Genomic DNA, 57,671 nt, shown 5'->3' on the forward strand with positions numbered 1-57,671 from the left:
CAATGCCGAGTAAACACGCGGGGTGCACCCCAATCCTATCAACTTAAGCAATCCGCGATTCGTAGGGCGGGTGTAACCCGCGAGTCATACTGAAAAAAACGCGGGTTGCACCCGCCCTACGATGTTTCAATGCTTGCAATAAATAGATCTAAGTTGATCGCTTGAGGTTTAACGATCAACAATGTCCTTAAGTTGATGCTCCATCCGCCCTAGACTATTGATGATGCGTTTGACCAAGAGACATCATCAGAACATTTAATCTTTGCCAATGCGTGTACTCAGCGCCAAGAATAGCCATGCCCCATGCGGCATCCATTGCTCTGTCCAGCGCCAGCTATTTGCCATTGTGGCGATCTCTGATTTTTTAAAATCAATATCATTTTCATCATCCAAACCACTGGTAATGCCATTACATACGCCGCCTGGCGCGTTATAAAAGCCCACTTCGTAGCGTGGATTATTGCGCCCCCAGCCCTGCAACATGCAGGTATCAAATGGGTTTGCCCCCAAGATCCAATCTAGACAAGCTTGCTCGTACTTCGCCAATTGTGTGACTAGGGGCGCTTCTGTAGTAAAGACACGCTGCGCCCTTGCAGCAGCCGCCGCAATCGAGCCTAAACGGGCATTCTCACCCTGCCACCAATAACCCGTACCATTATCATGTGGAATAAAAAATTGCGCTTGACCAATATTCCCTTGTTTTACAAATTGCCGTGGATAGCCAAAAGGGTTATTTACGCTATTAAAGGTTATGGCGAACTCAAACTGGTAGGCCAAACGTAGTGTTTCTCTGATGCGCCCAGCCAAGGGTGAGGCGGGAACCACTTCGATAAAACGCATCAAGGCGATATAGGGCAGACCCGCTTCGGCGGCATGGAAGTAGCTACGCTCGCCATGGGCATCGGCGGTAAACCACCCCTCCGCCGTTTGTCGCTCCAACAGATTTAAAACTCGCCGTGCAGCTGCGTCTGCATAGCAAGCACTGCCGCTCACTGCCAGTAGCTCGCAAGCAGCGAGCAAGGCGCAGTAATCGTCAATAATGTTTTCTGTATTGTCACTTAAGTATTCAAGATTGTGCTGCTCAAGATGGCTAAAGCCCAACTCGGCCGCCTGTAGATATTGCTCACGAGTAAATTCACCGTCGCGGCGCAGTGTGGAGGCCCGCGCCAGCGCCGCAATCGCCATGCCGCCACCTTGGCGAAACGCCGCCTGATAGCTATCAAACTTTTCGCCTTTTTGCGTTTTATACTCACAAATATCACGGCGGTTTTCGTCTTTAGACCACTGATCAAACACCGTCATATAGAAGTAGCCAGCGGTATCTTGCATACGCAGTAGATAATCTGCGCCGTGCAGCGCTTCATCGGCAATTCTTTCATTAAACCATTTGGATTGCGGCGACAATTGCGCGTGGCCATCAATCAGATTCCACACTACTTGCGGCGTTTGCTGTGGATTCATAAAATTAGCGTAAGACAAATGGCTTAAATACTTAGAGCAGTCTCCCGATGCGTCATACCAGCCACCATGCACATCACGGCGCTCTTCGCTACCCCACTTTGGGCGGCTTTTATCGGCCTGCTCATACAGCCCCGTACAACGCTGGCCTTTGATGTAATGCACAATATCAGACAGAATTTGCTCAGAAAAAACCCGCTTTGCTACAGCAAAAGTGGCAGACACCAAGGGCGGGCTGATCTCATCCAGCAGCAAAAAATACTCACCCTCAACGGCCAGCGCAGAGAAATCGGCCACCCAATAATGCCAAGTTCCTGCTCCCCAGTTATCCACCCCACCGCTTTTTTGTAATTCTCCAGCAAAAGCCAGCTCGCGCGATGCGGCGTGGTAGATGCTAAAACGGCGAGCTATTAAATCTGCAGGCGCATCAATAATGGCTTTTTTCTGCCCTGCCAATTCAAAACCAAGGTGATTTAAAAGTATTTTCATTTCTTATAGGCTCCCTTTTAGCGCTGAAACAGAATTGGAATTTAGCCAGTTGCGTACTGCCCCTAGCATCCCCGCATGATTGCCCGCCGAGGCTAATTCAATTTGCGTCATAGACTGAAAATCTGGCAGTAGCTGCTGCGATACCGCTGCCCTAATATCTTGCAAAAATGGTGCGCCACGGCCAGCAATTCCACCACCTAAAATAATCTTTTCTGGATTAAAGGCATAAATTAAATTGGCGATGCCGGTGGCTAATAGCGCCAGCCAATCTGCCACCACCGCTTGCATCACCACATCCCCCGCGTCCACACGGGCAAACACCGCTTTTCCATCTAAGCCCAGCTCGCCGCTTGCGGCCACTGCCCGCCGTACCAAGCCCGACATCGAAGCTTGCGACTCCCAAACCTGCCCGCCGATATTCATATAGCCCCACTCGCCTGCGGCAGCGCGATGCCCACGATGTAAATGCCCTCCTAGTACAATGCCGCCACCAATACCCGTGCCAATCGCTAAAGCTAAATAATCTTGCACACCTTGCGCCGCCCCCGTCCAGCCTTCGGCCAAGGCCACACAATTCACATCATTTTCTGCCGTAACGGGCAGGCCAAACTCGGCTTCAAACACGGGGATCAGCGAAATACCTGGGTACTGAGGTACGGCTTCCGCAGCGCCTAAAACGGTGCCTCGCTTTGGCTCAATCAGGCCAAGGCTACTGATAGCAATGCCACAGGGTTGATATTGCGCCACCAAAGGGCGCGCCAATTCAATCAACCGCACCAACAAGGCGGGGCCACCGTCACTAGCGCAGGTATTTTGACTATGCGCGGCGATCACTTCGCCGGTATTACTCACTACGCCGTACTTTATTTGCGTGCCGCCTATATCAAAGGCTAAGAGCTGGGGCATAACATTGTTCCATCAACGAATTAATTAACTAAATCTTTATTTCCCAATTAATTGCAGTTTTACCCCGTGCAATTAAATATTGATTGGCGGCCGAGAAATGTCCATTACCAATAAAACCACGATACACCGAGAGCGGCGATGGGTGGGCCGAGCATAAAATGCAATGCTGGCTACTATCAATCAGTGCTTGTTTTTTTTGTGCGTAAGCGCCCCATAGCATAAATACCAAATGCGGGTAGCGCTCGGCCAGCGATTTGATCAAAACATCACTTAATCCTTCCCAGCCCTGCTTAGCGTGCGATGCGGCGCGATCCGCCTCCACCGTTAACACGCAGTTCAATAACAAAACCCCCTGCTGCGCCCAGCTTTCTAGATTGCCATGCTGTGGTGGGCTATGCCCCAAATCTCGGGCAATTTCTTTAAAAATATTAACTAAAGATGGCGGCGTTTTCACACCTATTGGCACCGAAAAGCTTAATCCGTGCGCCTCGCCAGCACCGTGATAAGGATCTTGCCCTAGGATCACCACTTTAACGTTTTCAGGCGCAACACTATTAAGTGCCGCAAACCAAAGGGGCTGTGGCGGGTAGATAGTTTTACCGGCAGCAAGCTCCGCCGCTAAAAACGCATTGAGCTGCTGCCATTTTGCACTGGCCAATACCTCGCCCGCTAAGGCTTGCCACGCTTCAGGCAAGCGCATCATGCCGCGGCTCCACGCTCGGCATGCACGATGCGGCGATGGTTTCTAAATACGGTGCGCTCAAACCAATCGCGTAAGGCTTCTTCTTTTAACTGCAAGCGAGCAGTGATGGTATAGCCTTGCCCACTCACTACACATGAAATAATTTCGGCAGGCAATTGCAAGGAAAAAGGCAGTATATGCGAAAGACTTAGCGTCAGCGCGCCATGAGCGCCCACCGGCAAAGCCGTAGCATCTAACCAAGAGATCGTTTCTAAACTAATAACGGCCTCTTTGGCTATAGGTAAATCTTGGCTTAGGTGCTTGGCAGTCCAAAGCAGCATCAAATCCAGCTTGGCATGCAAAGCCTCTTGGGCGTGATTGCGCTCATCGCTACTGGCTTCAAACTCAGCCAATACCGCCAGATAGCGCGTGGCTTCAAATGCGCTTTGCTGCAAAGTGGCATGCCAAGCAATCGGCAGGTGAGCAAAAAAATGTACGCCATCAGGAATAGGAAGCTGATTCATAAGATTTGAACCCAAATGTTGTTTTACAAATTATAACGCGGCAACCTTGCCATTTTGCTAGCAAATTTGCATCAAACGTCAACAGTTTCTTGCAAAAAGGCCTATAAAAACATGAGTAATATTGACTTGGGCCTGATGTCATGCGCTACTTTGCACTGTTCTTGTGTTTAATGTTTGCTTTAGCTCGCGGCAATGAGCCTAGCCACGCGGCGGCCCCAAGCAAGGTGGAGAGTAAGCCTAGTCATGAGCCACCGGCTAGCCATGAAGCAGCAACTAAAGACGTGCCCAAGGCCAGTCATGACGCACCCGCCAAAGCCGCGCCAAAGCCCAGTACTGCAGAGCCACCCGTCAGCGAAATACTCACCCCCCCTATACATGCCGCGCCCCCACTGGGCAAGCATGGCATCCCCAATCCAAGCGTGAGCCATGCCCCTAAAAAACGACCAAGCCACGCCCCAGCGCATGGTACGGCCCATGCACCATCAGGGCATGCCGCCCCTCATGAGGGCGGGCACTGGGCTTATGAAGGCAATACAGGACCAGAAAACTGGGGGGGGATGAGTCCTTCATTTGCTTTATGTAGAGAGGGCCGTGAGCAATCACCCATTAATATTACAACCAGCTACGCGCAAGAAATGGAGAAGATAAAATTTAACTACGGCATGACTAAGATTACCGTGGTTAACAATGGGCACACAATCCAGCTAAATATTGACCCAGGCAGCTTTATTGAGGCGCTAGGCGCTAAATACCAGCTCTTGCAGTTCCATTTCCACACCCCAAGTGAAGAAGCCATTGGCGGCATCCGCTACCCTATGGTGGCCCACTTGGTACACAAAAGTGACGATGGCAAGCTGGCCGTAGTCGCCGCGCTCATTCAGCAAGGCGCGCAAGACAATCCTTTAATAGAAGCGCTATGGGACAAAATGCCAAGCGAGCATAATGAGACCCGCACCTTTGACAAGCTCACTTATAGCCCCGCCGCTCTACTCCCCCTTGATCAATCTTTTTATACTTTTATGGGCTCACTCACCACGCCGCCTTGCTCTGAAGGCGTGCGCTGGCTGGTGATGAAAAACCCTTTAAGTATTTCTGCCCGCCAAATTGCTCGTTTTAGAAAAGAATTCCCCATGAACGCCCGACCAATTCAAGCGATTAACGCTCGAAATGTGATGGAGGGGATGTAGTTACATCACAAATCATTGGCCACGAAACACACAAGAAATTACCTGATTATGAACAAGAGCCACAGTGCTGCCACTTAAACCAAGGCAGCTAGATATTTATTTTTCGTGTACTCAAGACTATTAAGCGCAACTCAGGCTCACTTGCCTTTGCCGCTCGTAGCAAAGGATCGCCGCAGCGGCGGCCACATTCAGCGATTCAATCTGCCCACCCATAGGAATCGTCAAGCGCAAATGAGCTGCGGCTTGCATCGCTGCAGAAACCCCAGCGCCTTCTGAGCCAAGAACCAAGGCTAAATTTTGCGCAAGATTAACGGTGTAAGGCGGCACGGCCTGCTCTAGCACCGTTACCGCTACCGCGCCGTTAAAACCAGCAGCAAAAGCAGGCAAAGCCATATGCTCAAGCATATCTAAAACAAAATGCGCCCCCATGCCTGCACGCAATACTTTAGGTGACCAAATATCTGCACACTCATCGGCAAGCAACACTTGATCCACACCAAATGCCGCAGCGGTACGCAAGATGGTTCCTACATTACCAGGATCTTGCACGCCATCCAGCAGTAGGCAAAAGCCGTCTTTCCTTACGGCCTTTGCTGCGGGAATGGCGTACAGCCCCATAATGCCAGTGGTGCTGGGTAAATCGCTTAATTCGGCAAACAAAGCCTCATCCAAGACGATTTGCGGCACAGTAAACCGCAGCAATAAGGATTGCACTTCGGAGTTTTCTAAGGCGGCGGGGGTTAAAATAATTTTTTCAAGCAAGCCACCTACATCAGCCAATGCCAATAATAAATGTGTGCCATCTAACAGAGTTTGCCCTGTTTTACGCCGCTCTTTACGGCTAGTTGCCAGCTTTAAAAGCGTTTTAAAAAAGGGATTCTGACGGGAAGAAATAAGCAGCATAGATAACCTAAGATATTACACACAACGACAATTTATCCACGAAAAACACTAAATACACGAAAAAAATGCAATGCGCATGGTCTCTGCTCGAACAACTTTTCATTTTTCATCGGGATAACAAGATTTATTGATCGTATAAGTGGTTTATTTTAATCATTTATTGTTAGGGAAAAACTCAGAATGCAACTAATGCGATATCTATTAGTGATTTTGGGCATTTCGTGGATTACGTTTTTTTTAACCTTGCTGCGTAAGATCCGCAAACCAAGACAAAATCATCTTGACTGGGCAGGATGATGGGATAAAGCACGGCTAGTCAGTAAGCCAATTTGCTTAAAATGCTGGTAATGTGTTTCAGTGAGGCTATCGCCCCCCTGTCTATCGGCATAGATAATCCCTACTGCCTTGTCACCAACAAAAATAGACATGGCGCAAAAATCATTATGCCCAACTTGCTTTCGAAAGCCGACGGGCAGCATTGGTTCTAGCGAAGCGGCGTTGCTGGGATTAAACCAAATACTCTGCTGCTTAAGCATGAGCCGCGTCAGCAAATGCGGCTCATCCAACTTAATATGCAGCTGGCGAGCAGGGTCTGCCGCATCTAGGCCATGGGCAAAGCGCGCTTTAATTGCATTTTCGCCCGCCACCAGCAACGCAAATAAAATCCGCTGCATACCCAGCCCTTCAGCAAGCGCACGTACCGCTAAAGTCATAATTTGATTGGCCGGAGCACCTTGAGCGCCCGCCAAATGTAAGGCCTGCATTCGCTCCGCAAGAATATCTTTTTCAACTTTTATCTCAGCAACAGCGGCCACCGCTGGGGTCGGTGCAACAGGCAAAGGCCACTCACCAGGCAACATCGGCAACCAGCGTGCAGCAGGCCAGCCTTGTTTTTGTGGCTCATTCCTTGCGTAAAACAGCATCAAGCGATTAGTACGCTGCCAAACATCATCCACGCTGGTATTTAACACTTCAGCCATCTGCTGTAACAGTTTCGCAACCTCCGGCTGCCACCAGCCACGATCAAGCATAGTGGCCAAGCGTAAAGTGGCGTGCTGTAGCAATTGCCGAGGCAAAGCGTCCGCTTCTGGTTCTGCCAGTAAAACACTTAAGGCATGGGGCAAAGACCAAGCCGCGAACAAAGCATGGGCGTGATCTCGCCCATGCGGAGCCGTTGCATCCGTATCGTGCGCTAAAAGCTCCAGCAACTCGGGTATGCGACTTAGTAAGGCAGAGATAAAAATTTCATCTAAGTGTGCGTCATAGCGCTCCCCAGCAAATTCACGCGCCATTTTTGCCATAAAGCGGCTATCGCCAATCAGCTTATGGATTCGAGCAATGCTGCGCGGGTGGCCTTGTAATACCTCCTCCAAAATAGGCATTTTTATAAAATGCTCAATAAATGGCGCAACGCCCATCAGCATCACAATGCCATTAATGGTGGTGATATCCGCAGACAAGCTGTTTTTTTGCCGCTGATTTATGTAACGTAATGCTTGCGCAGTCAGTAAAGGATCTTTTAAAACAATATCAGCCAAATCTGAGGGGTGGAGCCGATCTGCACGCCGCAAGGCCACCAGCAATTGCTCTTTACTGGATTGCAAAATAGGCAAGCCGCGACGTGCCCAATAGGCAAGCCATGCAACATTACTTTTTGCTGCGGTTTGAGCTAGATTTTCCATACTAAAAGTCGGCTGCCTTTCCAGTCTCCAATATTACAGACGCGCTCTGGAGGCACATTGGGAATATCAAAGCTATTGCTAATTAATAGGCTACCGGGGCGCATTTCTTTTTGCGCTTTTTCCCATAGCAAGCCCATTGGCTCGGGAGATAAATAAGCATAAACCACATCGTACTCTGCCAAATCGGCAGCAAAGGCATCGCCATGTTGCCAGCCCGCGGGGCTATTGGCTAAACGAATTCGGCCAAGCAGCCAAGGCAGCCAAGCAAATTCAATCCCATCCGCCTGTACATCCGGCCTATAGCGCACAAACCAAGCTAACACAGTGCCAGTACCCGCACCAATATCCAGCAAACGTGCGCCTTGCGGCACTTGTTTGGCCAATTGTTCTAAAGATTGGGTGTTACTCAAGTACAGCGGTACACGATTGCGTAATACGCCGCCAAAGATCATCCAGCACAATAAAAATGCTGCCAAATACCAACGCGGATCAATGGATAGGCTGATCGCCAACAAGAGCAAAAAAGGAAATGCCAAATGAATCAGACACCACCATTTTCTATCGTGCCAACGTGTTGCGGCAAGCGCAGAAAAAACGCCTGCAAAAAGTGCCCAATATAAGGCGGGCCAGCGTAAAATAAATACACATCCAGATGCGGCTAATATTGCACCTAATTGAATCAGCGCAAAACGAGCGGCTTGTGTCATTTAGTCGGCTTTGGAATGGTCGCCGTATTTTCGACTTTCTCTTCTTGCCCTTTGCCTGCCTGCTCACGAATATTGCTTTCTGCATCGTGATTCAAAACCACGATACTGATTCGGCGGTTAATTGGATTATAGATATTGCCTGTATCTAACGGCACAACATCGCCAAAACCATTGACGCGCAATATTTTTTTATCTGGCAGCCCCCCAGCCACTAGTTCACGGCGCGACGAATTGGCGCGATCAGCAGATAGCTCCCAATTGCTATAGCCATTATCGCCGCCGGCAAATTTAGATGAATCGGTATGCCCAGATAAAGACACCGAATTAGGCACTTCATTTAAAAACTGGGCAATTTCTTGCAACATGCCACGGCTAAAGGACTCTAGCTCTGAGCTACCCGATTTAAACATGGGGCGATTTTGCTCATCCACAATTTGAATTCTTAAGCCTTCCGACACCATATCCATCTTTAATTGATCTTTAAACTTAGCCAAAGCAGAGTTTTCTTTGACTTTGCTGTCAATCAAAGCTTCAATTTTTTGTTTTAATTCAGAGAGGCGTTTTTTATCTTTGGTGGCTTCAGTAATCACATCGCCTTTCTTAACTTGCCCCGCTTGCTGGGTAAGATCATTGCCACCCCCTTTAATCAAAGACGTAGCATCCCCTGCACCATCGCCCCCCGACATCGAGACTTTCAGCGGGTTGGCAAAGTAGCTGGTAATCCCTTTCATCGTTCCTTTGGATACCGAACCTAGCAACCACATCAACAAGAAGAACGCCATCATTGCCGTTACAAAATCGGCATAGGCAATTTTCCAAGCGCCACCATGATGACCATGGCCACCTTTTTTGATGCGCTTTACGATTATGGGGCGTTGTGAATCATCGCTCATTTTGCACTCAACCTATCTGTGATTACTTACCCTTAGCATTCTTAACATGCTCTTCCAATTCTTTAAAACTAGGCCGCTCGTGAATGCTTAACGCTTTACGGCCAAATTCAACCGCAACTTGCGGCGCATAACCATTCAAACTTGCCAGCAAAGTCACTTTTACCGCCTGAAATGCAATACTCGTCGCCAGGCCCTGCTTCTCGAGTACGGTTGCCAATGGGCCAAAAAAGCCATACGCCAGCCAAATCCCCATAAAGGTTCCCACCAAGGCGGCCCCAATCAATTCACCCAGAGCAGGAGGAGGCAGGTGTAAGGAGCCCATCACGTGAACCACCCCCATAACCGCAGCCACAATCCCGAACGCAGGCAAACCATCGGCAAGCTTGGTTACCGCATCTACGGCCACATGCGCATCAGCGTGGTGCGCTTCTAGCTCTACATCCATTAAGTTTTCAATTTCCATTGAATTAAGATTACCCCCCACCATTAAGCGCAGGTAATCACATAGAAATTCGGTTAAATGGTGATCGTGTGAAACGGAAGCATATTTGGAAATAATCGGGCTGGAATGCGGATCTTCAATATCGGTTTCGATCGACATTAAACCTTCTTTACGCACTTTTGAGAGAATCTCAAACATCATGGCAAAGAGATCCATATAAAACGGCTTGTTATATGGTGAGCTTTTAAACATAAGGGGCAAAGCCGCAATCGTGGACTTCATCCCCTTTGCGCCTTGCGCTGCAATCATTGCGCCAATCGCACCGCCGAAAATAATAATCAATTCGGAGGGTTGCCAGAATGTCCCCAAGTGCCCGCCGTGTGCTGCGTAAGCGCCCAGAATACAAACACACATGAAAATATAGCCAATAATGACGAACATGCGTCAGCTTCCCTGTGATGACTTAATAAAATAACTTACTTAAGATGCATATTAGAAGATTGATTAGTGCGCTACAACCAATCAGATGGATTAAAACGAAATGAATGAAACTTTAATCTATTTTTACCAAAGTGCAACTTGTGCGCTGGCCTTTATAACCGGACCAAAGCTTTTTCTATGCACGGGGCAAGGGCCAAGGCGTTTTAGAGCCTCTAAATGCTGGGCGGTGGGGTAACCCTTGTGCTGGGCAAAGCCATAACCGGGATATAAAGCTTCAAGGGATTCGATCTCTCGATCACGGCTCACTTTGGCTAAAATTGAAGCCGCAGAGATACACGCCTCCAGCGCGTCCCCTCCCACAATAGCCCGCCCTGCCACGGTTAAGCCCTTAGGCACTCGATTGCCATCAATTAAAGCCTCAGCAGGCACAACAGCAAGACCAGCAACGGCGCGCTGCATGGCTAGCATAGAGGCATGCAGAATGTTTAATTCATCGATTTCTTCGATTGAGGCCTGCGCCACCGACCATGCAATCGCACAAGATTTAATGGCATCAAACAACACATCGCGGCGCTTAGCGCTCAATTTTTTAGAGTCATTTAAACCTGGCAAGTCATAGTGTTGCGGCAAAATAACCGCTGCCGCATACACCGCTCCCGCCAAAGGGCCTCGTCCTGCTTCATCCACACCACAAATCAACTTCAAACTTTCACCCCTAATACAGCGCAAACCGCATCGGCAGCCCGCTCGGCGGCATCACAACGCAGGCTATGGTGCAAATCGGCAAAACGGGTACTTAATGCATTAGATAAACGCTTATCATCAAACAAATTAGCCATAGCTTGCGCCAAATTGTCAGAAGTTGCATCGTCTTGTAATAGCTCAGGCACAATAAACTGCCCTGCCAATACATTAGGCAAACTAACATAAGGCAGGCGTAATTTTCTTTTAACCATGCGATAGGTTAATGGCGATAGGCGATAAGTCACCACCATCGGGCGTCTTGCCAGCATCGCCTCTAAGGTTGCGGTGCCAGATGCTAGTAAAATCACATCCGCCGCCTGCATAGCCTCATGCGCATGACCAAACATCAAACGAAACGGCAGCTCTTGCGCTCCTTGCTTCCAGATTTCTCTTTCAAACAATAAGCGGGTTTCGCGCGTCACAAATGGCACTAAAAACAGCGCATTTGGATAGCGTTCAAGAAGTTTTTTTGCGGTTTCAACAAAAAGCGTGGCCAGCATTTCTACTTCGCTTTGTCGACTACCTGGCAACAAAGTAAATACAGCCCGCTGATCGGGGATTTCTAATGCTTCACGCACAGCAAGCTGATTAGGTTCCGCTGGAAAAATCTCAGCCAGCGGATGCCCAACGTAGCTGGCAGGAATACGCGCATCCCGGTAAATTTGCTCTTCAAAGGGAAATAACAGCAACATGTGCGAAACGCATTGGCCAATTTTTTTTAGCCGTTCAGAACGCCAAGCCCAAACAGATGGGCCAACATAATGAATAGTCGGCACGCCTGCTTGTTTTAGTGCTTTTTCTAAAGAAAAATTAAAATCAGGTGCGTCAATGCCAATAAATAAATCTGGCTTATTCGCGAGCAATTGTTTTTTTAATTGCCGCCGAATTCGAAGTAACTCTGGCAAATGCCGAATCACTTCTAAATAGCCACGCACCGCCAGTTTTTCCATTGGCACAACCGTGGCACAACCTGCACTTTGCATTTTAGGGCCGGCAATACCAAAGAATTCAGCGTGAGGTAGGCGTTTTTTAAGTGCCAAAATAAGCTGGCTGCCTAATAAATCGCCCGAGGCTTCTCCGGCCACCACCGCAATGCGCGGGCGGCCTTGAATATGGGATAGCTGCATATTAACGGATAATTCCGCGCGTAGATGCTGCAAAGAAATCGACAAAGGGCTGTAGCTCGGGTTGAGTCAAGCACTGCTCCTCAAGCATTTGACGTGCATCTACAAAAGGAATGCTTTTGCGATACAGCGTTTTATAGGCACGTTTAATATTAGTAATTTGTTCACTAGTAAAACCGCGGCGCTTTAATCCTTCGCTATTAATGCCATTAGGCACGGCGCGATTACCCGCAGCCAATACAAATGGCGGCACATCTTGCGCCACTGCCGCAGTAAAGGCAGTCATTGCATGCGGCGCAATTTTGCAGAATTGATGCACGGTGGTAAAACCACCCAAAATCACCCAATCACCGATATCCACATGGCCCGCTAAGGTTGTGTTATTGGCAAAAATGGTGTGATTGCCAATTTTGCAATCATGCGCAATATGCACATAGGCCATAATCCAATTGTCATTACCAATTTGAGTGACGCCCTCATCCTGAGCCGTACCCGTTGAAATAGTGACACTTTGAAAAATAGTATTGCCATCGCCAATAAGCAGCTTGGTAGGCTCACCCGCATATTTTTTATCTTGAGGATCACAGCCGATACTCGCAAAAGAATAGATGCGGTTATTGCTACCAATGCGGGTATGCCCACTAATCACGACATGCGCTTCTAAGCGCGTACCTGCGCCAATAGAAACGTGCTCGCCAATCACGCAATATGGGCCGATCTCTACATTATCTGCCAGCGTTGCGCCGTCATGAATAATGGCGGAAGGATGAATTTTAGACATTTAATTATTCTGCCAATTAGCGCTTAACATCGCGCTGAGCACACATCAAATCGGCCTCAGCAGCCAGCTCGTCACCAACAAAGGCTTGCGCTTTGTATTTCCAAATGCCGCGTTTATTGGCGGTGATTTGTACGCATAAAGTCAATTGATCACCTGGCACCACTTGACGCTTAAAACGCGCATTATCAATGCCCGCAAAGAAATACAGCGAATCTTCTGAAGGAGGCACCTCTAAACTTTTATACGATAAGACGCCCGCGGCTTGTGCCAGCGCTTCCATAATCAACACACCAGGCATAACCGGATATTTTGGAAAATGGCCCTGAAAAAATGGCTCATTAATGCTGACGTTTTTAATTGCTTTAATAGATACGCCCAGCTCCATTTCTACTACGCGATCAATTAATAAAAACGGATAGCGATGCGGTAAGCATTTAGCAATTTCTAAAACATCCATAATTTGATTCATTACTCTGATTCTCCAACCGGCAACTGAGTGTGCCGTAGTTCTTTTTCAAGTTGCTTAATACGTTTAGCTAAATCGTCTAAATGCCGCAAATGTGCAGCATTATGTCGCCATTCATCGTGAGTTTGCATCGGGTAGGAGCCAGAATACACACCTGGTTCACGAATTGTTTTAGCCACCAAAGTGCCACCCAATACGGTGGTGCCATCGCAGATTTCTAAATGACCTGAAATCATCACCGCGCCGCCAATTTGGCAACGTGCGCCGATTTTAGTTGAGCCTGCAATCCCTACGCACGCGGCCATTGCGGTGTGTTCGCCAATTTCAACGTTATGGGCAACTTGGATCAGGTTATCAATTCGTGCGCCATTGCCAATCACAGTATCACTAAGCGCGCCACGATCTACCGTAGTGCAAGAGCCGATTTCCACGTCATTGCCAATCAACACGCGGCCAAGTTGCGGGATTTTTTCCCAATGATCCCCTGCCCATGCATTACCAAAGCCATCCCCTGCAATCACGGCATTGCTATGCACAATGACTCGGTCCCCAATAAAAGCACCGCGATGAATGCTGCTATTAGGATGAATTAAACAATCAGTCCCAATCTCAACCTGCTCGCCGATATAGGCATTCGCCATCACGATGGTTCGCTCGCCAATTTTTGCACCCGCAGCAATCACGGCGCCTGGGCCAATTTGTGCGCTAGCCGCAACAATGGCGAAGTCATCCACAACCGCACGCGGATGAATACCCGCCACGGCCACCGGCTGCGGGTATAGCAACTGAGCCACTTTAGCAAAATAAAGCTGGGGATCACGGGTTGTAATATGCGGGCGATCAAGTGCTGCGCTTTCGGTGGGGCGGACAATAAACGCCGCAGCAGAACTACTTTGCAATTGGGCACGCAGACGAGGGTTAGCTAAAAAGCTAATTTGCCCCTCCCCCGCTTGATCTAAAGATGCCACGCCAGAAATGACGATATCGGCACCATGAAGCTCACCACCCAACAATTCAATTAAATAAGACAAAGAGAGCGCCATGCGTTTATTTATCCGCCAAAAGCTTTATCACCTTATCGGTGATATCAATTTTAGGATTAAACCAAGCCGCATCTTGTACGATTAAATCGTACTTTTCGTTTTTAGCAATTTGTTCAATTGCAGTTCTTACGCGCTCTTGTAAACCTGAATACTCTTCATTACGACGGGTATTCATGTCCTCATTCAGCTCACGCATCATGCGCTGATAATCTTGATTCATTTTGATCAGCTCACGCTCTTTTACGCGCCGATCAACTTCTGCAATCGCACCTTTGTCCATCAATTGTTGCAATGCCTTGCCTTGAGTTGCAAGTCTTTGCACCTCATTTTTTCGGGCGTCGAACTCTTTGTCTAGTTTTTTCCCAGCCCTTAAGCCTGGCGCTGATTCCCGCAAAATACGATCTGGTTCAACAAAGCCAATTCTCACTTCTGCAGCAAACGTACTGGACACGAATGCCAAACCCACTCCAAACAATAACGCACGTGGCCATTTCAACATATGTAGACACTCCTAATCAGAATACTTGACCCAGTTGGAACTGTAATCCGCGCTCAACGCGATCATTTGGTTGAGCATTAAATGGTGCTGCCCAGCTTAATTTGATCGGCCCGACTGGGGAGACCCAAGTGAATGCAACCCCTGCTGAATAACGCATTTCTTCAAGACGTGGGCGGCTACCTGCACCCCATACCGCGCCTGAATCAGCAAACACGCTTAAACGGGTTGAGCGATCATTTTTTAAGCCTGGAATAGGGAAGAAGAATTCAAAGTTATTAATAACACGCTTATCCCCCCCCATCCCATCGCCACGGCTATCAACAGGACCAACTGAGCCAGAACGGAAACCGCGAATTGAGCCTACGCCACCAGCATAAAAATTCTTATAAAATGGGTACAGGCTATCACCATAAGAATGCCCATAGCCGCCTTCTACATTCCACATCAAGCTCATTTCTTTACCAAATGGGATAAAGTACTGGCTCCTGGTTGAAAGCTTGTAGTAATCAACATCAGAGAATGGCGCGGTTACCTCACCATTCAAGCTCAGCAACCAACCGGAAGTTGGATAAGAGCCGCTATTACGCGTATCTCGACCCCAATTTACCGACACTGGGAAGGTTTTATTTCTTGCGCCCTGCGTATTTACAAAATCAAGCACGTGCTTCGGCGCGCTTGCATCGGCTTGAATTGCTAAGCTTTCAAAGCCCAAACCAAAGCCAACGCGATTGGTTTCAGTCAGTGGCAAGCTAAAGTTAGTGTTCAGCCCATAAGATGAGGTGGTGTACTGACCCAAATCTACGCGAGAAGGATCGGTATCACGGCGATAAATATTCCAGCCCACAGCCACACCATCGGGAGTGGCGTAAGGATTAGTCACCGACAGCGAGTAAACTTTATTCGATGAGCTGGAGTTAATTTCAGCTGCAAATTGCTTACCACTACCCAAGAAATTGTTTTGCGATAGCGACAAGACCAAAACAACGCCTTCACTCTGGCCGTAACCTGCACCGATATTAAAGTTGCCCGATTTTTTTTCAGTCACGGACACATTCATATCCACTTGATCTGCCGTATCCGGCACCAAGGGGGTATCCACTACCACTTCACCGAAATAATCCAATTGCTCAAGGCGCTGTTTTGAGCGCTTAATTTTAGAGCCATCGTAAGCCGCAGATTCTAATTGGCGCAATTCACGGCGCACAACCACATCGCGGGTCTGCGAGTTGCCACTCACATTAATCCGTCGCACATAGGTTTTTTTGCCCGGATCAACATAAAAAGTAAATGCAACTTTATTGTTTTTTTGATCAATTTCAGGGACTGCATTCACATTGGCAAAGGCATAGCCCACATTACCCAAAGCATCTGTGATTGCCGCCGTAGATTGATTAAGACTTTCGCGCGAGAAAGTTTCACCTGCATTTAAGGTGATCAATTTCTTTAAGACTTCAGGGTCAAGCACCGTATCGCCCAGCACTTTAACGTTACTCACTTCATACTGCTTACCTTCAGTGATATTCAGAGTCAGGAAAATACCTTCCCTATCTTCTGAAATAGCCACTTGGGTGGATTCCACATTAAATTCAATATAACCACGATCCATATACCAAGAACGGAGGCGTTCTAGATCGGCAGATAGTTTTTGTTTGGAATATTGGTCAGCCTTGGTGTACCAAGTCATCCAACCGCCCGTAGTTTGCGTCAACATGTCAAGCAAATCGCCCTCTGAAAAGGCTTTGTTGCCAACAATATTAATTTGCTGAATACGTGCGACTTCGCCCTCAGAGATATCTAGCTGCACACCAACACGGTTGCGCTCTAATTTAGTGACTTCTGTTTTAACCACTACAGAGTAGCGGCCACGCGAATAGTATTGTTGTTTGATTTCTTGAACAGCCGCGTCTAAAACGCTCTGATCAAAAATACGCCCTTCAGCAAAATTTTGGCTTTTAAGCGCTGTTTTGATCTGGTCTTTTTCCAGCATTTTGGAGCCATTGACATTGATCTGGGCAATGGTTGGACGCTCATCCACAGTAACAATTAAAACTTGGCCATTTGCTTCAACCCGCACATCATTAAAAAAGCCCGTGGCAAACAAAGCTTTGATCGCTTCTTGGGCGCGATCGTCATCGAAGCGATCCCCGACCTTTACTGGTAGGTAATTGAAAATCGTCCCCGCATCAGTGCGCTGCAAGCCCTCAACGCGGATATCGCGAATCACGAATGGCTCAACCGCCCAACTAGGAAAGGCAACACCGGCAAGCGCCGCTGCTAACAACAAGTTTATCGATTTTAATTTCATTATTCTGAAGAGTCACTAATGAGTTAGCAGGCATGCCACAAGCTCAGCCCACACGACGTTAAAAAAATTAAAAACCCGATTTACAATTGTAAAACTTGGTTTCAATAGGACTTATCACTGCGATTTGCGAGATGCTGTTAGCTGGGAAAAAGTCGATAGATGTCGTTGTAAAGCGCTAGGGACATTAAACCCAGTAATAACGCTATACCGACGCGCTGGCCAAATTCTTCAGCCTGAAGCGGCAAACGCCGCCCCGTCAAAAATTCTACCGTATGATACATCAAATGCCCACCATCAAGCACCGGCAAGGGCAGTAGGTTTAAAACCCCTAAACTGATACTAATAATGCACAGATACTCAAGAAAAGCATTTAATCCCAAACGCGCACTATCTCCTGCGTAAGTTGCGATGGTAATCGGGCCGCTAACTTGCTTAACCGAAACCAAACCAGTGAGCATTTTCCAGAACATCACCAGCGTAAGCCGACTACCCTGCCAGGTTTTATCTACCGCATACTGCAGGCCTTCAAACAGGCCAAATTGGCGCACTATTTTTTGGTTTTTCCACGCGGCCTCATCCGCAAAAGGGGCAAGCCCGAGCTTGCCAACGGCGTGGCCATTTTCAACTACTGCCTGAGGAAAGACTGTTTGTTCAAGCACTTGCCCATTACGCCTCCAGCTCATCACCAGGGCTTGCTTGGGTGATGCCGACACTTTGGACTGCACATCGCCCCATCCTCGTAACGGCACGCCATTAATAGCTAACAGTTCGTCCCCTATCTTAATACCAGCCTGATCTGCGGCACTTTTAGCGATGACTTGAGCAATACGCAAGCTCAAAGGAACTGGGGATATGCCGATGCGTGCCAAGAGCTGCTGATCAATTTCATCCTTACTTAAATGACTTAAATCCAGTGCAATATCACGCGCTGATCCATCAATAGAACGAAGCTGCAAGGGTACTGTTACCGCGTTACCGCTGTGCTCTAACAAGCCTAATTGCAACTCGTCCCAACTAAAAATGGGCGCGCCAGACAAAGAAAGCACTTCGTCACCCTTGGCAAAGCCCGCTTTTTCAGCCATAGATGCAGGGCTAACAAAGCCAATTACCGGCTTTAATGCCTCAACACCAGACAGAGACAGCCCCCAATAGATCAAAATTGCGAGCAAAAAATTAGCCAACGGGCCAGCAATGACAATCGCCATTTTGGCCAAAGGAGGACGACGATTAAACGCCCGATGCAGCTCAGCAGCGGCAATCGGCTCGCCTTCTCGCTCATCCAGCATGCTGACATAGCCACCCAGTGGAAATATGCCAATTTTCCACAGCGTTTCACCACGCTGCCACTGCCAAAGCGTTTTGCCAAAACCAATAGAAAACACCAACACTTTTACACCGCAGCTTTTAGCAACGCGATAATGCCCGTACTCATGCACAGACACCAATAAGCCCATCGCAATCACAAAGGCCAGCAAAGTAATTAGCATGAATGCCCCTGTAGCCAAGCCCGAGCAGCCATCCGCGCCGCTTGATCCGCACCAAGCAAGGCCTCAAGCGATTCGGCTGAGCTAGTCACAACGCACTGCCCCAATACCGATTCAATCAAAACGGGAATATCCGTAAAGCGGAGCGCTTTATTTAAAAAGCCGTCCACAGCCACTTCATTTGCGGCATTTAAAATAGCGGGCGCAGCGCCTCCTACTGCCAAGGCATCAAAAGCCAATTGCAAACAGGGGAAACGAGTGAGATCTGGCGCCTCAAAATCTAGGCGACCAACACTAAAGAAATCGAGCGATGGAACCCCTGCCTCAATGCGCTCTGGATAAGCCAAACCATAGCTAATCGGTGTACGCATATCGGGGTTACCCAATTGCGCTAATACCGAGCCATCCATGTATTCCACCATGGAATGCACCACACTTTGCGGGTGCACAATGACAGCGATATCATTTTTGTCGGGGGCATTGAATAACCAGCGGGCCTCAATCACCTCAAGGCCTTTATTCATCAGCGACGCAGAATCAACAGAAATCTTGCGCCCCATAGACCAATTAGGATGTTTACAGGCTTGCTCAGGGGTTACAAAAGCTAATTCTTGCGCTGCCATAGTGCGAAATGGTCCACCAGAAGCGGTGAGTAAAATGCGTTTCACCCCTACATTTTGCAAGCAATCTGCATATGGATTTTCACGATAGACCTGAGGTAGTACCTGGTAGATGGCATTATGTTCGCTATCAATGGGCAAGAGTTCTGCACCGGATTCGCGCACCGCATTCATAAACAAAGCCCCCGCCAAGACCAAAGTTTCTTTATTGGCTAGCAAAACACGCTTACCTGCCTTGGCTGCATTCAGCGTTGGACGCATACCTGCTGCACCAACGATGGCGGCCATAACGGAATCTACTTCGCTGGCAGTTGAAACATCACTGAGCGCCGCTTCGCCCCATAATACCTCGGTGACCGAGCGACGATCTTTAAGCATGGTGGCGAGCTGCTGGGCAGAAGAAGCATCTAAAACCACGGCATAGCGTGGTTTAAATTGCACACATTGTTGCGCAAGCTTTTCTAGCTGACTAGCCCCCGTTAGAGCAAAAACTTCATAACGCTCTGGATAACGCGCCAGCACATCGAGGGTATTAACCCCGATGCTGCCTGTTGCGCCAAGAATAGTAATGATTTGTTTAGAGGGCATGATGATATGGCCTTGCACTTTATTGGTCGGCTAAAAAACAGACGCCATCTAAGACATAAACATAAGCTGACAAAACTTATTGACTAGGAAGCAATAATTTCCAGCAGACTAAACCGAAATTAAGTGTATCAAACACCTCGCCTCCGATTTTGCATGCTAGAAATAATGATCTAATGAATTAACAATAAGAAATGCTGCTCAGCATAGAGTGAATTCAACACGCCAAAACAATGTCAAATAAATATCGGTCATTCAAATGATTCCCCACAAAAGAAGGGCGCGAAGTTTGAATTTAGAACAAATAGAAAGCAAGGTAGATCGCTGCAGCTACCGGCAAGATGGCCAATAAACTATCAACTCTATCCATTACCCCACCATGGCCCGGCAATAAATTACTACAGTCTTTTATGCCAATTTGCCGCTTAAATAGAGACTCTAATAAATCCCCCATCACGCTCACGGCAGTTAATACAGCAGCAATAAGCAACCAATACACTAAAGACAATGATTCACCATGCGTAAATATTTGCTTAGGTAAGAAATAAACATAAATCATTACGCCAACGGCCCCGCCAAACACCCCTTCCCAGCTTTTTCCTGGGCTGATTTTTGGTGCTAATTTATGCTTACCAAAAGCCTTGCCAGCAAAATAAGCGGCGGAATCTGCCACCCATGCAATGGCCAGTACTGCAAGTAAAGCCCAAGGGCCAGCGCCACGCAGTACGATCATTGCCAAACCAGCGGGCAATAATAAGGCCCAGCCCAATAAAGCATTTAAATTACCCGCAGCAGCCAATGGCCATTTTTTATTTAACCATACAGGATTAATAAACAACCAAAAGCAACTAGAGCCCAACATTAAGCCAAGCAATAGTGAAGGGGAATAAACAAGGCGACAAAGCACAGCAAACAACAAGCCAGTTAATAATGGGTATATTTTAGCGATAAGTCCTTGCATGCCCGACAAGCGCTGCCATTCCCAACTGGCCGTAACCATAATCAGCCCGCAAAATGCAATCCACGCTAAATAACCAATTGATCCTGCTTGAGGCAAATAGAAAATAGCCGCCAACAATAATGGCAGCAGCAATAAGGCAGTAATAACGCGTGTTTTTAACATGGGGACTGAAGTTGTTCGCTAATACGACCAAAGCGGCGTTCACGGCCATGATACCAATCAATAGCGACAGTTAATGCCTGACGATCAAAATCAGGCCATAGCATATCGCTGAAATATAATTCGGTATAGGCTAACTGCCAGAGCAGGAAATTACTAATTCGTTGCTCGCCACCGGTGCGGATAAATAAATCTGGCTCTGGCGCATAGGCCATTGCCAAATAAGGAGATAAATCTTCTTCAGTAAAGGTCGTGGCTAAATCAGGACGATCGGCCAATAAACGATGCGTGGCATGCATCACATCCCATCGCCCGCCATAATCTGCGGCAATGGATAGCGTTAAGCCAGTGTTATCTGCCGTTTTTATTTCTGCAGCGTCAATCAAAGTAATTAATTCAGGACTAAAGTGCTCCCGATTGCCAATGATTTTTAAGCGGATATTATTATCGTGCATGCGGGTGATTTCACCACTTAGCACTTTAAGGAAAAGCCCCATTAAGAATGAAACTTCATCCTGCGGACGTCGCCAGTTTTCATTGCTAAATGCAAATACGGTTAAATAACCTACACCCAAAGCATCACAGGCACGTACGGTTTCACGTAACGCTTCAACGCCACGCTTGTGCCCAAAAATACGCGGCATCATGCGCTTTTTAGCCCAACGACCATTGCCATCCATAATCACAGCAATATGACGCGGGACCGCGGCAATTTCTTGCGGTATTTCTTTTGTTGAACTACTGAATATGGCCACACCCAACCCCCTGCGTTTATTGGCCAATGCAAAAATTGCATTGGCCAATAAATGATTACATCGTCATGAGTTCTTTTTCTTTTTCTGCCAACAAACGATCTATTTCAATAACATAGCGGTCAGTCAGTTTTTGCACCTCATCCGTACCACGACGCTCATCGTCTTCAGAGATGTCTTTGTCTTTAACCAAACGCTTTAATTGCTCGTTAGCATCGCGGCGTACATTGCGAACGGCCACTTTGGCATCATCTGCCTCATTACGCACAATTTTGGTTAAATCTTTACGGCGCTCTTCCGTGAGCGCAGGCATTGGCACGCGAATTACATCACCATTCGTGGATGGGTTTAAACCCAAATCACCATCACGAATCGCCTTTTCAATCTTGGAAATCATGGTTTTTTCCCAAGCTTGAACACCAATCGTGCGCGAATCAATCAATGTCACATTGGCAACCTGATTAATCGCAGTAGGTGAGCCATAGTAATCAACATTAATATGATCCAACAAACCAACGTGCGCACGGCCAGTACGAACCTTTGCTAAATTCACGCGCAAAGCTTCTACCGACTTTTGCATCTTTGTCTCGGTATTATTTTTAATATCTGCAATCATAATGCATCCCTTATTTGCTCAAACGACGAGCATTTACTCGTCTTTTTAACTCATACTATTAATGGTGCAGCAGCTACTTTTAAGCCACTTTGACATAAAAGCTCAAACGTAGATGCCTAACAACCTATTAAACCTAAGCCTAATGGCCGCCACTTACTTAGAAGGCTTAGCAGTGTACCAGCGTACCTTCGTCTTCCCCAAGAACTACGCGCTTTAATGCGCCTGCTTTGAAGATACTAAAGACACTTAAATTCATATTTTGATCACGACACAGCGCAAAGGCGGTAGCGTCCATCACCTTTAGATTGCGGCCAATAGCCTCATCAAAGGTCAGTGTTTGATAACGTACGGCATCTGGGTTTTTCTTTGGATCATCGGTATAAACACCATCCACCTTGGTGGCTTTCAGCACAATATCCGCACCCATTTCCATACCGCGCAAGGCAGCAGCAGTGTCGGTGGTAAAGAATGGGTTACCTGTACCCGCGCCAAAAATGACCACTTTGTTTTCTTCAAGATAGCGAATCGCTTTACCACGAACATAGGGCTCAGCAACTTGTTGGATTGTCAGTGCAGATTGAACACGGCTGACAATACCAGCGCGCTTCATAGCATCTTGCAAGGCCAGCGCATTCATCACCGTTGCCAGCATTCCCATGTAATCAGCAGTAGCGCGATCCATACCTGCAGCGGCAGGCGCTACGCCACGGAAAATATTACCACCACCGATAACGACACCAACTTGAACACCAAGATCTAATACCGCTTTAATTTCACCGACAATACGATCAATTGTAACGCGATTAATACCGTAGCTATCCTCACCCATGAGGGCTTCGCCGGAGAGTTTCAGCAAAATGCGTTTATATTTGGGTGCTTGGCTCATACGAGGATTCCTTATCCATGGAGGGGCGACTTGTGGAAACGCCGCACGTTACCGTGCGGCGCATAATACAACTTATCTTGCAACTTACCCAACCCTGGGCAAGCCAAGCAAGATAAGTGTAATACTTTTAATACTTAAATCTTTGCAGCAGCAGCCACTTCAGCAGCATAATCAACGACTACTTTTTCAATGCCTTCGCCAACTACAAACAGATTAAATGCTTTTACTGTTGCAGAGTTGGTTTTAAGTAATTGTTCGATGGTTACTTTGTCATCCATTACAAATGGCTGGCTCAGCAGAACAACATCTTTCAGGTACTTTTGAACCGTACCTTCAACGATTTTTTCTAGCATGGCTTCTGGCTTGCCTGCTTCTTTAGCACGCTCAGTTGCAACACGACGCTCAGTTTCGATCAACTCAGCAGGTACGCCGCTTGCATCGAGTGACTTAGGCTTAGTTGCCGCAATGTGCATAGCAATTTGCTTGCCCAATTGCTCATCACCACCGATAAGATCCAGCATCACGCCTAACTTATTGCCGTGCAAGTAAACTGCAACTTGACCTTCAGTTTCAAAACGCGCAAAGCGGCGCAATGTCACGTTTTCACCCAATTTAGCCACAGCATCTTTGCGAATTTCTTCAACAGTTTTGCCGCCAACCACTACTTGAGACAAGGCATCCACATCGTTTGGATTTGCATCTGCAACGGCTTGAGCTGCCAGCTTAGCAAAAGCGATAAAGCCTTCGTCTTTAGCCAAGAAGTCTGTTTCACAGTTCACTTCAAGTACCGCGCCGATTTTTTTATCTGCAGAGATAAACGAGGCAATAATACCTTCAGCAGCAGTACGGCCCGCTAATTTGGACGCCTTATTGCCGGATTTGATTCGCATTACTTCTTCAGCTTTTTTGATGTCACCATCAGCTTCAACTAAAGCTTTTTTGCATTCCATCATGCCAAGGCCAGTCAGCTCGCGCAGCTGGGCAACCATCTTCGCGGTAATTTCCGCCATGATTATTTCTCCTGAAACTGAGTAAGAAGTAGCACGGTTTTCTTATTTTTCCCTAGTACATAGGAACGTTTTGAAGAATAAAGCCGAGCTACTTATCTATCATTTACAAAAAAGGGGCTAAACGCCCCTTTTTTGCATATTAACTTTACGAATTACTCTGCAACGGCTGCAGCAGCTGCTTCGACAAGTTCTTGTGCTGATTGGTTTTTACCTTCAAGCACAGCATCAGCCATACCTTGAGCGTACAAACGAATTGCGCGGCTTGAGTCATCGTTACCAGGAATAACGAAATCAATACCTTCTGGGTTGTTGTTGGTATCAACTACACCGATAACTGGGATGCCCAGTTTCTTAGCTTCAACCAAAGTACCCTTCTGGTAGCCCGTGTCGATTACGAAAATCGCGTCTGGCAGACCCTTCATATCCTTGATACCGCCCAGGCTACGATTGAGTTTTTCAACTTCACGGTTCATATCCAGCAATTCTTTCTTACCGTAGCCGCTGTTTTCATTAGCAACGATAACTTGTAGCTCTTCCAGACGTTTGATCGACTGCTTAACTGTTTTGTAGTTAGTCAGCATACCGCCTAACCAGCGGTGATCAACGAAAGGCATGCCGCAACGCGCCGCTTCTTCAGCAACAATTTCACGAGCTTGACGCTTTGTACCTACGAACAGAACAGTCCCTTTGTTTGCAGCGATACGACGAGCGTACTTAACCGCTTCTTCAAACAATGGCAGTGTTTTTTCGAGGTTGATAATATGAATCTTGTTACGTGCGCCAAAAATATATTGACCCATCTTTGGGTGCCAGTAACGAGTTTGGTGACCGAAGTGGACACCGGCTTCAAGCATATCGCGCATGCTAACGGACATAGTAAAACTCCAAGCTAAGGGTTACATCTAGCACTCACACGACACTCAAAATCAATGACTAAGAGCACCCTTAACGGGGTGAGCACCAAAATTATCTACAGGCACCATGCCCACAGAACGCAAGATTATAGCCGCTTCATGACTATTTATTCAAGGCAAAGTCTACGGCCCACGCATAAAACATATTTACACCCCCTATTTCTAGGCGCGCGCTCCGCTAAAATAGAGCGTTTTAATGATGTAATCGCCTCTGCTATTACACACTACAGGCTTAGCCTAGCTTTATTGATTTTGAGTCAAGGCATAGCCCCTAAAGCAACTTTAATTCCTTCATCCCCCAATTTAATCTGGAATAATTACTTAATGATGAAAAGGACACATTACCCCGCCTGCATCGCATGTAAATGAGCGTAATAACCGCCCTCTTTAAGCAGCAGATCTTTATGAGAACCAATCTCTACAATCTGCCCGCGATCCATCGCAACGATTCGGTTTGCATCCCGCACAGATGACAAGCGGTGCGCAATAATCAATACCGTGCGCCCTTGGCATATGTCTTTCATATTATTTTGAATGACGCGCTCAGATTCATAATCTAAGGCGCTGGTGGCTTCATCAAAAATCAGAATCCGCGGATTAGCAATCAGTGCCCGAGCAATGGCAACGCGTTGTTTTTGCCCGCCAGATAAGCCGGTACCGTGCTCCCCCACCATAGTGTCATAGCCTTCGGGCAGCTCGACAATAAAATCATGCGCCCCTGCTAACTTAGCAGAGTGGATGATTCTATCCATGCCAATACCAGGGTCAGACAAGGCAATATTGTCACGAATACTACGGTTGAAGAGCAGATTTTCTTGCAACACCACGCCAATTTGGCGGCGAAGCCATGCCGGATCAGCAAGGCCCAGATCAACACCATCGATCATCACGCGGCCACGCTCTGGCACATAAAGGCGCTGTAATAGCTTAGTTAGCGTACTTTTACCTGAGCCTGAACGCCCGACAATACCAATTACCTCACCCTGATCAACAGTCAAACTGACGCCCCGTAAGATCTCTGGCCCATCGGCCCGATAACGAAAGCCGATCTGATCAAACTCTATCCGGCCCGCAATAGGTGGCAATGCGGCTCGGCTTTGATTAATTTCGGTGCGCGTATTCAGAATATCGCCTAGGCGACTCATCGAAATTCCCACCTGCTGAAAATCCTGCCATAGCTGCGCCAACCGCATCACTGGGCTAGCCACACGCCCTGCCAGCATATTGAAAGCAATCAATTGCCCAACAGACATCCCCCCTTCGATAACGAGCTTGGCCCCTAACCACATGGTGGCAACCGTCACTATTTTTTGAATCAGATTGACGCCTTGGCTACCCAGATTGGCAAGGTTTGATACCTTAAACCCTGCTGCCACATAGGCTGCCAGCTGTATATCCCAGCGCCGAATAACCTGCGGCTCAACCGCCATCGATTTAACGGTTTCGATGCCGCTCACGGTTTCAACTAAGAAAGACTGGTTTTCAGCACCACGGGCAAATTTCTCATCCAAGCGGGCTTTTAACACCGGCGTAATCAATACCGACAAGCCGATATAGCAAGGCAGCGAAACGATGACAATCAGCGTTAACCACCCACTGTAATAAGCCATCACAGCCAAGAAAATCACCGAGAAAAACAGATCCAGCACCGACGTTAATGCCTGTCCCGTCAGAAAATTACGGATGTTTTCTAGCTCCCGCACCCGTGCCACTGAATCGCCAATCCGCCGAGCCTGAAAGTAGGCCAGCGGCAAATTAAGCAAATGCCGAAATAGCCGCGCCCCAAGTTCAACATCAATACGATTGGTGGTATGGCTAAAAACATAGGTACGCAGCGCTGTCATGCCCACTTCAAATATGGAAATCACTAACAGCCCAATGGCAATTACATCCAGCGTTGTTACGCCGTGGTGGACCAACACCTTATCCATCACCACCTGAAAAAATAACGGCGTTGCCAAAGCCAATAACTGTAAGAAAAACGACACCAACAGCACTTCGCCCAGCAATTTACGATATTTCACTACTACAGGAATAAACCAAGAAAAATCAAATTTCGCTAAATCTCCCGCCAAACTGGCACGGGAAGTAAACAGAATCAAACGGCCAGAACTCAATGCCCGCCATTCATCCTGACTACACTGTTGTGGCCTACCTGCGGCAGGATCATGGTAAAGAACTTGCCCTTGATCAAACTTCGCCAGAATCACCCAGCCCCCATCCAGCATCTGCGCCATGGCAGGCAAGGGGGTGCGGTCTAAACGATCGAAACGAGGGTGAACCGCTTTTGCTTTTAAACCCGATTGCTTGGCTGCCCGCAATACATCATCCTCTGCAAACAGGCCGTTTTCTGGGGCGTATTGGTGTTTTAGCTGGTCGGGTTCTATCGCAATTTGGTGAAAGCGGGCCAACATAACGAGGCAGGCAAGAGCGGAATCGAAGGAATTCACCTGTTCCGCAGGGCTTTCTGGAAAATCACTCATACATTCAACTTCTATAAAAAGCCCGACCTCTTGCAAGGCCGGGCCTATTTCACGGATTCAAAACATTAATGCCAGTTAGCGGCCAGCACAGGATTTAATGCGTCCTGCTGTTGCTGACTCAAAGTCATTTGACCTGAGGCTGGAGGGTTAAATGCTGCCATGGCAGAAACCAAAGCATTCACTTGGGTATCCAGCAAGACCTTACCATCTGAGGTTTTAAACTGCTCAACATGGAAAGCATTGCCCTTATACCAATCCTGCATCGTCAGCTTATCGCCACTACCAACAATGCTAACCTCCAGATTATTGCTCACCTTTTTGAACCATAGCTGATTAGTAGCAATACCCGACTGGAATTGCGCAATGTCAGTATTTTTAGCCGTAGCATCATTCTCAATAATGGTATCGCTACCATCACCACGCCCAAAAATATACGTATCGTTGCCCACACCCCCGTTTAAGGTATCGGCCCCAGCACCGCCAAGCAAAGTATCATTGCCCTCCGCACCGGTTAAGACATTGGCCGCAGTATTGCCTGTCAGAATATTATTCAAAACATTGCCTGTGCCGTTAATCGCCGCAGTGCCTGTCAGCGTCAAGTTTTCGAGATTGCTCCCTAAAGTCCAAGCCAAAGAGGCCAGCACGGTGTCGTTCCCTTCATTGGCGTTTTCGGTAGTCACATCGCCGCTTACATCAACCACATAGCGATCATCACCAAGGCCGCCGAGTAATTTATCCGCCCCTGTGCCGCCATCCAGCGTGTCATTACCGGCAGCACCTATCAGCGTATTGGCGGCTGCATTACCAATCAGCACATTCGCTAGCTCGTTACCCGTGCCATTTATTGCGGCGGTGCCAGTTAAGGTTAGGTTTTCCAGATTATTGCCAAGCACCCAGTTTAGGCTACTTTGCACCGTATCAGCCCCTTCACCAGCCAGCTCAGTCACCACATCGCCCGCGTTATCAACGATGTAAGTATCATTACCCGCGCCGCCAAGCAAGGTGTCAGCCCCTGCACCGCCATTGAGCACATCATCACCCGCAAGCCCTGTCAGCGTATCCTTGCCAATATCTCCAACAAGGTTATCGTTACCCGATGTGCCGACCAGTTTCATGCCTGCTGCTGCAACAGCCGCATTGATAGCCGCAGTGGTTAAATACGGAACACCACCACTGGGCTGCACATAATCAATCGCCCAATCCCCACCCAGAAAATGACTAATCACGCGCAGCGTTTGCTGCGCATTACCCCCAACCGTGATCATTAAATCATCGCCTATGCGTGAAAAGCCCAACTGATCCTTGGTGACTGTTCCGCTAAAGAACACCCCATCAAAGCCACCGCCGGTGTTATCAATCACATCCTGTGATTTACCATCAAAGGTGTATTTATCATCACCCGTACCCCCTTCAAGCCGGTCATTACCATCTTCACCACTTAAAGTGTCGTTACCTGCGCCGCCAATCAGCACATCATCGCCGGTATTGGCCACGTTGCCATAACCACCGGCTAGATAATCATCACCATCGCCGCCTTCCAGCCGGTCATTACCTAAGCCACCAAACAACTGATCATTGCCCGCAAAACCACGGAGTAAGTCTTTCCCAGTGCCGCCGCTTAATTGGTTATTAGCCGCATCACCATCAATCACGCGATCAAAACCAGGAGGAATAGGTGTACCCGTATCTGCTAACAACTTTGCAATATCCGCAGCTGAAAGTGCGCTACCGGTTTTAAGCTGCAAATAGGCAATCGCCGCATCGCCACCATTAAAATGATTCAACACCCGCACGCTGCGGCTAGCATCACCCAATACGCCAATTAATAAATCTTTACCTTCTTGCTTAAAGCTCAGCTGATTACGCTCTAATTCAGAGAAGAATAACCAATCAGAACCGCCGCCGGTGTTATCAATTACGTCATTGCCCCAGTTGCCGCTAAACACATATTTATCATCACCAGCGCCTGCAATCAGGCGATCATCACCCTCGCCGCCAATCAACTGATCCTTACCAACGCCGCCCTCTAGCTGATCATTGCCAAGGCCGCCATCCAAATAATCATCGCCCTCATCGCCACGCAGCGTGTCATTGCCTGCCAAGCCAAACAAAGAATCATTACCCGCTACACCGTTGATTAAATCTGCTTGAGCAGTGCCAGATAAATTATCATTGCCACTGGTGCCGTTCAGAGTATTGGCATTACCGCCACCACCGCCCAAGAGCTTGGCAATATCCGCCGCCGACAAAGCATTGCCCGATTTAGGCTGCAAATAGGCAATCGCCGCATCGCCACCATTAAAATGATTCAACACCCGCACGCTGCGGCTAGCATCACCCACCACACCAATCAACAGATCTTTACCCTCTTGTTTAAAACTCAATTGGGCACGTTCTATCTCGGAGAAAAACAACCAATCCACACCGCCGCCAGTATTATCAATAACGTCATTACCCCACTGACCGGTAAAGACGTACTTATCATCCCCCACGCCCGCAGTTAAGCGATCATTACCTTCACCACCACGAAGTTGATCTTTACCAACACCACCTTCTAGCTTATCGTTTCCTGCACCACCGTCTAAATAATCATCGCCTTCGCCGCCTTCCAGTACGTCGTCCCCTGCGTAAGCGAATAATTGATCATTTCCTGCAAAACCACGCATCAACTCGTTAGCAGCGCTACCGATCAATTGATTGGCATCTGCATCACCTTCGACAAGCTCGTCACAACCCAGCAATTCAGCTGATTTAGCAGCCAATATCGCTTTAACAGTTGCTACATCCCAAATCGTGCCATTACCAAATTTAATCTGCTCAACTTGATAACCGGCCTTAGCATCACCACTAAAATAGTTATTGACTGTTAAACTACCAGGCCGATGTTGTCCTTGATATGAATACGATATTACTAATGCATCACCCGTTCGCTTCAGTTGAACTTCTTCAGGAGTAACGGAGTTAGACGCGTCATAATACAGTTGGATGGTATCCACTTTGCCAGTACTTTGATCAAGTGAGTCAATGACATCATTGCCATGATAAAAATCAACAATATAAACATCATTACCTAATCCACCATCAAGTAGATCATCACCCTCATCCCCACGCAAAATGTCGTTACCATCGCCACCATTAAGCGTGTCATTTCCTGTGTCACCATAAAGCACATCATTACCACTCCCACCGAGAAGGAGGTCATTATCATCCCCGCCGTGAAGTTCATCTTGCCCCGCACCACCATCAAGCTTATTGTTCCCTGCTTGCCCCCATAGCTGATCATCGCCTTCTAAACCCGAAAGGCTATCTCCCGAAGTATTACTTTGTAAAATGTCATTGCCAGCGGTGGCAAGCGATGATTTCGCTTTAATTGTTGCCATATCCCAAATGGTGCCATCTGCAAACTGTATCTTTAAGCCCTTATACTGCTCATCATGCAGAAAGCCAGCGGTGAATGAATCACTTCCAATCATCAAACTATCGCTACTACCTTTAATCTGTAACGTCAAGCTATCATCATTTCCACTATTACGTTTCAAAATCAGGTCAGTGCTTGTAATTCCAGCGTCTAGCTTAATTGTATTAACACCAAGGAATTGTGTCCCCTGATACAGACTGTCATAACCAGATCCGCGTCCAAATAAGATGGCATTACTGCCATTCCCACCACTTAAACTGTCATTACCCGTACCACCATCTAAAATATCATCCCCATCGCCACCATCTAAATAATCATTACCCGCACCGCCATCTAAAACGTCATTCCCATCCCCTCCTTCCAAGGTATCCTTACCAATTCCTCCTTCTAAAACATCATCACCTGCATTACTCCTCAATACATCATCACCTGCATTCCCAATTAATATGTCATTACCAGATCCTGTTCTGTAAAAATCATTACCATAACTAAGTACTCTCATTCCGCCACTAGTTCCAGAAGAATAATCAGCCGCATAGCCTAAGGTATTCACTATCTGGCTAGTTAGCATAGTCATATCCCAAATAGTGCCATCAGTAAATCGGATATTTTCTAAACCATATTTAGAAACCAAATTTATTTTAAGACTATCTCCAGGATGACCAACTATGGTGATAAGCAGCGAATCATCATCCCCCACACCATCCACTTTAATATCGGCGGGTAAAATTCCTGCACCAAATATGAGCGTATCAGGGGTACTACCGCGTATATCATCATTTTTATTATGAATTTCATCCTGACCAGATCCAATACCAAATAAATAGGTATTCGCACCATTGCCACCAGCCAGGATATCATTACCCGCCCCGCCATCTAAAAGATCATCACCAGCACCACCATTTAAGATGTCATCGCCATCTTGGCCTAGCAAAGAATCATTACCATCCCCGCCTTCCAGCCTGTCTGCTCCCGCTGCACCGAAAAGCTTATCATCACCCTCCAGCCCTTTGATAACATCATTACCCGCGCCACCCTGTAAAAGATCCGCGCCTTTAGTGCCAACAATATCTGCCGCACCAATAACAAAATCAAAGGTATCTTCATCTGTCAACCCAGAGTCATCGCTCGCAATAATGCGTACACTGGTTACCCCTGAAACCGTTGGAGTGCCACTAAAACTGTGCGTTTGCTCGTTGAAACTTAACCACGACGGCAAAGGGCTACCATCTGCCTGCGTTGCTCTAAACGTCAGCTCATCCCCATCAATATCACGGAATGCTTTTTCTGGCACTTGGTAAACAAACGCCTCCCCAAATACCTGAGCTTGATCAGGCAGAGCAGCAGACAGTACTGGCGCACGATTGCCCACTACATTTAATCGCAACTGGGAAGTCATTGTCTTACCGTAATTATCCATGCCAATTAAATGCAGCATGACCTCCCCCTTATCGCCTTTATCCGGCGTACCACTAAAGGTTCGTGTTGCCGCATCAAAACTGAGCCAAGATGGCAATTCAGTGTGATATTGATACTCAACCCTGTACGTTAAAGAATCACCAACATCACTATCTGAGATAATGTTGTCGGGGATAACATAGCTAAATGCCTTACTGGTATGTGCTTCTGCAATTACGGTGGGAATCGCGAGTGTAGGTGCGTGGTTATTTAATGCTAAATCTGCAACGGATTGAATCATTGCCTGATCCCAAACCACTCCATTTTCAAAAACGACCCGATCAATTTTATTATCAAACACCTGGTCTCCAGTAACCAGATTTTCATCGTAATAACCCACTACATTAACCTTATCTGCTGTGCCCTTAATCTTAAAAATTAAATTATTATCGGCACGATAAGCCGTCACATCCGCAGCCGTAATATTTGCTCCGAAACGAAGCGTATCAATCGCCGTCAATACTTCAGGATGAGCTGTATTGCGCAATAAATCAGTATTTACAATCATATCCTGACCATCACCACGCTCAAACACATAGGTGTCATTGCCTTCAGCACCGCTTAAATAATCATTTCCTTTACCACCCTGTAAAACATTATCGCCTGTATTGCCAAATAAGCCATTAGCCTGTGAATTACCCGTTAAATGAATAGCATCACCACCCGTTGCACGTAGCTGCTCAATCTCATTAACTAATGCATAGCTCACTGAGCTATAAACGACATCAACTCCGTCATCGGCATTTTCACGCACAATATCCAAAACATTATCAACAACATATGAATCATCACCACTGCCACCAATCAAAATATCAGCGCCAGCACCACCATTTAGCAAATCATTACCTGCACCACCATCTAGGGTATTTGCAAGATCATTACCAAACAGTCTGTTATCCAAGGCATTACCGGTGCCATTGGTCGCGGCTCCAGTCAACGTCAGATTGTCGAGGTTAGCACCGAGCGTATAAGAGATACTCGACGTCACTTTATCGATGCTGATTACTTTTGCAGAGGGACTCGCATCCGTGGCAGCTGAAAGTGATGAGGCAATACCGTCATCTAGTTCAACGATTACATCCCCTTCGTTATCCACGACATAAGCATCCTTTCCGGCACCACCGACCATATAATCAGCCCCAGTTCCACCCTCTAAGTAATCGTCACCATCACCGCCATACAAGATGTCATTCCCGCCTCCGCCAACAAGGTCATCATTTCCATCACCACCATCTAGATAGTCATCGCCCTGAAATTCAGCAGCAACATTGAGCAAATCATCATCACCGACTAAGGTGTCATCACCCGCGCCACCATGTAGAACATCATCCCCTCCCCCGCCAACTAACTGGTCTTTGCCATCACCTCCATCGAGATAATCATTACCACTGAACGCCCCTACAACGCCCTCTTCGTCCCCCCAAAGTTTGTCGTCCCCTTGACCACCATACAAAGTATCGTCCTTCCCCCCACCAACGAGCTGGTCGTCACCACTACCACCATCTAAGTAGTCATTACCCCAAATCAAATTATTTGCAGCATGCTTGGAAAAATCGCCCCACAGCATGTCGTCCCCCTGACCACCATACATAGTGTCGTCCTTCCCTCCACCAATAAGCTGGTCGTCACCGCTACCGCCGTCTAAATAGTCATTACCCCAAATCAAGTCACTTTCTTCAGGCTTGCCAACCGCAGCATCATAAAAATCACCGATTAGACTGTCATTTCCAGAGCCGCCATATAGCGTGTCGTTTTTACCACCACCCTGTAAAGAATCATCCCCCTCTCCACCATCCATATAATCGTTACCATGAATAGCCGAACTCACATGAAGTAAATCTGGAGCGGGGAGTTTGTATGTTTCTATTTCCAAATCACTTAAAGATGTATCTCTATCCACATTACCATCACCATACATATGATCATTACCCGTACCACCATAGATCACATCGTCCCCCCCGCCGCCAACAAGCAGGTCATTTCCAGCGCCGCCATCTAGATAATCTGCTCCATGATCTTGGTCTGCCACGATCTGTGTATAAGCAACAAACCAGCGGCGAAGAGAGTGAAATAAGCCATCGCTATAATCGCCATTATTATTTAAATAATGAGCACCATCGCCATAGATACGATCATCGCCATCTCCGCCACTAACTACATCTTGGCCCCCCATCGCATATACTTCATCATTTCCCTTACCACCTAATACGAAATCATTACCATTACTAGTCTGTACATAGTCTTCACCAGCACCTGCATCAACATAATCAGCGTCATTGCTCCCATCATTTAGCAAATCTATGTCGCTCGAGATCCAGTCATTTCCCGCCCCCCCAAAAATGCGATCATTGCCCCGCCCGCCATCAACGTAGTCACCAAGATTACCACCGTGAATTTCATCATTACCTTCTCGCCCATAAAGATTATTGTTATTATTTTCAAGCGCATAAATGATGTCATTACCCCACGTACCTATAACCTCGTGTTTGGTCTTTTCTTGTCTAATAATATCGCTGGCCTCTTTAAAATCTTTCAGCGTAATTCCGAAATTATTACTATTCGCCCCACCATCTTTCCCCGTAAAGCGGGCACTTAATTGCAAGCTCGCATCAGCACTCACGGCCCCTTCCTGGACCAGTGCAAATGAAACCTGTGTTTGACCTTCAGCCAAGGCAATGAGCAGGCCATTAGCAGCGCTTTTTTTATCGCCCAAAATCACTTGGAATTTATCCACAGCACCAGAGAGCGCCAAGGTCAAACTATCGCCCGCTTTAGCGGCCTGATTCAAATAAATGGTAAAAGTACTGCCTGTACCTTCGATAATGGTGGTTTGCAAGCCAGCAAGGCTAGCCGGATCAAAGGCCACGTCTTTAAAGGCACTTTTCCCCACGCCTTCTACAATAGCCAGCTTCATGGCGCTCTCTAACTTAATACCCAAAAAGCCCTCTCCATTTTGGGCTTTAAACAAGTCAAAGTTATCCACGCTAATCGTATCTGTGCCTCTGCTAATCACCAACCTTTTACCAGTGACACTATTCAGGTCATCATAAACAGTCAAATCAGCAACGACACCAGCGCCCAGATCAAAAGCCCAATGATCACGCTGGCCGCTCCCTTTGGCCTCACCTATCAACTTGCCGTCGATATTGATCGCCCCTAAGCCGTCGCTATCCTTAACCATATCAGCGCCAAACTGGCCATTAAATTGATAGGTATCTAAACCTTTACCACCAACCAAAATATCGCGTGCATGATCGTCTTTGCCACCATTCAGTATATCCGCTCCATCATTACCTTCGATGTAGTCGCCTCCCTTGCCGCCATTGAGACTGTCATCGCCAGCGCCACCATACAGTCGATCATTTACATCGGAGCCACTGTATGAATCCGACGTATCACTACCGAAATAAACTCGACGTCGATCTGCATCCCCAGTCGATAACGACCCCATCCGTAGCTCATCATGCGTTGCACTATCCAAAAAGAATAAATCTGGCCCATCCAGCGTCGTTTTAGTTATATCATCCTTATTCCGCTTCATCACCCAGCTCAGCATTGCAGCTCGATCCACCAAATATTCATCACTAAACGTGGCCTTGCCTGCAGCACGGTCGGCAGGCGACATCGCTTTATCTGCCAACCATGCCGATCCTATATTGCCTTGCGCGGCAATTAATTTAGCTTCAATAATAGGGTCGTTAATTTCAAGCGAAAATGGAGCAAGGTAATACAGGCTTAAAAACTCGCCAAATGTTTGCCGGGGATTAGTGGCTTGTGGGTAGCCAAATTTCACCTTTCCTTGTAATTCAGCAAAGATACCGGTGGGTTTTCCCTCCGCATCCAGCTTCATCATTCCGTATAAGTTGTCATATAAAGCGCTTCGCTTAGCATCGCTCCCCCCAGATGAAATCGGTGTATCTGTTTGATTAGCCCCAAACAAAAAATGACGTAAAGCATCAACCACATTCTCAAGCGACTCATCAAATTTATTTGAGCCATATCGTACAAAATCAGATAATGCAGTAGGGCTATATTCTAGACGCGTATCCAGCCGCGCCATCACGGCCATTACTGCCAAACTGTCATTACCATTTGAGCTAGAATGATTTGCTACAGCAGCGAGAGGGTTGAGGCCATTTTCCTGCGCAATTTTAACTTCAAGCCCAGGACATACATTACCAATTTCCGAAACAGGATCCCCATCCGCCACAAGCCGAGTTATTCTGTCACCATTCACATTTTTAAAGCCCAAATCATTAAGCGTGTTATTACCATTCGTAAAGAGCCCTGGCGCATTTAATGTCACCACTTCTTTGGTATTATTCGGAAAAAATCGCGCAAACAAGATGGCTAAATGCCCACCTAAGCTGTGTCCTGTAACATCCACTCTTTCATCCGGTTCAATCACAGATTGACCCGCTGGCTGCCCTGCTTCAACACCTTTGTCGTTACTTATATCTAATTTAAACTTCACATATGCTATTTCTAATGCTGCTGACAATACGAGATTCAACAGATTTAGGCCATTGGAAGCAGCCATTAGGAGAGAATTATCCATAACAAACATTTGCTTTATTTCTTTTTCAGAATAAGCAACTTTCTTCCCGCCCACGGTAGTCAGCCGTTTGAAATAGCGAAACATTTCTACCGCTTGGGTATTGGCAAAACCATTTGGGGCAATGCTTCCAAGGTCTGTCTTCAATATATCCGTACCTACACCAGAAGCGTCCGATTCAGTACCACGAATGGCGAATACTTTGTTGCCGGTTTTGTCTTGAAAAACAGTGGCACTAAAACCATTCCAGGCGACATTCTGGAGTTGATCTATAAATTTATATTGAGTATCAAATTGGTCCGCTTGAACTAAGGTAAAGTTGGCAGCGCCTTTTGTCAGGCCACTTTTCAATTCAGCTTTTTGCAAATCGACACTATAAGCTGCCACCGCGGTGCTAGCTAATTTGCTTAACGTCAAAATTGAGGCTGTAGTCATTATTTTTTCTCCATAGGGAAAATGGTTTTTATAAATTCATCAAGTACATGTATTTCTTCACAGACCACTCCAGAAGGAGCACCTAGAAAAGTTTTTCCACGTTCAAATTGTTCATACTGAAAGTTTGTAGTGCTAGCGATAACTTTATTCTCAGTGATTACATAAATTTCATACCTATCCTTACCAAGCCTTAGCTCATTTGGCATGTTGCGTATAAATTCATTTTTTATCATGTACATTACAGATTTAGACTTATCCACAGGCTCAAGGATATAATCAAGATCTTTAGGCCAAGGGTTAAATTTTGCATACACATCAAACCATATCCCGCTTTTATCCTTATAGCGGACAAAAGCAACACGTTTAAATGCGAATGGCAGCTTATAATCATCTGGGGAATTACCAGCTGCAAGCCAACCTTGATCAGGTAGAATCTCCCCATAAATTCTGATACCTCCTTCCCGACTACAATATTGCTTAAACCGATAGTGCCCTTGAATATTCGGCCAGAACCAAATAATCATCACTCCAAATATCAAACATAATTTAATTAAAAAACCACGCATGACTGTATCCAATTAAATTTTAAATAATTAATAGTTAATCACCTCTCCCGCGCACTTTCTGAAACATGCGCCATTAATGGCGATAGGAAATATTCAATAATTCTGCGCTGCCCCGTTTTAATTTCCACCGTTACCGCCATTCCCGGTGCCAGCTTTAACAATTTACCGTCGATATTCATTTTGTTTTTGTGTAATTTAATCCTTGCCTGATAAATAAGCCCTAATTTTTCATCAGGCACAGCGTCAAAAGAGACGTTCCTCACTAATCCTTCAATTAGGCCGTATTTGGTGTAATTAAAGGTTTCAATTTTGATAGCGGCGGCCTGCCCGGCATTTACAAAGCCGATGTCTTTATTCTCTAGCACCACTTCGGCCTCTATTTGTTCATCACTGGGCACGATCACCATTAAGGCTTGCGCTGGCGTGACCACGCCACCAATCGTGTGGGTGGCAAGCTGCTGCACAATGCCATCGACTGGGGCGGTTAAGCGGGTTTGCTTTTGCATCTGCGTGGATTTCACTACGTCTTGCGTGAGGGAGCGCGCTTGCTCGCTGGCCTGGCTGAGCAAATCGTGCTGGCTGCGCCGAAACTCGGCTTTGATGGTGTTGCGCTGGCTAGCGTTACCACGGATGGCGGCGTCCAGCTCTGCTTGTTTATGCCGTTGGCTGGCCAGCTCTTGCTCGGTTTCGATACGTAGCTGCTGTTTTTCTAGCAGGCCGTGTTGGGATACAAAATTTTTATTGGCTAAGTCTTGGAAGTCTTTTTCACGCTGGCGAATAATCGGCAGGGTTTGTTCGTACTTGGCAATCTGATCCTGCACCCCAGCCCGCTCGGCTTGCTTGCGGGCGGTATCGCTATCTAGCGTGGCTAGTTTTGCTTGCAATTCCTGCCATTGGCTTAAAGCGAGGCGGCTGGCTTCACTTCGCTGTATTTCTGTTCCAGCCGCAACCAGCGGCAACTGCCCGCTGGCTTCTGCATTTAGCAGTGCATTGGCCCGCAGAGCGTTCACCGTGGCATCTTGTAGCAGGGTTTGTTGCTTGGCGTTTTCAGCGCCAGAGAGGGTCGCATCCAGCTCCAGCAGCAGTTGCCCTGCTTTAACATGCTGCCCGTCTTTAACGTAAATCGCTTTGACTACCCCCGCATCTAAGGGCTGCACCACTTTGCTGCGATCAGACACCATCAATTTACCAGGCGCTACTGCCACGATATCGATTTTGCCAAGGCAGGCCCAAAGCAATGCCAGCAAAATAAAGGCGAGTAAAGCCCATAGCGTAATACGGGCGGCGGGGTGAGGCGGAGATTCTTGTAGCTCTAATGTGGCAGGTAAAAAGCTGAGCTCTGTCGGTGTTCTGTGGATGGATTGCAGATTGTGGCGCGTAGCCCAAACTGTAGAAAAAACAAGACGATATCTTGCCAATAACTCTTTAAATGCGAGGCTAAGCATAAGAACTCATATGTAAGTTATTTAGTGCAAGACGTTAGCGCACGAAATGGCAAATAAATAAGCACATGACATTTTTTCAGACAAAAGGATGTCAATCTGTGCAAGTGCACAAGTAAAAATACTTATGACACCTCGTAATAAGCATCCAATCACAAAATGACAATATAAATTACATAATATTTACATCTGGAACCGTTAATAGCAAAACCAAGATAAGCTCAGTCAGGGAGATGAAATAACGCACTTGCCAACTGGACATCAAAAAAACTCAGGCTACTTCTGCTTCAAAAGCACTTTTTCCCTGCATCAAAACTTCTATCAATCGCCCCCATAGGCATTTTTGATTAGAAAGCATGGCTTGAAAGACGTAAACTCTGCCCAATTTACTTTTCACCCTATTCGCCCATCCACACTAGGAAGCTCCACAATGGCTACTCAACACGCTCGTTTACTGATTCTTGGCTCTGGTCCTGCTGGTTATACTGCTGCGGTTTATGCGGCGCGTGCTAATTTAAACCCAGTGATGATTACGGGTCTGGCGCAGGGTGGCCAGCTGATGACTACGACCGATGTAGACAACTGGCCAGCAGATGCTGATGGCGTGCAAGGCCCAGAACTGATGGCACGCTTTCAAAAGCATGCCGAGCGTTTTGGCACAGAAATGATCTTTGATCATATTCATACCACTTACCTAAATGAAAAACCGATTCGCTTAGTGGGCGATTCGGGTGAATATACTTGTGATGCCTTGATTATCTCGACCGGCGCATCGGCGCAATATATTGGCTTGCCAAGCGAAGAAACCTTTGCTGGTCGTGGTGTTTCAGCCTGCGCAACTTGCGATGGTTTTTTCTACCGTGGCCAAAAAGTAGCCGTAGTGGGTGGCGGCAATACCGCAGTTGAAGAAGCGCTTTATCTCTCTAATATTGCTTCACACGTGACTTTGGTACACCGCCGCGATACTTTCCGTTCAGAAAAAATCCTAATTAATCATCTAATGGAAAAAGTAGCAGCAGGCAAAATCACCCTTGCATTAAACAGCACCTTGGATGAAGTGCTAGGCGATGCCACGGGCGTAACCGGTGCACGCCTTAAATCAACGCAAGATGGTACAACGCGTGATTTAGAGTTAACTGGGGTATTTATTGCAATTGGCCACAAGCCAAACACTGACATCTTCAAAGGCCAGCTAGAAATGGATGCTACCGGCTATATCATCACCAAGGGTGGTCGTGATGGCGGTGCAACCGGCACTAGCATTGCTGGCGTATTTGCTGCTGGCGATGTACAAGATCATATTTATCGCCAAGCCGTAACCTCGGCGGCTTCTGGCTGCCAAGCGGCACTGGATGCGGATAAGTATTTGGATTCGCTACGTTAAGACTTTGAATTAATCATCTGTTTTTAAAAAGGGCGCACAGCGCCCTTTTTTATTCCTTAGGTAAGCACGATGGATAAGCTCCGCCAACTGCGAAAAGCACTCAAAAATCAAATACCGCAAGCGAGCAAACCCGCCAGTCATCCTGCCACAGAGATACTCGACGATCACACGCTGTTTATGCGGGCAGTGAAAGGCACTAAGCCGCTAAAAACCCAGCAATATATCCACCCCAGCCCAGTTGTTAGCCCTTGGCCACGTAAGCAACAGGCCGAGCATCTCAGCCCGCTGGACGATATGACTGATTTTTGGCCGTGGGATGAGCTAGCCCCCGGCGAAGAGCTGCTTTATAGCAAGCCTGGGCAAAAGCTCGACACGCTTAAGCGCCTGCGCAAAGGCCAGTGGCCCACGGTGGGGCATTTAGATTTACACGGCTTAAGCAGCGATGAAGCGCGGATCAGCGTGACGAGTTTCTTACAAAGCGCCAACGCAGCGGGCCTGCGCTGCGTGCGCATCGTGCATGGCAAGGGCATGGGTTCCAAAAATGGCGAACCTATCCTCAAGCAAAAACTTAAAAACTGGCTGGCGCAAAGAGATGAAGTACTGGCCTTTTGCCAAGCGCCACAGCATGAAGGTGGTGGCGGCGCGGTGCTGGTGTTAATCCGCACTCAGCGGATGTAGGGTGGATAGGCAAATTACGTGCAAACACAGAATCGTGCCCACGCTACAATTCTCTACACCGCAGCGTTTCACCCATCCATGCGGCTTAAGGTACAATGCCGCACCGCTCAATCCCAATGAAAATTCATGAATAGTCTGATTAATCGCCCTGCCGCCAAGTGGCTGGTGCTGCTCCTCTTGGCCCTCCTCTGGTTTGGCACCTTAGGCTACCGCAAACTCATTACGCCTGATGAAGGCCGCTACGCCGAAATTGCCCGCGAAATGGTGGTGAGTGGCGATTGGAATACGCCGCGCCTCAATGGTATTAAATACTTTGAAAAGCCCGCTTTGCAATACTGGGCAACAGCGGCCAGCTTTGAAGTGCTGGGCGAATCAGACTTTGCAGCAAGGCTTTGGCCTGCGCTAACAGGCTTTTTGGGCTTGCTGGCGGTATTTTTTACTAGCCACAAACTCTGGGGCGAAGCCACCGCTTGGCTCGCTAGCGGCATCTTGGCAAGTAGCGCATGGTGGATAGGCAATGGCCACTTTCTTACGCTAGATATGGGTGTCAGCGCCTTCCTTACCTTTAGCCTATGCGGATTTTTATTGGCCCAAAGAGATGGTGCCAGTGCCAAAGAGAATCGCAACGGCATGCTCGTGGCTTGGGGCGCGATTGGTCTCGCGGTTTTATCCAAAGGCCTCATCGGGCTAGTGCTGCCAGGCATCGCTATTGTGGCTTATTCGATCATTTGCCGTGATCTTAAGCTTTGGACCAAGCTGCATCTCGTTAAAGGCCTAGCACTGGCGCTGTTGATTACCGTGCCTTGGTTTGTCAGCGTTTCTAAGGCCAACCCTGAATTCGCACAATTTTTCTTTATTCACGAGCACTTTGAACGCTTTTTAAGCACCGAACATCGCCGTGAAGGGCCACTGTGGTATTTTTTCCCGATTCTTGCCGTAGGCTTATTGCCTTGGACTAGCCTATTGCCGCAGGCATTAAAGAAAAGCTGGCAGAGCAATGAGCAATTTAAAACTAATCGTTTTTTATTGATCTGGGCGGTGTTTATTTTTGCTTTCTTTTCTAAATCAGGCTCCAAGCTACCTTCTTATATTTTGCCTATTTTCCCTGCGCTGGCCATGCTAATGGCGCAAACGCTCATGGATATCAGTGGCAAAGCCTTACGCTGGCACTTTGTATGGATTGCCGTACCAGGCCTTGTGCTGATTGGGGCCTATCCTTATGTCAGCACGATGGCGAGCGAACATACCCCACAAATCTATAACGCGGCTTATGCCGGCTGGTTAGTGGCGGCAGGGATTGTGCTTGCTGCAGGTGCAATTGCCAGCTTTATTCTGGCGGGCAAGGGCAAAAAAGAAGCAGCCATTGCCACAATGGCACTGGCAGGCTTAGTGGGGGGGCAATTGCCGATGATGGGGCACGAGTCTTACGCCTATACCAACTCTAGCTATCATTTAGTTGAAGCGATTAAACCGCACTTAACCGCCAACACCAGCCTTTATGCCGTACGTTATTACGATCAATCGCTGCCGTTCTATTTAAAGCGAACCTTGCAATTTGTTGATTATATTGATGAATTTGAAATGGGCCAAAAGTCTGAAGCCGATAAGCGCATTACGCTGGATGATTTTATCATCCGCTGGAATAGCGACGCTCAGCCTATTGCCATTTTGCAAACAGATACATTTAATGAATTACAAAAACGCGGATTAAGCATGAAAACGATTGCAAGCGACGCACGTAGAATGGTGATTGCCAAACCATGAAAGCCATTGAATTTGGATTGATTTTATTCGGCGTATTACTCAATGCCGGTGCGCAGCTTTTGCTTAAAGCGGGCACACGCACCATTGGGCAATTTGATTTCTCTATGGCTAATGCTTGGCCTATCGGCTTAAAAGTAGCCAGTAATCCGCACATTATTGGTGGCCTCTCCTGCTACGTGATCAGCGTGGTGGTATGGATTCTGGCGCTATCCCGCGTTGAAGTCAGCATTGCCTATCCAATGTTATCCATCGGCTATGTGGTGAATGCGGGCCTTGCTTGGTGGCTATTTGGCGAAGCGGTAACGCCAATGCGCCTCGTTGGCATTGGCATTATTATGCTAGGCGTGCTGTTGGTTGCAAAAAGCTAATGCTGCGTATTTATTTTGCACGCCTTGCTTGGGCCTATGTGGCTTTTATCTGGATCATGTCCTTGATTCCGATGAGTATGCCTGACGTGCCAAATAGCGATAAAATCGGCCACTTTCTGGCCTATGGCGTGTTAGCGCTGTGGTTTGGGCTGGTGCGCCAACAGAAACTAGGGCAGATTTTCTTGCTAGCCAGCCTGATGGGCGTTGCGGTTGAATTTGCCCAAGCCTTAACGCCCTATCGCAGCTTTGATACCCATGACATGCTGGCCAATGCCTGTGGTGCGCTACTGGGCACGTTGCTGGCGGCGGCACTACTGCGATTTTTGCCTCCTATTTTAAGAATACAAACGGACAAAACATGAGCGATTTTCTCCCCTTTACCCGCCCAAGCATTGACGAAGAAACCATTAACGACGTAGCCAATGTGCTGCGCTCTGGCTGGATTACCAGCGGCCCCAAAGTTAAAGCCTTCGAAGCGGCACTTTCTGCCTATTTTGGCGGCCGCCCAGTGCGCGTGGTGAATTCCGCAACCGGCGGCCAAGAAATCGCCCTCCGTTTAATTGATCTACAGCCGGGTGATGAAGTCATCACCACCCCAATGACTTGGGTTTCTACCACCAATGTGGTGCTCAATACCGGCGGCAAGCTGGTATTGGTGGATGTAGACCCCCTCACCCGCAATATTGATTTAGATTTAGTTGAAGCCGCCATCACCCCACGCACCAAGGCGATTATCCCCATTGATCTGGCTGGCCTGCCAGTTGATCGGGATCGCCTTTACGCCATTGCCAATAAACACGGCTTACGCGTTATTGAAGATGCAGCCCAAGCGCAGGGTGCAACATGGAAAAGCAAAAAAGTAGGCAGCTTTGGTGATCTTTGCTCGATTTCTTTTCATGCCAATAAAAACATGACCACCACCGAAGGCGGTGCGCTGGTTATGAATAATGAAGCCGAGGCGGCGCTGTTTGAAAAATGGCGTCTACAAGGCGTCACGCGCTTTCCTGACGGCAGCATGGATGTAGATCTACCAGGCGGAAAATTCAATATGACCGACGTAGCCGCCGCCATTGGCCTAGGGCAACTAAAGCAGCTCGATGGCTTTAATGCCAAGCGAAAAGAGCTTGCTCAAGCTTATTTCCGTTTGCTAGACACAGAATTAGGCTTAGAATTGCCGCCCGCTAACTTTGAAGACAGTAACTGGCATATGTTCCAGCCGCTGCTGCCCTTAGCAAAAATGAACATCAGCCGTGGTGAGTTTATCGCGCAAATGAAAGAAAAAGGCATCGGCATTGGTGTGCATTACCCTGTGCTGCATTTATTTACTTATTATCGCAAGCTGGGTTACACAGAAGACATGTATCCGCACGCAGAGCATATTGGCGCAAGCACCATTACACTACCGCTCTTCCCTGCCATGGAAGTGGCCGACGTAGAACGTGTTTGCATCGCTTTACGTGAAGTGATTGCCGCTAGCCTTAAATAACTGGGAAGGGGCATACCCCAATCCTATCAATTTAAGCGAACTGTTATTTGTAGAGCGGGTGCAACCCGCTAGCAATGCCGAAAAGCACGCGGCTTGCACCCCCCCCTACGCGTCAGGTTTTACAAAAAGAGAGTTCAATGAATCCCATCGTTTCTGTTGTCGTACCGGTTTATAACGAAGAAGACGGCTTACAAGCGCTGTTTGATCGCATTTATCCAGCGCTAGATGCCTTAAACACGCCTTACGAAATTCTGTTTATTAATGATGGTAGCCGTGATCGCTCGGCAGGCATCTTAAGCGCCCAGTACGATAAACGCCCTGATGTGACCCGCGTGATTATGTTTAATGGCAATTTTGGCCAGCATCGCGCCATTCTGGCTGGCTTTGAGCATTCACGCGGCGAGCGCATTGTGACGCTGGATGCCGACTTACAAAACCCACCCGAGGACATTGGCACTTTGCTGGTAGAAATGGATAAGGGCCACGACTATGTTGGCTCGATCCGCCGTCAGCGCAACGACAGCTGGTGGCGGCATGTAGCCAGCCGCAGCATGAACAATCTGCGCGAAAAACTGACTAAGATCAAAATGACCGATCAAGGCTGCATGCTGCGCGCCTATAGCCGCCGTATTATCGATACCATTAATCAGTGTCAGGAAATGCATACCTTTATCCCTGCGCTGGCTTACTCTTTCTCGCAAAACCCAACTGAAGTAGTGGTTGGGCATGAAGAGCGCTTTGCGGGTGAGTCTAAGTACTCCCTGTACAGCTTGATCCGTCTTAATTTTGATTTGATGACCGGCTTCTCGATTCTGCCCTTGCAATTATTTTCTATGCTAGGGATTTTTGTATCGCTGGGCTCGGGCGCGCTGTTCTTATTATTGGTATTACGCCGTATTTTTATGGGGCCAGAAGTGGGCGGGCTGTTTACCTTATTCGCCATTGCCTTCTTCTTAATTGGCATCGCCTTATTTGGCATTGGCCTGCTTGGCGAATATATCGGCCGTATTTATCATGAAGTGCGCCAGCGTCCACGCTATTTGATCGCCAATATTTTACAGTCTGATCCAGATCAAGCTAAAAAGGATGGCGCGTGAAATCAGCCGTTGTTTTTGCCTACCATAATGTCGGCGTGCGCTGCATCAAGGCGCTGCTGGCCGCAGGCATCGAGATCAAGCTCATTGTGACGCATCAAGACAACCCAAACGAGAACATCTGGTTTGGCTCGGTGGCGCAATTAGCGGCAGACTACGCCATTCCCTGCATCACACCGGACGACCCAAACACGGTAGAAGTTGAAGCGCAGATTGCGGCATTAAACGTTGATTTTTTATTCTCGTTTTATTATCGCAACATGTTAAAAGCAGCTTTACTGGCCGCGCCAAAAAGCGGTGCATTTAATATGCACGGCTCCTTACTACCGCAATACCGTGGCCGCGTGCCGATTAACTGGGCGATTATCAATGGCGAAACCCAGACCGGTGCAACGCTGCATGTAATGAATATCAAGCCAGATAACGGCCCCATTGTGGCGCAGCAAGCCGTGCCCATTTTTCCTGATGATACAGCGCAAGAAGTATTTGAAAAAGTCACCGTGGCTGCAGAAATTTGCCTAAGCCAAGCTTTGCCAGGGCTTATTGCTGGAAAAACTGATTTTAAGCAGCAAGATTTAAGTCAGGGCGCTTATTATGGTGGCCGCACAGCCAAAGACGGCCAGATAAACTGGCAAAAAAACGCAAAAGACATCCATAATTTGGTACGTGCTGTAACCGTACCTTATCCGGGCGCATTTAGTGACATTGATGGCAAAAAGCTAATTGTTTGGCGTACGCGGCAAATATTCACAAGCCAAACGACAGAGATCGAACCGATTACGCCGCTCATGTATGCTGATGGCAAACAAATCATCCTGCTTTGCAGCGATGGTGCTGCACTGTTAGTGCTGCATGCAGAATTCGCAGGGGAAACGCTGACGGGTGAGAATTTCATTCACCACTTTGGCGCATCTTCAATAGATTTACATTAGTGACCACGAAAATATAGATTTTCAAGGTCTCCATTAATACCTCCGGGAAAACACAATGAAAAAAGTCCTCATCCTTGGCGTAAATGGCTTTATTGGCCATCACTTATCCAAACACATCCTTGAAAACACCGACTGGGAAATTTTCGGTATGGATATGTACAGCGATAAAGTTTCTGAATTTATGGATAACAAACGCTTTCACTTTTTTGAAGGCGATATCACCATTAATCAAGAATGGATTGAATACCACGTTAAAAAATGTGATGTGGTTCTGCCATTAGTTGCCATTGCAACACCAGCCACCTATGTACAAGCGCCACTACGCGTATTTGAATTAGATTTTGAAGCCAATCTACCGATTATCAAATGGTGCGTAAAATATAAGAAACGCGTGGTATTCCCTTCTACATCCGAAGTTTACGGTATGTGTGAAGATGAAGCGTTTGATCCAGAAGAATCCAATATGGTGTATGGCCCAATCAACAAGCCACGCTGGATCTATGCTTGCTCTAAGCAGCTGATGGATCGCGTGATTGCTGCTTACGGGCAACAAGAAGGCTTGGATTACACCCTATTCCGCCCATTTAACTGGATTGGTGCTGGCTTAGATAGCATCCACACCCCAAAAGAAGGCTCTAGCCGTGTAATCACCCAATTCTTGGGGCATATTGTTCGTGGCGAGCCGATCAAGCTGGTGGATGGCGGCGCGCAAAAACGTGCGTTTACCTATATTACGGACGGTATCGAAGCACTGGTTAAGATTATTGACAATAAAGATGGCAAAGCCACTCGCCAAATTTACAATATCGGCAACCCAGTCAACAACTACTCGGTACGTGAGCTTTCAACCATGATGCTGGATCTGGCTAAAACTTACCCAGAATACGCAGAAATGGCGGCTAAAGTCACCGTTCTGGAAACCACTTCCGGCGAATACTACGGCAAGGGTTACCAAGACGTGCAAAACCGCGTGCCAAAAATCGATAATACCAAGGCCGATTTAAACTGGGCACCAAGCACCACGATGGAAGACTCCTTACGCGGCATTTTTGATGCTTACAAAGATCAAGTTGCTGCGGCACGCGAACTGGTTAATTAAGTTTTACCAAACGCATAAAAAGCCGCAGCATGCGGCTTTTTATGCGCTGAATGATTGTGCTAGCCCCAGCACCTGCTGTCGTTCGAACGGCTTGTTGAGTATTTTAATCAAATTCGCATGGCCCAAGCGCTGAGTGATTTCTTCCCAATTATAGTCACTGTAAGCACTGCAAATCACCACCGGCAAATCTGGATCGTGCTGCCATAAATGGCCAATAGTCTCTAAGCCACTCCAACCGCCGGGCATACACATATCCACAAAGGCCAAATCATAGGTATCCCCTTTGCTGTACGCATCCTGCAAATGCTGGCAAGCTACCTCCCCGCTGGATTCTAGATCAAGGATAAAAGTAAGTTCATCCCCAGTTATTACTTTACGATTAAATAATAAAAACTCAAGAGCATTGAGCTCAGCACTACCTACCGCTGTTTCAGGAGCCAGAATATCTCGGTAAAGCGCAAGATTCTCTAAATTATCATCGATCACTAAAATCCGTTTTTTAACCATGAGTCACCCCCTCCTTTAAACATGCAGGCAACTCCAGCGTAAAGCAGGCCCCTAGACCAAGACCTGCACTTTCAGCACGCAGCTTGCCGCCCATTTCCACCGCCCAATTTGCCGAACAATGCAAGCCAAGCCCGTGCCCCTCTCCTCGGGTACTGCTTCCTTGGTTAAACAGGCTAGCCAGTTGATCAGCCCCCATTCCTACTCCGTTATCTTGCACGCAGAGACTAATGCGTCCACATTCCTCCCTTATTCGTAATACAATTTGCTTTCTTAATGGCTCAGTTTCTGCCAGCGCTTGTGTGGCGTTATGTAATAAATTAACAAGTAGCTGTAATAGTTTGTGCCGATCAGCCAGTACCGCCACATCCCTCTCGTAATCCCGCTGAATAGTAACGTCTCTTAAATTGCAAAGTGAATCAGAGAGCACAATGGCCTGCTCCAGCATCGTATCTAGTGGGATCAGCTCACGAACGGCATTTGCAGGCTTAGCCGTGACCTCTCTTTGCCGAGCAATCACCTCGCCAGCATGATTGGCACTGCGCAATAACAGAGTCAGTTTATGCATTACATGCTGATGCTCGGTGGCCAACTGTTGAGCCAGCAAGCCAACAAAAGCGGGAATGGTTTTACCCCTTTCATCATGCAATAGAAACTCCGACATATCACCACGATGTTCATTAAGCAGCTCTGCCAGCTGTGCTAAAGATGGGCTCCGAGATTGAGCGACATAGTCTTGCAGCCCGCTGGTGGTCACGGTCACGCCATTCAGAGCATTGCCTAAGTCATGCAGCATGCCCGATGCCTGCATCCTCACCCCACCATCGTAAGCGGCCTGCTGTAATTGTTGCTGCATATGGCAAACCCGCAGCGCCAGCCGCACCCTAGCCCGCAGTTCTTCTGCGACAAAAGGCTTAGCAATATAATCATCGGCACCACTTGCCAAACCAGAAATACGGGCCTCGGCACCTCCCCTTGCCGTCAGCAAAATCACAGGTAAATGCGCCAGCGCTGGGGTATTTTTAATCTTGGCTAATAAAGAAATTCCATCCAGCTCTGGCATCATCACATCCGACAGCACCAAATCTACTGCTTGCCGCTGTAAAATACCCCAAGCCTGCTTACCATTAGCCGCGATTAACACCGTGCAATCCTTACACAACAAGTCTGCGATATAGGCACACATATCAGGGTTATCATCGATCACTAACACGCGCTCTGGCATGGCGTGCAATATGGCACTTTCAGTCGCCACAACAGGAACTTGAAAACGGGCCTGTTGTAAGGCTTTAGCAGAATCAAGGGGTACAGAGGCCATGCTAGTGGCTACCGCATTTCTGGGCAGGCAAACACTAAAACACGCGCCATGCCCCAGCTCGCTTTGCACGGCAACACTCCCCCCCATTTGCACGCTCAGCTCTTTGACTAGGGCCAGCCCGATACCCGTACCATGATAACGGCGTATTTCACCCTGATCCAATTGTGAGAAGCGCTGAAATAACAGTGGCTGCTGCTCTGCGGCAATCCCGACCCCCTTATCAATCACTTGCAATTGAAACCGGCGCTCATCAATGACATCGCCTTTCATCATAATGACCCCGCCATTAGGCGAGAATTTAAGTGCATTACTCAGCAAATTTAGCATTATTTTTTCTAATGCATTTCGATCCAACACAATGGTTTCCAGTGCAGGATCAAGGGCAAGGCGAATCGTGCATGCCCTGCTATTAGCCAGCTCAGTTGCTGAATCGATAATATTGAGCAACACCTCACGCACATTAATTTTTTCTAACTGCGGAATAAAAGCCCCCGCCTCCAGCCTTGAGTAATCCAGTACATCATTAACCCGATTCATCAGGAGCAAGGCGTTACGTTTAACCCGCTCGCACTGACCGCGCCTAGCAGGAGGCAGGACACTAAGTAATTCATCCAGCGGAGCCAAGATTAAGGTCAGCGGGGTGCGTAACTCATGACTCACATTGGCCAGAAAATGGCTCTTTGCCTCATTAGCCACTTCGGCCTGCGACAGTGCTTGTTGTAATGCATGATTAAGCCGAGTGTTGGCCCTTAAGGTGATAATTTGCCGCACAACAACCAGCAGCGTCACGATCGCCGTTCCCCAGCGCACATCACTGGCCAGCGCACCATTTTGCAAAAGCAAAACATAGCAGGCGAGTACAGCCAGATAGGGAAGCATATTTTTAAGCGGTGCACCTAGGGCAAGGGGCTTTTGCCATACGATGCGCTCTTCCAAACTAGCGTAACAAGAGGCCGCCAGCATGCAATTAAAGCCAATAAAAAACAAATTACCCCAAGAAAGTGTGACATCTCCCCCTGTTACCACCATATAAGACAGACTGACATCCCCTAAAACAACCATCACCACCGCTCCTATTAGCAGCAGCATATCTAAGGTATAGGGTGATTTTTGCACCAGTAAACAGCGTATCAATAAGGTAATAAAAATCAAATCTAATACGGGGTACGCCAGAGAAACCCAAAGCGCCAGCGAGTATTCCCCAAATGATGCGTAAATTGGATGCAAAATAAAATGAAAGGAATAGGTTACTACCGCAGCAATCACAATTCCCACATCCAGCATCAACTGAGGAGAATTTTGTCTGCTTTGCTGCGGCAACCTAGCAATAGCAACAATCAATACTCCACTACTCATTAAATAAAAGATATCGGCAAAAGAAGGGAAGGGTTTGTTGTGCTGGATGATTTCGATGTAATTCCAAATCATACTCGCCAGCAGATAAAGACTAACCACCAGTGCCAGATACAAGAGCGTGCGCTGCCTTGGCCGTAATACAACCGCATACCAGCATGCAATACAGGCGGGAATCAAAGGCAAGGTAAACAATACATCAGCAATTTCTTTATGCTGCTCAATAGGCCCCCAGCGGCCAAACATCCAGGCAAAAAACACTAGATAAAAAAATGCACTGGCCTGCAACATCCAAACCGCCATCTTTTTAATGCGCTGCTCAGAACTCATGATTGCTACTCCAGCCAACTACACTTGAGCAAACGCTAATATGAGCAAAAAAACAAGCGCCTTATGCCCTAAGTGATGACAAAGGGTGATGGCCTGCTGTCAAGATAAAAAGCTCTCTATTGAGGCTAAAACACATCCACAACACAGGCCAGTAAAATCATTTGTCATGCACAGGTAAGCTGATAGAATCGCCCCTCCCTACAACACTGGAGCACGCCATATGTCTTTCTCCTTAGCTCACAAATGGCATGGTTTGGGTCCTGCTTTTTCATTTTTGTTATTAAACGATATTTTGGCCGTGCTCTCTTTAACCACGGGCAATGTAGCCATCAGCTGGTGGATTGTGACCACAGGCGGTGCCGCTGATTTATCTATTTTTGGGATTAGCGCTGCACTAACTATGCTACTGGCTCTACCTTTATTGTCTGCACACGGGGATCGCTTTCCCAAATCACGCATTATGGCGTGGGGCCTGCTCGCCGCCGCAATCACCGCGCTGGGGCTGGCCTTGATGGCTAGTATTGGGTATTACCGGATCTGGCCTATTATTTTGGTTTACTCGATTGATGTAATTGCTTTCTCTATGGTATTACCCGCAGTAAGCAGCATTGCTGCCGATTTAACCCCACCGGATCGCCTATCTGACGCGTTAAGCTTACAAAAAAGCGCGCAGTCTTTAGGCCGTTTAGCTGGGCCAGTGGTGGGCGGTGCAATAGTTGCGCTCAGCAATGTAGCCTTTGCGCTATGGGTTTATACCGCTCTGCTATTCATTGCCGCCCTTTCTGCCTTTGCCATTGCACCGATTAAACCCGCCAGCAAGCAAAGCGGCCATTGGAGCGCAGAAGTGCGTGCAGGTCTCACCGCCAAATGGAAAATCCCCATTGATCGCAACTGGACGATTTATGCATTTTTTTGCATGGCATTTCTTTCCCCCGCACTGGGGATGCTGCTCCCGCTAAAGGTTCATTCCCTACATTTGGGCGCTAACTGGCTAGGCGCAACCGAGGCAGCTTTAGGCCTAGGGATGTTGCTCGGGGCATTTTGGGGTGCAGCAAAAGCAATCCACTGGCAAGGACGCTTTAAAGCGTCTTTACTCGCCATTAGCACGGTTGCGCTCTGCCTGATGGGCGTTGCATTAAGCCAACAAGGCTGGATGTTAACCCTAGGGTTTGGCATTACCGGTTTTGTGATGTCGATTAGCCAACTGGTTGGACAAACCCACCGCCAACTGGCCGTTCCGGATCATTTTCGCTCGCGGTTTTCTTCAGTCAATTTCATGGTAATGAATCTTTCCGCCATGCTGGGGCCAGCCATTGCAGGAGCTGCCTTGGGTGTTTTCGAGGTAAGCACCGTCTACGCCGCTTTTGGCTTTGCTTTGCTCTTGGTTTCCATCTCTTTTCCCCTCGTTCCTGGGATTCAGCATTTTTTATCCCTAGACCATAACGAAGTAAAAGGCTGGTATGGTAAACAACACCCTGAGCTATTTGGCTTAGCGCCACAAAAACAACAGGAGACGAGGTAGGTATTTTGCAATAAATCTTCTAATCTCACGCAAATCAGAGTCATCATTCCCGCGTTCGAGCCTGCCCTTGAAGGCTTTAGTCAGGCGCGGCAACCCAGTGGCACTGCTGGATTACCGACAAAAGCACTCGGGGATGAGGCTTTTTTAGCCAGCCTAAAATGCAATAGAATATTTGGTTTGCTACTTAGTTACATAAAATGGCTTTTCCCACGAAACATACAAAAATCACGAGTATGTAAAAGTGATACCACTAAAACTAACGGGCAAGATAAACCTCGACACGCCCCTGCTTGGCGGCCTATTGGGTGTCATTCGAGCTTTTTGTGGGTAAAAAATTGTTTCTACTCTATTCATTTTCTGTGTGATTTTTGTTGATATAGATATAGCCGCTTAAATTTAGGCTTTTTCTTGATTGGCGATAGGGCCAGAGAAGCGGATAATGCCGACTCTGCCATATATGCCGTTCTGGATTCGTAAAAACATGTCTATTCGATTCATTTCCCGAATCAATCAACTATTGCACACCGCCCGTTTGATCTGGCTTTGCCCTGCTTTTATCTTAATTGTATTGCTTGGGTTTAATCGTCATATCGGCTTGGCCGCTTGGCTTTGCGCTTTTTTTGCTTTAGAACGCACTTGGCAGCCCCAAAAACTATCTAGCATTGAATATCTAGGATTTGCAATTACGCTTTGCACCTTGGCTGCAGGCCAAAGCTTGCTGAACTATTCAGCCATCCTTTCTGCCCTGCTTTTTTCGCTGGGCTTGGGCGTTGGCGTTCCACTTTGGCGGCAAAAACCATGGAGCGATATTCTTGAGCACACAGGGCTAGCGATAGAGCAAGGTTGGCACGCCATAGCAACTGGAATTAAAGCGCAATTTGAACCGCTGCCTGAGCAAGAAGAATCTGAAGAGGCCAACCATGCCAATGAATGGGATGCTTTCGACGACGAAGAAGAACTCGGCGAAAAAACACTGCCGGCTAGCCATCGGGAAACAAGCACGCCACCAGCCGTAAAAGAAGCCATTGTAAGGCCAGCCACTGCGCCAGCGCCCCAGTCTTTGGCCGTTGGCCCTACTATCACAGTGAGCCTTAGCAGCCAGCCGCCGATTAAAAGCACTGAATTGTTTCAGCACTTTCGTGCGCCTGCCCAAGCCATAGCACCGGTCACTCAGGCCGCAGCGCTGGAGCCGCACTTTACCCCTACTGCCAGCCCTTTTACTGCGCCGTCGCTCGCGGCCATGCCCAAGGCCGCCAGCTTGCCTTTAATCGATTTATCCCAAATAAGGCAGCATCTACAAAACGATCATCGGGTAAAAAGCCATAACGATCGCCCAAGGCAAGTAGAGCCAAGCGCACTGCCTTTAATTGAGGCAACCGAGATTCGTCAGCGTTTATCCGCAATTCATGGCAAACCCGCTGAACCAGCGCCGCTACCTAGCCGCAGCCCCAAAGCAGCAGCCCCGCTGAGTAGCAGCCCGCGCTTATTTCAGCTAGAGCCTAAAACGCCTCCCCCTGCGAGCCCAAACCCGCCGATCAGAATTGAGCCTACGCTAGATGAGGCACTACTTAGCCCAATCGGCCTAGATTCCCCCATCGCCACCGAGGCGGTTCTAAGCGATAGCACTGTCGCCACCGTAGCGGACTGGGAGCCAAGCGAAACCATTACACTGCAACCCATCGTTGAGACCGCTACTGCGCCCATCCCTGATCCAGAGTCACGCGCCTTGGCGGCGTTCCTCACCCAAGCTATGACGGCTCCCTTTGCCGTAACGAGCACGCCAGTTACGACGACAGAGCAAACGCCAGTGGCTGAGATATCGGCCCCGACAGTTAAGCTGGCAGAAGCTATGTTAGCTATTCCTCCAGAAACTCAATTGACAGCGCCAAAGCTAGCCATTAGTCCAGAGTATGAATTTGTCACGCACAAGCTGATGACAGCAGCAGAGCCAGAAACTACAGCGCACAACGTAGCGCTCACACCAAAACTTGAGCTACCAGCAGCCGTATTAGCCCTTACACCAGAATCTGAATTCAGCGCTCCTTCGTTAAGGATTGCGGCAGAATCTGAATTAACAACATCTAAGTTTGTAACTACGCCAGAGCATGGTTTAACAGCATCTCAGCTTGTAACTGCAACAGAATCTGCGTTAACAGCGCCTCAATTTACCACTGCAACAGAGCATGAATTAGCAGTGCCTAAGTTTGCGACTGCACCAGAGCATGACTTAACAGCAACTAAATTTGCGACGGCAACAGAGCATGAACTCACTTGGTCCAAGCCACCTGCCCCTCAACCGCTCCCCCTTGCCGAGCCCATGCACTACAGCGATGACTTTATGCCATCGCTCAGCTTACTGCATCCGCCAGACCCTGAGATTGAAACCATCAGCCAAGACGACCTCCTAGACCGTGGCATCTTGATTGAAGAAAAACTAGCAGAATTCCGCGTAAAAGCATCTGTACTCGATGCCTACGCGGGCCCCGTCATTACCCGTTACGAGATTGAGCCCGCGATTGGCGTGCGCGGCGCGCAGATTGTTAATTTAATGAAAGACTTGGCACGGGCGCTGGGGCTGGTTTCTATCCGCGTGGTAGAAACCATCCCTGGCAAGACTTGCATGGGACTGGAGCTGCCTAACCCAACAAGGCAAATGATTCGCCTTTCCGAGATTCTATCCTCGGATGTTTACCAGCAAAATCAAAGCAAGCTCACCATTGCCCTAGGCAAAGACATTACCGGCGCACCAATTGTGACCGACCTTGCCAAAGCACCGCATATGCTGGTGGCGGGGACCACCGGCTCGGGTAAATCGGTGGGCGTAAACGCCATGATTTTGTCCTTGCTGTATAAAGCCACGCCGGAAGAAGTGCGCTTTATTATGGTCGACCCAAAGATGCTGGAATTATCCGTTTACGACGGCATTCCGCATTTATTAGCCCCTGTCGTCACCGATATGAAACTCGCCGCCAACGCCCTGAACTGGTGTGTGGCCGAGATGGAAAAGCGCTATCGCCTCATGAGCACCTTTGGTGTGCGTAATCTAGCAGGCTTTAATCAAAAGCTGAAGGAAGCCGAGCAACGCGGCGAGCGCCTCACCAATCCATTCTCACTGACACCCGATGAGCCAGAAGCGCTGGAGCACCTACCCTTTATTGTGGTGGTAGTCGATGAGTTTGCTGATTTAATGATGGTGGCTGGCAAAAAAATTGAAGAGCTGATTGCCCGCCTCGCACAAAAAGCCCGCGCTGCTGGGATTCATTTAATCTTAGCCACCCAACGCCCTTCGGTAGACGTGATTACTGGCCTAATTAAGGCCAATATACCGACACGACTGGCCTTTCAAGTATCTAGCAAGATTGATAGCCGTACCATTTTGGACCAGATGGGCGCAGAAGCCCTGCTAGGCCAAGGCGATATGCTGTTTTTGCCGCCCGGCACCGGCTATCCACAGCGTATTCACGGCGCTTTTGTTGACGATAACGAAGTACACCGTGTAGTCGAGCATTTAAAACAATTTGGCGAGCCACGCTATATCGATGGCATCTTAAATGGTGGTTTTGATGCCGAGGCCAGCGCATCCAATATCAATAACAATAATGAAGGCGGCGAAGCCGATCCCATTTACGATGAAGCCGTGGCGCTGGTACTAAAAAGCCGCCGCGCTTCTATCTCGGCCGTGCAACGCCAGCTTAGAATTGGCTACAACCGCGCCGCTAGGCTGATCGATCAGATGGAAAACGCCGGCATCGTCAGCCAGATGGAAAGCAATGGCAATCGAACCGTGCTAGCACCGCCAAGCGCCGAGATTTAAGCCATGTTTACCATCCGCTTCGATATTCTAGAGAACGAAATAGAGTTTTCAGCCATCCGTGCCCAAGGCAGTGGCGGGCAGAACGTGAACAAGGTATCGAGCGCGGTGCATCTGCGCTTTGATATCCCCGCCTCATCCTTGCCCTCCTTACTCAAGGAGCGGCTATTAGCGCTGGGCGATTCGCGCATCAGCAAAGATGGCGTTATCGTTATCAAGGCACAGCAATACCGCAGCCAAGAACAAAACCGCGCCGACAGCATTCAACGCCTTAACGAGCTAATCGCCAGTGCCGCCACCATCGCCACACCCCGCAAAGCCACCCGCCCAACGCGCGGCTCACAAACTCGGCGCTTAGATAGTAAAAATAAACGCGGATCGATTAAGGCCTTGCGTGGCAGGGTCAGC

43 protein-coding genes (1 of these 43 running past the window's edge) are annotated in these 57,671 nt (G+C 47.8%); 13 read left to right on the forward strand and 30 right to left on the reverse strand.

What is annotated here, in order from left to right:
• Positions 1-255 precede the first annotated feature (255 nt).
• Genes Q0R17_RS08665 through Q0R17_RS08680 form a run of 4 tightly spaced genes read right to left on the reverse strand, consistent with a single transcriptional unit; the run spans position 256 to position 4,059 of the window.
• A complete protein-coding gene (locus Q0R17_RS08665; protein WP_293934079.1) occupies positions 256-1,947 on the reverse strand; it encodes a glycoside hydrolase family 9 protein in 1,692 nt (563 codons plus the stop codon).
• A 3-nt stretch (positions 1,948-1,950) separates the two neighbouring features.
• Positions 1,951-2,853 carry an ROK family protein gene (locus Q0R17_RS08670; protein ID WP_293934081.1) on the reverse strand — a complete coding sequence of 301 codons (903 nt, stop codon included), beginning with the start codon at positions 2,851-2,853 and terminating at the stop codon, positions 1,951-1,953.
• A 28-nt stretch (positions 2,854-2,881) separates the two neighbouring features.
• Positions 2,882-3,556, reverse strand: coding sequence for a uracil-DNA glycosylase (gene ung / locus Q0R17_RS08675; RefSeq protein WP_374759861.1), 675 nt, complete (start codon positions 3,554-3,556; stop codon positions 2,882-2,884).
• Positions 3,553-4,059, reverse strand: a complete 507-nt coding sequence (locus Q0R17_RS08680) for a PilZ domain-containing protein (RefSeq protein ID WP_293934084.1) — start codon at positions 4,057-4,059, stop codon at positions 3,553-3,555. Before Q0R17_RS08680 ends, ung begins: the two co-directional genes overlap by 4 nt.
• 140 nt (positions 4,060-4,199) lie before the next feature.
• Here Q0R17_RS08680 and Q0R17_RS08685 point away from each other — a divergent pair, with 140 nt between their 5' ends.
• On the forward strand, positions 4,200-5,246 hold the full coding sequence (locus tag Q0R17_RS08685) for a carbonic anhydrase family protein (RefSeq protein ID WP_293934087.1): 1,047 nt from the start codon (positions 4,200-4,202) through the stop codon (positions 5,244-5,246).
• Positions 5,247-5,366: 120 nt separating this feature from the next.
• On the opposite strand, the gene Q0R17_RS08690 is transcribed toward Q0R17_RS08685, so the two are convergent.
• The 24 genes from Q0R17_RS08690 to Q0R17_RS08805 all read right to left on the reverse strand — a co-directional run bounded on the left by Q0R17_RS08690 (position 5,367) and on the right by Q0R17_RS08805 (position 39,623).
• Complete coding sequence (locus Q0R17_RS08690) at positions 5,367-6,149, reverse strand: RNA methyltransferase (protein ID WP_293934090.1); 783 nt, start codon at positions 6,147-6,149, stop codon at positions 5,367-5,369.
• Between the two features lie 275 nt (positions 6,150-6,424).
• Positions 6,425-7,831: an HDOD domain-containing protein gene (locus Q0R17_RS08695; protein ID WP_293934093.1), complete on the reverse strand. Its 1,407-nt coding sequence runs from the start codon at positions 7,829-7,831 to the stop codon at positions 6,425-6,427.
• Complete coding sequence (locus Q0R17_RS08700) at positions 7,819-8,538, reverse strand: class I SAM-dependent methyltransferase (RefSeq protein WP_293934096.1); 720 nt, start codon at positions 8,536-8,538, stop codon at positions 7,819-7,821. Before Q0R17_RS08700 ends, Q0R17_RS08695 begins: the two co-directional genes overlap by 13 nt.
• Positions 8,535-9,431 carry a flagellar motor protein MotB gene (gene motB, locus Q0R17_RS08705; protein WP_293934099.1) on the reverse strand — a complete coding sequence of 299 codons (897 nt, stop codon included), beginning with the start codon at positions 9,429-9,431 and terminating at the stop codon, positions 8,535-8,537. The genes Q0R17_RS08700 and motB overlap by 4 nt, the downstream gene beginning before the upstream one ends.
• Positions 9,432-9,453: 22 nt before the next feature.
• Positions 9,454-10,314, reverse strand: coding sequence for a flagellar motor stator protein MotA (motA, locus tag Q0R17_RS08710; protein ID WP_293934101.1), 861 nt, complete (start codon positions 10,312-10,314; stop codon positions 9,454-9,456).
• Positions 10,315-10,437: 123 nt separating this feature from the next.
• On the reverse strand, positions 10,438-11,013 hold the full coding sequence (gene rnhB / locus Q0R17_RS08715) for a ribonuclease HII (protein ID WP_293934238.1): 576 nt from the start codon (positions 11,011-11,013) through the stop codon (positions 10,438-10,440).
• A 2-nt stretch (positions 11,014-11,015) separates the two neighbouring features.
• A complete protein-coding gene (gene lpxB / locus Q0R17_RS08720) occupies positions 11,016-12,185 on the reverse strand; it encodes a lipid-A-disaccharide synthase (RefSeq protein ID WP_293934103.1) in 1,170 nt (389 codons plus the stop codon).
• Position 12,186: 1 nt separating this feature from the next.
• Positions 12,187-12,963 carry an acyl-ACP--UDP-N-acetylglucosamine O-acyltransferase gene (gene lpxA, locus Q0R17_RS08725; RefSeq protein WP_293934106.1) on the reverse strand — a complete coding sequence of 259 codons (777 nt, stop codon included), beginning with the start codon at positions 12,961-12,963 and terminating at the stop codon, positions 12,187-12,189.
• Positions 12,964-12,979: 16 nt separating this feature from the next.
• The gene (fabZ, locus tag Q0R17_RS08730) at positions 12,980-13,432 is read right to left on the reverse strand and encodes a 3-hydroxyacyl-ACP dehydratase FabZ (protein ID WP_293934109.1); all 453 of its coding nucleotides are present in this window, start codon (positions 13,430-13,432) and stop codon (positions 12,980-12,982) included.
• Positions 13,432-14,460, reverse strand: coding sequence for a UDP-3-O-(3-hydroxymyristoyl)glucosamine N-acyltransferase (lpxD, locus tag Q0R17_RS08735; protein WP_308446355.1), 1,029 nt, complete (start codon positions 14,458-14,460; stop codon positions 13,432-13,434). Before lpxD ends, fabZ begins: the two co-directional genes overlap by 1 nt.
• 16 nt (positions 14,461-14,476) lie before the next feature.
• Entirely contained in the window at positions 14,477-14,971 is a 495-nt protein-coding gene (locus Q0R17_RS08740) for an OmpH family outer membrane protein (RefSeq protein WP_293934115.1), read from the reverse strand.
• Positions 14,972-14,987: 16 nt separating this feature from the next.
• A complete protein-coding gene (gene bamA, locus Q0R17_RS08745; RefSeq protein WP_293934118.1) occupies positions 14,988-17,255 on the reverse strand; it encodes an outer membrane protein assembly factor BamA in 2,268 nt (755 codons plus the stop codon).
• A gap of 158 nt (positions 17,256-17,413) precedes the next feature.
• Complete coding sequence (gene rseP / locus Q0R17_RS08750) at positions 17,414-18,763, reverse strand: RIP metalloprotease RseP (RefSeq protein ID WP_293934122.1); 1,350 nt, start codon at positions 18,761-18,763, stop codon at positions 17,414-17,416.
• Positions 18,757-19,968, reverse strand: coding sequence for a 1-deoxy-D-xylulose-5-phosphate reductoisomerase (gene ispC, locus Q0R17_RS08755; protein WP_293934125.1), 1,212 nt, complete (start codon positions 19,966-19,968; stop codon positions 18,757-18,759). The genes rseP and ispC overlap by 7 nt, the downstream gene beginning before the upstream one ends.
• 292 nt (positions 19,969-20,260) lie before the next feature.
• On the reverse strand, positions 20,261-21,088 hold the full coding sequence (locus tag Q0R17_RS08760) for a phosphatidate cytidylyltransferase (RefSeq protein ID WP_293934127.1): 828 nt from the start codon (positions 21,086-21,088) through the stop codon (positions 20,261-20,263).
• The gene (gene uppS / locus Q0R17_RS08765) at positions 21,082-21,834 is read right to left on the reverse strand and encodes a polyprenyl diphosphate synthase (RefSeq protein ID WP_293934241.1); all 753 of its coding nucleotides are present in this window, start codon (positions 21,832-21,834) and stop codon (positions 21,082-21,084) included. The genes Q0R17_RS08760 and uppS overlap by 7 nt, the downstream gene beginning before the upstream one ends.
• 61 nt (positions 21,835-21,895) lie before the next feature.
• Positions 21,896-22,453, reverse strand: coding sequence for a ribosome recycling factor (gene frr / locus Q0R17_RS08770; protein ID WP_374759862.1), 558 nt, complete (start codon positions 22,451-22,453; stop codon positions 21,896-21,898).
• A gap of 166 nt (positions 22,454-22,619) precedes the next feature.
• Entirely contained in the window at positions 22,620-23,339 is a 720-nt protein-coding gene (gene pyrH / locus Q0R17_RS08775) for a UMP kinase (RefSeq protein WP_125972516.1), read from the reverse strand.
• Positions 23,340-23,473: 134 nt separating this feature from the next.
• A complete protein-coding gene (tsf, locus tag Q0R17_RS08780) occupies positions 23,474-24,349 on the reverse strand; it encodes a translation elongation factor Ts (protein WP_293934130.1) in 876 nt (291 codons plus the stop codon).
• A 152-nt stretch (positions 24,350-24,501) separates the two neighbouring features.
• On the reverse strand, positions 24,502-25,224 hold the full coding sequence (gene rpsB / locus Q0R17_RS08785) for a 30S ribosomal protein S2 (protein WP_293934131.1): 723 nt from the start codon (positions 25,222-25,224) through the stop codon (positions 24,502-24,504).
• 380 nt (positions 25,225-25,604) lie between these two features.
• Positions 25,605-27,746, reverse strand: coding sequence for a type I secretion system permease/ATPase (locus tag Q0R17_RS08790; RefSeq protein WP_293934133.1), 2,142 nt, complete (start codon positions 27,744-27,746; stop codon positions 25,605-25,607).
• 65 nt (positions 27,747-27,811) lie between these two features.
• The gene (locus Q0R17_RS08795) at positions 27,812-37,612 is read right to left on the reverse strand and encodes a calcium-binding protein (RefSeq protein WP_293934135.1); all 9,801 of its coding nucleotides are present in this window, start codon (positions 37,610-37,612) and stop codon (positions 27,812-27,814) included.
• Positions 37,612-38,178 (reverse strand): hypothetical protein, encoded by a 567-nt coding sequence (locus Q0R17_RS08800; RefSeq protein WP_293934137.1) that lies wholly within the window; start codon positions 38,176-38,178, stop codon positions 37,612-37,614. Before Q0R17_RS08800 ends, Q0R17_RS08795 begins: the two co-directional genes overlap by 1 nt.
• Before the next feature lie 38 nt (positions 38,179-38,216).
• Positions 38,217-39,623: an HlyD family type I secretion periplasmic adaptor subunit gene (locus Q0R17_RS08805; RefSeq protein WP_293934139.1), complete on the reverse strand. Its 1,407-nt coding sequence runs from the start codon at positions 39,621-39,623 to the stop codon at positions 38,217-38,219.
• A gap of 427 nt (positions 39,624-40,050) precedes the next feature.
• Here Q0R17_RS08805 and trxB point away from each other — a divergent pair, with 427 nt between their 5' ends.
• From trxB to Q0R17_RS08850, 9 genes are all read left to right on the forward strand, one after another.
• Complete coding sequence (gene trxB / locus Q0R17_RS08810) at positions 40,051-41,004, forward strand: thioredoxin-disulfide reductase (protein ID WP_293934141.1); 954 nt, start codon at positions 40,051-40,053, stop codon at positions 41,002-41,004.
• Between the two features lie 69 nt (positions 41,005-41,073).
• Positions 41,074-41,682: a Smr/MutS family protein gene (locus Q0R17_RS08815; RefSeq protein ID WP_293934143.1), complete on the forward strand. Its 609-nt coding sequence runs from the start codon at positions 41,074-41,076 to the stop codon at positions 41,680-41,682.
• 126 nt (positions 41,683-41,808) lie between these two features.
• Positions 41,809-43,446, forward strand: a complete 1,638-nt coding sequence (locus Q0R17_RS08820; protein WP_293934145.1) for a phospholipid carrier-dependent glycosyltransferase — start codon at positions 41,809-41,811, stop codon at positions 43,444-43,446.
• Positions 43,443-43,814, forward strand: a complete 372-nt coding sequence (locus Q0R17_RS08825) for an SMR family transporter (protein WP_293934147.1) — start codon at positions 43,443-43,445, stop codon at positions 43,812-43,814. Before Q0R17_RS08820 ends, Q0R17_RS08825 begins: the two co-directional genes overlap by 4 nt.
• The gene (locus Q0R17_RS08830) at positions 43,814-44,176 is read left to right on the forward strand and encodes a VanZ family protein (protein ID WP_293934148.1); all 363 of its coding nucleotides are present in this window, start codon (positions 43,814-43,816) and stop codon (positions 44,174-44,176) included. The genes Q0R17_RS08825 and Q0R17_RS08830 overlap by 1 nt, the downstream gene beginning before the upstream one ends.
• Positions 44,173-45,300: a DegT/DnrJ/EryC1/StrS aminotransferase family protein gene (locus Q0R17_RS08835; RefSeq protein ID WP_293934150.1), complete on the forward strand. Its 1,128-nt coding sequence runs from the start codon at positions 44,173-44,175 to the stop codon at positions 45,298-45,300. Before Q0R17_RS08830 ends, Q0R17_RS08835 begins: the two co-directional genes overlap by 4 nt.
• Positions 45,301-45,437: 137 nt before the next feature.
• Positions 45,438-46,397, forward strand: a complete 960-nt coding sequence (locus Q0R17_RS08840; protein WP_293934153.1) for a glycosyltransferase — start codon at positions 45,438-45,440, stop codon at positions 46,395-46,397.
• Positions 46,394-47,326 carry a formyltransferase gene (locus Q0R17_RS08845; RefSeq protein WP_293934155.1) on the forward strand — a complete coding sequence of 311 codons (933 nt, stop codon included), beginning with the start codon at positions 46,394-46,396 and terminating at the stop codon, positions 47,324-47,326. Before Q0R17_RS08840 ends, Q0R17_RS08845 begins: the two co-directional genes overlap by 4 nt.
• Before the next feature lie 55 nt (positions 47,327-47,381).
• Complete coding sequence (locus Q0R17_RS08850) at positions 47,382-48,425, forward strand: bifunctional UDP-4-keto-pentose/UDP-xylose synthase (RefSeq protein WP_293934158.1); 1,044 nt, start codon at positions 47,382-47,384, stop codon at positions 48,423-48,425.
• A 39-nt stretch (positions 48,426-48,464) separates the two neighbouring features.
• Here Q0R17_RS08850 and Q0R17_RS08855 read toward each other — a convergent pair whose 3' ends face one another.
• Together Q0R17_RS08855 and Q0R17_RS08860 are read right to left on the reverse strand one after the other, a co-directional pair.
• A complete protein-coding gene (locus Q0R17_RS08855) occupies positions 48,465-48,932 on the reverse strand; it encodes a response regulator (RefSeq protein ID WP_293934160.1) in 468 nt (155 codons plus the stop codon).
• Entirely contained in the window at positions 48,925-51,930 is a 3,006-nt protein-coding gene (locus tag Q0R17_RS08860) for an ATP-binding protein (protein ID WP_293934163.1), read from the reverse strand. The genes Q0R17_RS08855 and Q0R17_RS08860 overlap by 8 nt, the downstream gene beginning before the upstream one ends.
• Positions 51,931-52,150: 220 nt before the next feature.
• Between Q0R17_RS08860 and Q0R17_RS08865 the strand changes: the two genes are divergently transcribed.
• The 3 genes from Q0R17_RS08865 to arfB all read left to right on the forward strand — a co-directional run.
• The gene (locus Q0R17_RS08865) at positions 52,151-53,452 is read left to right on the forward strand and encodes an MFS transporter (protein ID WP_293934165.1); all 1,302 of its coding nucleotides are present in this window, start codon (positions 52,151-52,153) and stop codon (positions 53,450-53,452) included.
• Between the two features lie 481 nt (positions 53,453-53,933).
• On the forward strand, positions 53,934-57,266 hold the full coding sequence (locus tag Q0R17_RS08870; protein ID WP_293934167.1) for a DNA translocase FtsK: 3,333 nt from the start codon (positions 53,934-53,936) through the stop codon (positions 57,264-57,266).
• A gap of 3 nt (positions 57,267-57,269) precedes the next feature.
• Positions 57,270-57,671, forward strand: partial view of an alternative ribosome rescue aminoacyl-tRNA hydrolase ArfB gene (arfB, locus tag Q0R17_RS08875; RefSeq protein ID WP_293934169.1) — the 5' portion only. The gene runs 6 nt beyond the window's last position; 402 of the gene's 408 nt are visible here — the first part of the coding sequence; it begins with the start codon at positions 57,270-57,272; the stop codon falls past the right edge of the window.

Source organism: Iodobacter sp. (assembly GCF_025352645.1).
Classification (GTDB): Bacteria; Pseudomonadota; Gammaproteobacteria; order Burkholderiales; family Chitinibacteraceae; genus Iodobacter.

Bases quoted from the DNA above. Each gene is read 5' to 3' on its own strand.
- Q0R17_RS08665 (WP_293934079.1), bottom strand. From the start codon at position 1,947: ATGAAAATACTTTTAAATCACCTTGGTTTTGAATTGGCAGGGCAGAAA.
- Q0R17_RS08670 (WP_293934081.1), bottom strand. From the start codon at position 2,853: ATGCCCCAGCTCTTAGCCTTTGATATAGGCGGCACGCAAATAAAGTAC.
- ung (WP_374759861.1), bottom strand. From the start codon at position 3,556: ATGATGCGCTTGCCTGAAGCGTGGCAAGCCTTAGCGGGCGAGGTATTG.
- Q0R17_RS08680 (WP_293934084.1), bottom strand. From the start codon at position 4,059: ATGAATCAGCTTCCTATTCCTGATGGCGTACATTTTTTTGCTCACCTG.
- Q0R17_RS08685 (WP_293934087.1), top strand. From the start codon at position 4,200: ATGCGCTACTTTGCACTGTTCTTGTGTTTAATGTTTGCTTTAGCTCGC.
- Q0R17_RS08690 (WP_293934090.1), bottom strand. From the start codon at position 6,149: ATGCTGCTTATTTCTTCCCGTCAGAATCCCTTTTTTAAAACGCTTTTA.
- Q0R17_RS08695 (WP_293934093.1), bottom strand. From the start codon at position 7,831: ATGGAAAATCTAGCTCAAACCGCAGCAAAAAGTAATGTTGCATGGCTT.
- Q0R17_RS08700 (WP_293934096.1), bottom strand. From the start codon at position 8,538: ATGACACAAGCCGCTCGTTTTGCGCTGATTCAATTAGGTGCAATATTA.
- motB (WP_293934099.1), bottom strand. From the start codon at position 9,431: ATGAGCGATGATTCACAACGCCCCATAATCGTAAAGCGCATCAAAAAA.
- motA (WP_293934101.1), bottom strand. From the start codon at position 10,314: ATGTTCGTCATTATTGGCTATATTTTCATGTGTGTTTGTATTCTGGGC.
- lpxB (WP_293934103.1), bottom strand. From the start codon at position 12,185: ATGCAGCTATCCCATATTCAAGGCCGCCCGCGCATTGCGGTGGTGGCC.
- lpxA (WP_293934106.1), bottom strand. From the start codon at position 12,963: ATGTCTAAAATTCATCCTTCCGCCATTATTCATGACGGCGCAACGCTG.
- fabZ (WP_293934109.1), bottom strand. From the start codon at position 13,432: ATGAATCAAATTATGGATGTTTTAGAAATTGCTAAATGCTTACCGCAT.
- Q0R17_RS08740 (WP_293934115.1), bottom strand. From the start codon at position 14,971: ATGTTGAAATGGCCACGTGCGTTATTGTTTGGAGTGGGTTTGGCATTC.
- rseP (WP_293934122.1), bottom strand. From the start codon at position 18,763: ATGCTAATTACTTTGCTGGCCTTTGTGATTGCGATGGGCTTATTGGTG.
- ispC (WP_293934125.1), bottom strand. From the start codon at position 19,968: ATGCCCTCTAAACAAATCATTACTATTCTTGGCGCAACAGGCAGCATC.
- Q0R17_RS08760 (WP_293934127.1), bottom strand. From the start codon at position 21,088: ATGTTAAAAACACGCGTTATTACTGCCTTATTGCTGCTGCCATTATTG.
- frr (WP_374759862.1), bottom strand. From the start codon at position 22,453: ATGATTGCAGATATTAAAAATAATACCGAGACAAAGATGCAAAAGTCG.
- pyrH (WP_125972516.1), bottom strand. From the start codon at position 23,339: ATGAGCCAAGCACCCAAATATAAACGCATTTTGCTGAAACTCTCCGGC.
- tsf (WP_293934130.1), bottom strand. From the start codon at position 24,349: ATGGCGGAAATTACCGCGAAGATGGTTGCCCAGCTGCGCGAGCTGACT.
- rpsB (WP_293934131.1), bottom strand. From the start codon at position 25,224: ATGTCCGTTAGCATGCGCGATATGCTTGAAGCCGGTGTCCACTTCGGT.
- Q0R17_RS08790 (WP_293934133.1), bottom strand. From the start codon at position 27,746: ATGAGTGATTTTCCAGAAAGCCCTGCGGAACAGGTGAATTCCTTCGAT.
- Q0R17_RS08795 (WP_293934135.1), bottom strand. From the start codon at position 37,612: ATGACTACAGCCTCAATTTTGACGTTAAGCAAATTAGCTAGCACCGCG.
- Q0R17_RS08800 (WP_293934137.1), bottom strand. From the start codon at position 38,178: ATGCGTGGTTTTTTAATTAAATTATGTTTGATATTTGGAGTGATGATT.
- Q0R17_RS08805 (WP_293934139.1), bottom strand. From the start codon at position 39,623: ATGCTTAGCCTCGCATTTAAAGAGTTATTGGCAAGATATCGTCTTGTT.
- trxB (WP_293934141.1), top strand. From the start codon at position 40,051: ATGGCTACTCAACACGCTCGTTTACTGATTCTTGGCTCTGGTCCTGCT.
- Q0R17_RS08815 (WP_293934143.1), top strand. From the start codon at position 41,074: ATGGATAAGCTCCGCCAACTGCGAAAAGCACTCAAAAATCAAATACCG.
- Q0R17_RS08820 (WP_293934145.1), top strand. From the start codon at position 41,809: ATGAATAGTCTGATTAATCGCCCTGCCGCCAAGTGGCTGGTGCTGCTC.
- Q0R17_RS08825 (WP_293934147.1), top strand. From the start codon at position 43,443: ATGAAAGCCATTGAATTTGGATTGATTTTATTCGGCGTATTACTCAAT.
- Q0R17_RS08830 (WP_293934148.1), top strand. From the start codon at position 43,814: ATGCTGCGTATTTATTTTGCACGCCTTGCTTGGGCCTATGTGGCTTTT.
- Q0R17_RS08835 (WP_293934150.1), top strand. From the start codon at position 44,173: ATGAGCGATTTTCTCCCCTTTACCCGCCCAAGCATTGACGAAGAAACC.
- Q0R17_RS08840 (WP_293934153.1), top strand. From the start codon at position 45,438: ATGAATCCCATCGTTTCTGTTGTCGTACCGGTTTATAACGAAGAAGAC.
- Q0R17_RS08850 (WP_293934158.1), top strand. From the start codon at position 47,382: ATGAAAAAAGTCCTCATCCTTGGCGTAAATGGCTTTATTGGCCATCAC.
- Q0R17_RS08855 (WP_293934160.1), bottom strand. From the start codon at position 48,932: ATGGTTAAAAAACGGATTTTAGTGATCGATGATAATTTAGAGAATCTT.
- Q0R17_RS08860 (WP_293934163.1), bottom strand. From the start codon at position 51,930: ATGAGTTCTGAGCAGCGCATTAAAAAGATGGCGGTTTGGATGTTGCAG.
- Q0R17_RS08865 (WP_293934165.1), top strand. From the start codon at position 52,151: ATGTCTTTCTCCTTAGCTCACAAATGGCATGGTTTGGGTCCTGCTTTT.
- Q0R17_RS08870 (WP_293934167.1), top strand. From the start codon at position 53,934: ATGTCTATTCGATTCATTTCCCGAATCAATCAACTATTGCACACCGCC.